General features: G+C 54.8%; 51 protein-coding genes and 7 tRNA genes (2 of these 58 cut by a window edge). 13 read left to right on the forward strand and 45 right to left on the reverse strand.

The window, feature by feature from the left end; genetic code table 11:
• From dacA to leuS, 10 genes are all read right to left on the reverse strand, one after another.
• Positions 1 to 721 carry the 5' portion of a D-alanyl-D-alanine carboxypeptidase DacA gene (dacA, locus tag L383_RS22010; protein ID WP_014882991.1) on the reverse strand. The gene continues 491 nt to the left of window position 1, outside the view, so the window shows 721 of its 1,212 coding nt (coding positions 1-721); the start codon lies at positions 719 to 721; the stop codon falls past the left edge of the window.
• Positions 722 to 860: 139 nt separating this feature from the next.
• A complete protein-coding gene (gene rlpA, locus L383_RS22005) occupies positions 861 to 1,967 on the reverse strand; it encodes an endolytic peptidoglycan transglycosylase RlpA (protein ID WP_023332390.1) in 1,107 nt (368 codons plus the stop codon).
• 16 nt (positions 1,968 to 1,983) lie between these two features.
• Positions 1,984 to 3,096 (reverse strand): peptidoglycan glycosyltransferase MrdB, encoded by a 1,113-nt coding sequence (mrdB, locus tag L383_RS22000; protein WP_014882993.1) that lies wholly within the window; start codon positions 3,094 to 3,096, stop codon positions 1,984 to 1,986.
• 2 nt (positions 3,097 to 3,098) lie between these two features.
• Positions 3,099 to 5,000: a peptidoglycan DD-transpeptidase MrdA gene (mrdA, locus tag L383_RS21995; protein WP_014882994.1), complete on the reverse strand. Its 1,902-nt coding sequence runs from the start codon at positions 4,998 to 5,000 to the stop codon at positions 3,099 to 3,101.
• 28 nt (positions 5,001 to 5,028) lie between these two features.
• The gene (rlmH, locus tag L383_RS21990; RefSeq protein WP_023332391.1) at positions 5,029 to 5,496 is read right to left on the reverse strand and encodes a 23S rRNA (pseudouridine(1915)-N(3))-methyltransferase RlmH; all 468 of its coding nucleotides are present in this window, start codon (positions 5,494 to 5,496) and stop codon (positions 5,029 to 5,031) included.
• Positions 5,497 to 5,499: 3 nt separating this feature from the next.
• Positions 5,500 to 5,817 carry a ribosome silencing factor gene (gene rsfS / locus L383_RS21985; protein ID WP_003858696.1) on the reverse strand — a complete coding sequence of 106 codons (318 nt, stop codon included), beginning with the start codon at positions 5,815 to 5,817 and terminating at the stop codon, positions 5,500 to 5,502.
• Positions 5,818 to 6,085: 268 nt separating this feature from the next.
• Entirely contained in the window at positions 6,086 to 6,751 is a 666-nt protein-coding gene (gene nadD, locus L383_RS21980; protein WP_032628767.1) for a nicotinate-nucleotide adenylyltransferase, read from the reverse strand.
• On the reverse strand, positions 6,744 to 7,775 hold the full coding sequence (gene holA, locus L383_RS21975; protein WP_023332393.1) for a DNA polymerase III subunit delta: 1,032 nt from the start codon (positions 7,773 to 7,775) through the stop codon (positions 6,744 to 6,746). The genes nadD and holA overlap by 8 nt, the downstream gene beginning before the upstream one ends.
• Entirely contained in the window at positions 7,775 to 8,344 is a 570-nt protein-coding gene (lptE, locus tag L383_RS21970; protein WP_014882997.1) for an LPS assembly lipoprotein LptE, read from the reverse strand. The genes holA and lptE overlap by 1 nt, the downstream gene beginning before the upstream one ends.
• Positions 8,345 to 8,358: 14 nt before the next feature.
• Positions 8,359 to 10,941, reverse strand: a complete 2,583-nt coding sequence (gene leuS, locus L383_RS21965) for a leucine--tRNA ligase (RefSeq protein WP_023332394.1) — start codon at positions 10,939 to 10,941, stop codon at positions 8,359 to 8,361.
• 214 nt (positions 10,942 to 11,155) lie between these two features.
• Between leuS and L383_RS21960 the strand changes: the two genes are divergently transcribed.
• Positions 11,156 to 11,638, forward strand: coding sequence for a zinc ribbon-containing protein (locus tag L383_RS21960; protein WP_014882999.1), 483 nt, complete (start codon positions 11,156 to 11,158; stop codon positions 11,636 to 11,638).
• A 79-nt stretch (positions 11,639 to 11,717) separates the two neighbouring features.
• On the opposite strand, the gene rihA is transcribed toward L383_RS21960, so the two are convergent.
• The 10 genes from rihA to miaB all read right to left on the reverse strand — a co-directional run bounded on the left by rihA (position 11,718) and on the right by miaB (position 21,991).
• The gene (gene rihA, locus L383_RS21955) at positions 11,718 to 12,659 is read right to left on the reverse strand and encodes a pyrimidine-specific ribonucleoside hydrolase RihA (protein WP_014883000.1); all 942 of its coding nucleotides are present in this window, start codon (positions 12,657 to 12,659) and stop codon (positions 11,718 to 11,720) included.
• Between the two features lie 120 nt (positions 12,660 to 12,779).
• Positions 12,780 to 13,505 (reverse strand): amino acid ABC transporter ATP-binding protein, encoded by a 726-nt coding sequence (locus tag L383_RS21950; RefSeq protein ID WP_014883001.1) that lies wholly within the window; start codon positions 13,503 to 13,505, stop codon positions 12,780 to 12,782.
• The gene (gene gltK, locus L383_RS21945; RefSeq protein WP_014883002.1) at positions 13,505 to 14,179 is read right to left on the reverse strand and encodes a glutamate/aspartate ABC transporter permease GltK; all 675 of its coding nucleotides are present in this window, start codon (positions 14,177 to 14,179) and stop codon (positions 13,505 to 13,507) included. Before gltK ends, L383_RS21950 begins: the two co-directional genes overlap by 1 nt.
• Positions 14,179 to 14,919: a glutamate/aspartate ABC transporter permease GltJ gene (gene gltJ, locus L383_RS21940; protein WP_014883003.1), complete on the reverse strand. Its 741-nt coding sequence runs from the start codon at positions 14,917 to 14,919 to the stop codon at positions 14,179 to 14,181. Before gltJ ends, gltK begins: the two co-directional genes overlap by 1 nt.
• A gap of 155 nt (positions 14,920 to 15,074) precedes the next feature.
• The gene (locus L383_RS21935) at positions 15,075 to 15,980 is read right to left on the reverse strand and encodes an amino acid ABC transporter substrate-binding protein (protein ID WP_023332396.1); all 906 of its coding nucleotides are present in this window, start codon (positions 15,978 to 15,980) and stop codon (positions 15,075 to 15,077) included.
• Positions 15,981 to 16,380: 400 nt separating this feature from the next.
• Positions 16,381 to 17,919, reverse strand: a complete 1,539-nt coding sequence (gene lnt / locus L383_RS21930; RefSeq protein WP_023332397.1) for an apolipoprotein N-acyltransferase — start codon at positions 17,917 to 17,919, stop codon at positions 16,381 to 16,383.
• Between the two features lie 5 nt (positions 17,920 to 17,924).
• The gene (gene corC, locus L383_RS21925; RefSeq protein WP_014883006.1) at positions 17,925 to 18,803 is read right to left on the reverse strand and encodes a CNNM family magnesium/cobalt transport protein CorC; all 879 of its coding nucleotides are present in this window, start codon (positions 18,801 to 18,803) and stop codon (positions 17,925 to 17,927) included.
• 89 nt (positions 18,804 to 18,892) lie between these two features.
• On the reverse strand, positions 18,893 to 19,360 hold the full coding sequence (gene ybeY / locus L383_RS21920) for an rRNA maturation RNase YbeY (RefSeq protein WP_008501052.1): 468 nt from the start codon (positions 19,358 to 19,360) through the stop codon (positions 18,893 to 18,895).
• Positions 19,357 to 20,403, reverse strand: coding sequence for a PhoH family protein (locus tag L383_RS21915; RefSeq protein WP_032628771.1), 1,047 nt, complete (start codon positions 20,401 to 20,403; stop codon positions 19,357 to 19,359). Before L383_RS21915 ends, ybeY begins: the two co-directional genes overlap by 4 nt.
• Positions 20,404 to 20,566: 163 nt before the next feature.
• Positions 20,567 to 21,991 carry a tRNA (N6-isopentenyl adenosine(37)-C2)-methylthiotransferase MiaB gene (miaB, locus tag L383_RS21910; protein ID WP_014883008.1) on the reverse strand — a complete coding sequence of 475 codons (1,425 nt, stop codon included), beginning with the start codon at positions 21,989 to 21,991 and terminating at the stop codon, positions 20,567 to 20,569.
• Positions 21,992 to 22,126: 135 nt separating this feature from the next.
• Here miaB and ubiF point away from each other — a divergent pair, with 135 nt between their 5' ends.
• Positions 22,127 to 23,302 (forward strand): 3-demethoxyubiquinol 3-hydroxylase, encoded by a 1,176-nt coding sequence (gene ubiF, locus L383_RS21905; RefSeq protein ID WP_023332399.1) that lies wholly within the window; start codon positions 22,127 to 22,129, stop codon positions 23,300 to 23,302.
• A gap of 116 nt (positions 23,303 to 23,418) precedes the next feature.
• Here the strand turns inward: ubiF and L383_RS21900 are convergent.
• The 12 genes from L383_RS21900 to nagB all read right to left on the reverse strand — a co-directional run bounded on the left by L383_RS21900 (position 23,419) and on the right by nagB (position 30,282).
• A tRNA-Gln gene (locus tag L383_RS21900) sits at positions 23,419 to 23,493 on the reverse strand.
• Between the two features lie 36 nt (positions 23,494 to 23,529).
• Positions 23,530 to 23,604: transfer RNA gene (locus tag L383_RS21895), tRNA-Gln, on the reverse strand.
• A gap of 40 nt (positions 23,605 to 23,644) precedes the next feature.
• Positions 23,645 to 23,721 (reverse strand) — tRNA-Met (locus tag L383_RS21890).
• 17 nt (positions 23,722 to 23,738) lie between these two features.
• Positions 23,739 to 23,813, reverse strand: a tRNA-Gln gene (locus L383_RS21885).
• 32 nt (positions 23,814 to 23,845) lie between these two features.
• A tRNA-Gln gene (locus L383_RS21880) sits at positions 23,846 to 23,920 on the reverse strand.
• Positions 23,921 to 23,943: 23 nt separating this feature from the next.
• A tRNA-Leu gene (locus tag L383_RS21875) sits at positions 23,944 to 24,028 on the reverse strand.
• An 8-nt stretch (positions 24,029 to 24,036) separates the two neighbouring features.
• Positions 24,037 to 24,113 (reverse strand) — tRNA-Met (locus L383_RS21870).
• A gap of 224 nt (positions 24,114 to 24,337) precedes the next feature.
• A complete protein-coding gene (gene asnB, locus L383_RS21865) occupies positions 24,338 to 26,002 on the reverse strand; it encodes an asparagine synthase B (RefSeq protein WP_014883010.1) in 1,665 nt (554 codons plus the stop codon).
• A gap of 248 nt (positions 26,003 to 26,250) precedes the next feature.
• A complete protein-coding gene (gene nagD / locus L383_RS21860) occupies positions 26,251 to 27,003 on the reverse strand; it encodes a ribonucleotide monophosphatase NagD (RefSeq protein ID WP_008501057.1) in 753 nt (250 codons plus the stop codon).
• A gap of 45 nt (positions 27,004 to 27,048) precedes the next feature.
• Positions 27,049 to 28,269: a DNA-binding transcriptional regulator NagC gene (locus tag L383_RS21855; RefSeq protein WP_023332400.1), complete on the reverse strand. Its 1,221-nt coding sequence runs from the start codon at positions 28,267 to 28,269 to the stop codon at positions 27,049 to 27,051.
• Between the two features lie 8 nt (positions 28,270 to 28,277).
• Positions 28,278 to 29,426 (reverse strand): N-acetylglucosamine-6-phosphate deacetylase, encoded by a 1,149-nt coding sequence (gene nagA, locus L383_RS21850; RefSeq protein WP_023332401.1) that lies wholly within the window; start codon positions 29,424 to 29,426, stop codon positions 28,278 to 28,280.
• A 55-nt stretch (positions 29,427 to 29,481) separates the two neighbouring features.
• Positions 29,482 to 30,282, reverse strand: a complete 801-nt coding sequence (gene nagB / locus L383_RS21845) for a glucosamine-6-phosphate deaminase (protein WP_008501061.1) — start codon at positions 30,280 to 30,282, stop codon at positions 29,482 to 29,484.
• Between the two features lie 327 nt (positions 30,283 to 30,609).
• Here nagB and nagE point away from each other — a divergent pair, with 327 nt between their 5' ends.
• From nagE to chiQ, 4 genes are all read left to right on the forward strand, one after another.
• Entirely contained in the window at positions 30,610 to 32,562 is a 1,953-nt protein-coding gene (gene nagE, locus L383_RS21840) for a PTS N-acetyl glucosamine transporter subunit IIABC (protein WP_023332402.1), read from the forward strand.
• Positions 32,563 to 32,741: 179 nt separating this feature from the next.
• Entirely contained in the window at positions 32,742 to 34,409 is a 1,668-nt protein-coding gene (glnS, locus tag L383_RS21835; RefSeq protein WP_023332403.1) for a glutamine--tRNA ligase, read from the forward strand.
• A gap of 447 nt (positions 34,410 to 34,856) precedes the next feature.
• On the forward strand, positions 34,857 to 36,254 hold the full coding sequence (gene chiP, locus L383_RS21830) for a chitoporin ChiP (RefSeq protein WP_023332404.1): 1,398 nt from the start codon (positions 34,857 to 34,859) through the stop codon (positions 36,252 to 36,254).
• A 47-nt stretch (positions 36,255 to 36,301) separates the two neighbouring features.
• Positions 36,302 to 36,628, forward strand: a complete 327-nt coding sequence (gene chiQ / locus L383_RS21825; protein WP_032629169.1) for a ChiQ/YbfN family lipoprotein — start codon at positions 36,302 to 36,304, stop codon at positions 36,626 to 36,628.
• A gap of 136 nt (positions 36,629 to 36,764) precedes the next feature.
• Here chiQ and fur read toward each other — a convergent pair whose 3' ends face one another.
• The 4 genes from fur to ybfF all read right to left on the reverse strand — a co-directional run bounded on the left by fur (position 36,765) and on the right by ybfF (position 39,374).
• Positions 36,765 to 37,211: a ferric iron uptake transcriptional regulator gene (gene fur / locus L383_RS21820; protein ID WP_003858655.1), complete on the reverse strand. Its 447-nt coding sequence runs from the start codon at positions 37,209 to 37,211 to the stop codon at positions 36,765 to 36,767.
• A gap of 287 nt (positions 37,212 to 37,498) precedes the next feature.
• Complete coding sequence (fldA, locus tag L383_RS21815) at positions 37,499 to 38,029, reverse strand: flavodoxin FldA (RefSeq protein ID WP_008501067.1); 531 nt, start codon at positions 38,027 to 38,029, stop codon at positions 37,499 to 37,501.
• A gap of 155 nt (positions 38,030 to 38,184) precedes the next feature.
• The gene (gene ybfE / locus L383_RS21810; RefSeq protein ID WP_014883017.1) at positions 38,185 to 38,472 is read right to left on the reverse strand and encodes a LexA regulated protein; all 288 of its coding nucleotides are present in this window, start codon (positions 38,470 to 38,472) and stop codon (positions 38,185 to 38,187) included.
• Between the two features lie 128 nt (positions 38,473 to 38,600).
• On the reverse strand, positions 38,601 to 39,374 hold the full coding sequence (gene ybfF, locus L383_RS21805; protein WP_014883018.1) for an esterase: 774 nt from the start codon (positions 39,372 to 39,374) through the stop codon (positions 38,601 to 38,603).
• A gap of 183 nt (positions 39,375 to 39,557) precedes the next feature.
• On the opposite strand from ybfF, the gene seqA reads away from it, so the two are divergent.
• The gene (gene seqA, locus L383_RS21800) at positions 39,558 to 40,106 is read left to right on the forward strand and encodes a replication initiation negative regulator SeqA (RefSeq protein ID WP_014883019.1); all 549 of its coding nucleotides are present in this window, start codon (positions 39,558 to 39,560) and stop codon (positions 40,104 to 40,106) included.
• A 24-nt stretch (positions 40,107 to 40,130) separates the two neighbouring features.
• Positions 40,131 to 41,771 (forward strand): phosphoglucomutase (alpha-D-glucose-1,6-bisphosphate-dependent), encoded by a 1,641-nt coding sequence (gene pgm, locus L383_RS21795; RefSeq protein ID WP_023332406.1) that lies wholly within the window; start codon positions 40,131 to 40,133, stop codon positions 41,769 to 41,771.
• A 104-nt stretch (positions 41,772 to 41,875) separates the two neighbouring features.
• Here pgm and potE read toward each other — a convergent pair whose 3' ends face one another.
• From potE to kdpF, 9 genes are all read right to left on the reverse strand, one after another.
• The gene (gene potE / locus L383_RS21790) at positions 41,876 to 43,189 is read right to left on the reverse strand and encodes a putrescine-ornithine antiporter (protein WP_023332407.1); all 1,314 of its coding nucleotides are present in this window, start codon (positions 43,187 to 43,189) and stop codon (positions 41,876 to 41,878) included.
• Positions 43,186 to 45,384, reverse strand: coding sequence for an ornithine decarboxylase SpeF (gene speF / locus L383_RS21785; RefSeq protein WP_023332408.1), 2,199 nt, complete (start codon positions 45,382 to 45,384; stop codon positions 43,186 to 43,188). Before speF ends, potE begins: the two co-directional genes overlap by 4 nt.
• A 254-nt stretch (positions 45,385 to 45,638) precedes the next feature.
• Positions 45,639 to 45,743 carry a leader peptide SpeFL gene (gene speFL / locus L383_RS25605; protein ID WP_003858645.1) on the reverse strand — a complete coding sequence of 35 codons (105 nt, stop codon included), beginning with the start codon at positions 45,741 to 45,743 and terminating at the stop codon, positions 45,639 to 45,641.
• A gap of 279 nt (positions 45,744 to 46,022) precedes the next feature.
• Entirely contained in the window at positions 46,023 to 46,700 is a 678-nt protein-coding gene (gene kdpE / locus L383_RS21780) for a two-component system response regulator KdpE (protein WP_008501074.1), read from the reverse strand.
• Positions 46,697 to 49,384 carry a two-component system sensor histidine kinase KdpD gene (gene kdpD / locus L383_RS21775; RefSeq protein WP_023332409.1) on the reverse strand — a complete coding sequence of 896 codons (2,688 nt, stop codon included), beginning with the start codon at positions 49,382 to 49,384 and terminating at the stop codon, positions 46,697 to 46,699. The genes kdpE and kdpD overlap by 4 nt, the downstream gene beginning before the upstream one ends.
• On the reverse strand, positions 49,385 to 49,960 hold the full coding sequence (gene kdpC, locus L383_RS21770; RefSeq protein WP_023332410.1) for a potassium-transporting ATPase subunit KdpC: 576 nt from the start codon (positions 49,958 to 49,960) through the stop codon (positions 49,385 to 49,387). It abuts the gene before it with no gap.
• A gap of 12 nt (positions 49,961 to 49,972) precedes the next feature.
• A complete protein-coding gene (gene kdpB / locus L383_RS21765; protein WP_023332411.1) occupies positions 49,973 to 52,021 on the reverse strand; it encodes a potassium-transporting ATPase subunit KdpB in 2,049 nt (682 codons plus the stop codon).
• Positions 52,022 to 52,039: 18 nt separating this feature from the next.
• Positions 52,040 to 53,719, reverse strand: coding sequence for a potassium-transporting ATPase subunit KdpA (gene kdpA / locus L383_RS21760; protein ID WP_014883026.1), 1,680 nt, complete (start codon positions 53,717 to 53,719; stop codon positions 52,040 to 52,042).
• Positions 53,719 to 53,808, reverse strand: coding sequence for a K(+)-transporting ATPase subunit F (gene kdpF / locus L383_RS24670; RefSeq protein WP_014069365.1), 90 nt, complete (start codon positions 53,806 to 53,808; stop codon positions 53,719 to 53,721). The genes kdpA and kdpF overlap by 1 nt, the downstream gene beginning before the upstream one ends.
• A gap of 308 nt (positions 53,809 to 54,116) precedes the next feature.
• Between kdpF and L383_RS21755 the strand changes: the two genes are divergently transcribed.
• The 5 genes from L383_RS21755 to pxpC all read left to right on the forward strand — a co-directional run.
• Positions 54,117 to 54,323, forward strand: a complete 207-nt coding sequence (locus tag L383_RS21755) for a YbfA family protein (protein WP_014883027.1) — start codon at positions 54,117 to 54,119, stop codon at positions 54,321 to 54,323.
• Between the two features lie 208 nt (positions 54,324 to 54,531).
• Positions 54,532 to 55,944 (forward strand): deoxyribodipyrimidine photo-lyase, encoded by a 1,413-nt coding sequence (gene phrB, locus L383_RS21750; RefSeq protein ID WP_023332412.1) that lies wholly within the window; start codon positions 54,532 to 54,534, stop codon positions 55,942 to 55,944.
• Between the two features lie 10 nt (positions 55,945 to 55,954).
• The gene (locus L383_RS21745; RefSeq protein ID WP_023332413.1) at positions 55,955 to 56,698 is read left to right on the forward strand and encodes a type 2 GTP cyclohydrolase I; all 744 of its coding nucleotides are present in this window, start codon (positions 55,955 to 55,957) and stop codon (positions 56,696 to 56,698) included.
• A gap of 14 nt (positions 56,699 to 56,712) precedes the next feature.
• The gene (gene pxpB, locus L383_RS21740; RefSeq protein WP_023332414.1) at positions 56,713 to 57,369 is read left to right on the forward strand and encodes a 5-oxoprolinase subunit PxpB; all 657 of its coding nucleotides are present in this window, start codon (positions 56,713 to 56,715) and stop codon (positions 57,367 to 57,369) included.
• On the forward strand, positions 57,363 to 57,671 hold the start of the coding sequence (pxpC, locus tag L383_RS21735; RefSeq protein ID WP_023332415.1) for a 5-oxoprolinase subunit PxpC. 624 nt of this gene lie beyond the right edge of the window; only the first 309 of its 933 coding nucleotides appear in the window; it begins with the start codon at positions 57,363 to 57,365; its stop codon lies off the right edge, out of view. The genes pxpB and pxpC overlap by 7 nt, the downstream gene beginning before the upstream one ends.

Below are 57,671 nucleotides of genomic sequence, written 5' to 3' on the forward strand. Positions count from 1 at the left end.
TACCGTCAACGTTCAGGCTGTTATCCCACAGCAGGCCGTTACGGTTGGTCTGGCGAATACCGTTGAAGGTAAACTCTTTCTCTTTATAGATGGAGTATTCGTTCGGTACGTCGCGGATCAGGGCTTGACCAATCAGTGCCATATCACGTGCGGAGCTGTACTGACCGTCTGCATCCAGGCCGTGTACGGTCTGGAAATGGCTGTTTTTCAGACCCAGCGCGGTGACGTAGCTGTTCATCAGGCCGACGAAGGCATCCTGGCTACCGGCGGCGAAATCAGCCATTGCTACGCAGGCATCGTTACCTGACTGCAGGTTAATACCCCGGATTAACTGGGAAACCGGAACCTGCATACCGGGCTTCAGGAACATCAGAGAAGAACCTTTGAACACAGGGTTCCCGGTTGCCCACGCATCGTTACCAATGGTGACCAGATCCGTTTCTTTGAATTTACCGGCTTTCATGGCCTGGCCGATAACATAGCTGGTCATCATTTTGGTCAGGCTGGCCGGGTCACGGCGGGCATCGGCGTTCTGTTCTGCCAGAACTTTGCCAGAGTTGTAATCGATCAGGATGTAGGATTCCGCGTCGATTTGCGGAACGCCAGGGATCATGGTCTTGATATTCAGGTCATCGGCATGAGCAGCAGAGAGTGCTGCTGCGCAAAGGGCCGTGGTCAGCGCCATGCGCTGCACAAAACGAGCAGAAAAAGTGGTCTTCATGGTCAGAACTACGACATCCGTGATGGAATTAAAAAAAGTGCCTTACTATAGCAAATGCTATTCAGGCAGGCATCCGACTTTAAGCATGAGTTTGTGAATGCGTTTTACACAAACTGACATTTCGGATACCGCCGATTAATTATTTTGCAACAGTGACGAAGGACTGCAGTTGTGCTTCGCTCTGCAAACGCTGTTGCAGAGACGCTGCCTGCGATTTACTGGCAAAAGGCCCCATCTGAATACGCCAGACCGCGCCGTTCTGCTCAACGCGTCCAGGTACGCCAAACTGCTGGCTTAGACGCTGTTGATACTGTTGGGCTCGGGCCTGATCGCTCACTGCCCCCACCTGAACGACAAAGCCGCCGCTGGCTGCTGCTGGCGCAGCGGCTGCCGCGCTTTGCGTGGTCGCTGGCGCTGTTACCGGCGCTGGCTGCGTCACCGGAGGCGCAACCGGGGCTGGCGTCGGCTCACTGCCTTCCAGCACGCCCGTCGCTAAGGTCGTCGGTGCGCCTAAAAAGCCGCTACTCTTTACCGGTGCGCCAGTGGAATCATCGCTTTGCAGCGTATCATTGCTGATTGGACGTATTTCTCCCGCCGGCTGAGAAGGCTCAGCCGGAGAAGAGACGCTACCCATTCCGCCGTCAAGATTTGGGCGGTCTGGCAGGGCATAGGTCTGCTTCGCCACCGTCGTACAGGCGGTACCCGGCCCGGACATCGAGCCATCCTGCGCCACGATAATCGGGTCAATGCGAACTTTGGTGTTGTTCGACGTATTCAGGCGATCGGCAGACGCGCGGGACAGAGAAATCACCCGGTCATTACCATACGGACCACGGTCATTAATACGCACGACGATCATGCGACCATTAGCCAGGTTAGTGATACGCGCGTAGCTTGGAATCGGCAGCGTTGGGTGCGCGGCAGTGAGCTGCATGGGGTCAAATGTTTCACCGGATGCCGTGAGGTTACTGCCCGGTTCTGCATCATAAATGGCAGCAAAGCCCGCCTGGCTGAAGCGGGAAGGGTCCTGCACGATTTTGTAGCTTTTGCCGTCGCGCTCGTAATCCTGATTCGCGCTGGCATTCAGCGGTTCATAAACGGGATCGGCCCCACTGATTTCAACGATCGGACCATTACACACCGCAGGCTGCGGCGGCGCGACGGTTGCCTGTTGCTGACCATCATCACTTGTGCAGGCCGCAAGTAAACTTGCCGCGATGCAGATCCCCAGCCACTGCTTACGCATTCCGATCCCCTTATTTTTAAACGCTTTTTGACAACATTTTTCTGTGGGTATGGATCGACATCACGATCCCAAACCCGGCCATCAACACGATCAGTGCCGAGCCTCCGTAACTGACCAGCGGCAGCGGTACGCCTACTACCGGCAGAATACCACTCACCATACCAATATTTACGAAGACATAAACGAATAAAATCAGCATCAATCCGCCTGCCATGACGCGGCCGAAGGTGGTTTGCGCCCGGGCGGCAATCCACAATCCTCGCATGATCAGCAGCACGTAGAGCGCGAGCAAAATCAGGATACCAACCAGCCCCAGCTCTTCAGCCAGTACCGCAAAGATAAAGTCGGTGTGACGTTCCGGTAAAAATTCCAGCTGCGACTGGGTACCGTGCAACCAGCCTTTACCGCGCAGGCCGCCGGAGCCAATCGCAATCTTGGACTGAATAATATGATAGCCCGCACCGAGCGGGTCAGTTTCCGGGTCGAGAAGCATCATAACGCGCTGGCGCTGGTAATCATGCATCAGGAAGAACCAGAGGATAGGGATAAACGCCGCAATCAGCACCACAGCGATACCAATCAGACGCCAGCTTAAGCCCGACAGGAAAAGGACAAACAGACCGGAGAGCGCGATAAGGATCGAGGTGCCGAGGTCAGGCTGCGCAGCAACCAGCAGCGTCGGCAGGAAGATCAGCACCAGCGCGATCGCGGTGTTTTTCAGCGACGGCGGACAGACATCACGGTTGATAAAGCGCGCCACCATCAGGGGGACGGCAATTTTGGCAATCTCCGAGGGCTGGAAACGAACAACGCCCAGATCCAGCCAGCGCTGAGCCCCTTTTGAGATGGCGCCGAACGCGTCTACTGCCACCAGCAAAATAATACAGAAGATATAGAGATAGGGCGCCCAGCCTTCATAGACGCGCGGTGGGATCTGCGCCATCACCACCATGATGACCAGACCCATCGCGATCTGGCCGATTTTGCGTTCCATCATACCGATGTCCTGACCACTGGCGCTCCAGATAACCAGGGCGCTGTAAACCAGCAGAGCCAGCAGGATCAGCAGCATGGCTGGGTCGATGTGGATTTTATCCCACAACGATTTTTTGTTTGGATTATCCGTCATGATTATTGGTCCTCCGCCGCAGCGGCGGCCGGGTTTTCAGCCGGCAGTTCGGTGTTGTTATCACCCAGCATAATGTGGTCGAGGATTTGGCGCATGATGGTCCCTACCGCCGGGCCAGCGCCGCCGTTTTCCAGAATCATCGCCACTGCCACCTGCGGGTTATCGTAAGGGGCAAATGCCGTCATGAGCTTATGGTCACGCAGACGTTCAGCAATGCGGTGTGCGTTGTAGGTTTCGTTGGCTTTCAGGCCAAAGACCTGCGCCGTACCGGATTTTGCAGCCACTTTATACGGCGTTCCGGCGAAATATTTGTGCGCGGTACCGTTCGGACGGTTTGCTACGCCGTACATACCGTCTTTCGCGATTTCCCAGAAGCCGGAATGAATGTCACCCACGGGCGCTTCATGGGGCTGTACCCACGGCACCTTTTTGCCGTCTTCAACGGTGCTTTGCAGCAGATGCGGGACTTTGACCACGCCATCGTTAATGAGGATCATCATCGCTTTGTTCATCTGAATCGGCGTTGCGGTCCAGTAGCCCTGGCCGATACCCACCGGAATGGTATCACCCTGATACCACGGCTTCTTAAAGCGCTTCAGCTTCCACTCGCGCGTCGGCATGTTGCCGGATCGCTCCTCTGAAAGGTCGACGCCGGTGTAGTGCCCGTAGCCGAACTTGCTCATCCATTCTGACAGGCGGTCAATCCCCATGTCATAGGCGACCTGATAGAAGAAGGTATCCGCTGACTCTTCCAGAGATTTGGTCACGTTCAGATGGCCGTGGCCCCATTTTTTCCAGTCGCGATAGCGTTTTTCAGACCCGGGTAGCTGCCACCAGCCCGGGTCAAACAGGCTGGTATTACGGTTGATGACACCCGCACTCAGCGCCGAGACCGCCACATACGGTTTTACCGTAGATGCCGGCGGGTAAACGCCTTGCGTGGCGCGGTTGACCAGCGGCGTATTGGGATCATTCAGCAGGCCGGAATAGTCTTTACTGGAGATGCCGTCAACAAAGAGATTCGGGTCATAGCTAGGCATGGACACCATAGCCAGAATTCCCCCGGTACGCGGATCGGTGACCACGACGGCGGCGCGACTGCCCGCCAGCAGGGTTTCAATATACTGCTGCAGTTTGAGGTCGAGCGTCAGATAGACGTCATGCCCCGCCTGAGGCGGAACTTCTTTCAGCTGTCGAATGACGCGGCCACGGTTGTTAACCTCAACCTCTTCATAGCCGGTCTGCCCATGCAGGACATCTTCGTAGTAGCGTTCGATCCCGAGCTTGCCGATATCGTGCGTCGCGGCATAGTTCGCCAGCTTGCCGTCTTTATCAAGGCGGTCAACGTCTTTGTCGTTAATCTTGGAAACGTAGCCAATAACGTGCGTCAGCGCGGAGCCGTAAGGATAGTAGCGACGTTTGTAACCCTTCACTTCCACGCCGGGGAAGCGGTACTGGTTCACCGCAAAACGGGCCACCTGAACTTCCGTCAGATTGGTTTTCACCGGAATGGAGGTAAAGCGGTGGGAACGGGCGCGCTCTTTTTTGAAGGCTGCGATATCGTCATCGTTGAGATCGACAACGCTTCTTAGCGCCTCCAGCGTGTCCTGAACATTATCGACCTTTTCCGGCATCATCTCGATTTGATAGATGGTGCGGTTTAGCGCCAGAGGAGTGCCGTTACGGTCGTAGATAATGCCGCGGCTGGGCGCGATAGGCACCAGCTTGATGCGGTTTTCGTTTGAACGCGTCTGGTAATCGGTAAAGCGGACGATTTGCAGATTATAAAGGTTGGCGATCAGCACGCCGGTAAGCAGCAAAATCCCCGTAAAGGCGACCAGTGCCCTGCGCACAAACAGCGCGGACTCAGCCGTATAGTCGCGAAAAGAATTCTGTAGTTTCATCCGCTGCTTAATCTACCCTGGTCAGTCATTACTCGCGGTGATAGGGGTGGTTGGTAGTAATGCTCCACGCGCGATACAGACTTTCTGCCACCAGGACCCGAACGAGCGGGTGGGGCAGCGTCAGCGCGGAGAGAGACCAACTTTGTTCTGCTGCCGCTTTGCAGGCAGGGGACAACCCTTCAGGTCCGCCAATCAGCAGACTAACGTCACGGCCATCCTGCTTCCAGCGCTCCAGTTCGTGCGCCAGCTGCGGCGTATCCCAGGGTTTACCCGGAATATCGAGGGTGACGATGCGGTTCTTGCCAGCGGCAGCCAGCATCTGTTCGCCCTCTTTATCGAGAATACGTTTAATATCCGCGTTCTTACCGCGCTTCCCGGCAGGGATCTCCACCAGTTCGAACGGCATGTCTTTTGGAAAACGACGCAGATATTCAGTAAAACCGGTTTGTACCCAGTCCGGCATTTTGGTGCCGACGGCGACCAGCTGCAACTTCACGCATTAACCCCAGAGTTTTTCCAGCTCATACAGGCGACGGCTCTCTTCCTGCATGACATGGACAATCACATCGCCGAGGTCAACCACCACCCAGTCAGCGGTCGCTTCACCTTCAACGCCAAGCGGTAACAGTCCTGCTGCACGCGATTCCTGAACCACATGGTCGGCAATCGAAACAACATGACGCGTAGACGTCCCGGTGCAGATAATCATGCAGTCGGTGATACTGGATTTACCCTTAACGTCGATAGCGATGATGTCCTGACCTTTCAGGTCATCAATTTTGTCGATAACAAAATCCTGGAGTGCTTTACCCTGCAAGTTTTCCCCCTGGGTGAATAAGATGGTGCAACTATGAATTTGTAGCCAGACAGTATACCTGAACTGTCGCCCTTGTCGGGACAAATGTCACCGGCCGGGATTTTGAAGGCGGGTATCATCCCACCCTCCGCCAGAGATTGCATCGCCATTTTTGTAAAACAATTTCTGTAAAGCAATGACTGGCGGGAAAGTCTGGCAGCGGAGGATAACAGTATGGCTTAACCTGTCAAGGCAGGAGAATCAATAAGCCGCTTTTTATGACGCCTGACTAAACATCTGCGCTTTTCTGATACAACCCGTACGTATGAATATACGCCAGCACCGGGGCAGGCAGCAGATCGTCACACGTTAAACCGTGTTGTAAACGCTCACGAATAAGGGTGGCGGAGATATCGAACCACGGGGTTTCCGCCAGATAAATCTTCCCGGCGGGCTGGTTGTGAAGATCCTCTACGTTATCGGTAAGATGGTCTTCAAGCCATTGCTGATACTGCTCTTCACGCATGGTCAGCGGATAGCCTGGGCGGCGGCAAACGAGCAGGTGGCTGTTCTCCAGAATGGTTTCATACTTGTGCCACGTGGGAAAGTTGAGCAGAGAATCCTGACCAATGATAAACGCCAGCGGCTGGTCAGGCCCTTGCTCGGTTCGCCACTCCTGCAGCGTTTGCGACGTCCACGAGGGGGTGTCGCGACGCAATTCCCGTTCATCAAGCCTGAAAAGCGGTTTATCCGCAATGGCAAGCGTTAGCATCTCTTTTCGCTGCTCGCTGGTTGCCTCAGGCTGAGGGCGGTGCGGCGGAACGTTATTGGGCATAATGGTGACGCGCTGCAGGCCGATCAAATTCGCCAGAATTTCCACCGGCTTAAGATGCCCGTAGTGTACCGGGTCAAAGGTGCCGCCATACAGGGCCTGTAAAGAGTGCATACTATCCATCAATAAATACGTCAGCCAGCGCCTTGTGGCAGAGCAGCAGGGAAAGGCTTTCCAGCTCCGCCCAGACCGACTGGCCGTAATCTTGTTTTAAGGTGAGCTCAGCGCGCATCAGAAGCTGGACAGCCTGACGAAGCTGTTCATGGCTCAGGCGGTTGACGGCCTCGGTGGTCATTGCGCGGCGATTTTGCCATACCCGGTGTTTATCAAACAGCGCGCGCAGCGGCGTATGGGCAGACTGTCGCTTGAGCGTAATCAGCAGCAACAGTTCACGCTGCAGCGTACGCAGCAGAATAACGGGCTCGCTGCCTTCCAGGCGCAGCTGCTGAAGGATATGCAGGGCGCGTTTACTTTTCGCGGCCAGCAATGCATCCACCCAGTGGAATGGGGTGAAGTGCGCGGCGTCATTAACGGCCTGCTCGACGCGGGGGAGTGTCAGTTTGCCATCCGGCCAGAGCAGGGAGAGTCTGTCCAGCGCCTGTGCCAGCGCCAGGAGGTTACCCTCATAGCAGTAGCAGAGCAGTTGATTTGCCGCATCATCCAGCTGAAGGTTGTTCTGCTTTGCTCTTGCGGCCACCCATTTTGGCAGATGCGCCTGCTCAGGTGTCTGACAGGTAACCAGCACCGCGTGGGTCGCCAGTTGAGTGAACCACGCGGCATTTTCCTGCGCTTTGGTGAGCTTATTGCCGCGGACAATTAACAGCAGATCGCTGTGTAGCAGGCTCACCAGAGTGGCAAGCTGCTCATTGATGGCCGCGTTAGGGCCGTTTTCCGGCAGCAGGATCTGAATTGTCTGACGCGACGCGAAAAGGCTCATCGCCTGACAGAGTGAGAAGAGGGCGTCCCAGTCGGTATTGTTATCCACCTGGACGGTATGGTGTTCATCAAAGCCCTGAGCACCTGCAGTATGTCGCACGGCATCCAGGCTTTCCTGCAGCAGTAAGGGATCGTTTCCAAGCAGCAGATACGCCGCGCGCAGCCCTTCATTGAGCTGCGCGCGGAGTTGTTCAGGATACAGCCTGATCATCAGTTACCCATAGAGGTAGAAACCGGGGGCGTACTGGCATCCGGTTTTTCAATAATGTCAGAGCCTTCTTTTGTCGACGCGGCAATACCTGGCAGTTTACGGATCAGCTGTTCCGCTGCCTTGTCGTACATTTCGTTGATGATAATCTGCTGTTCGGCATCTTTCGCCAGCGCCGTTTGCGGGTTATCAAAGAACGAACGGTACACTTTTGTGCTGATCGGATAGATGTCTTTACCCGGGATCAGCACGGCTGCGTTAACAGTCATTACCATCTGATACTCTGCGGTACGGCCATCCTGGAAGATAGACGCTGTATCTTTGCTCAGGGTCGTCCCCAGAACGCGGAGAGACGGTACATCCTGGCGCAGCGTGTCTTTCTCAATGAGTTCAACACCGTTCAGGCGCAGCTGGTTACGAACTGCCCGGCTGAATGGGCCATTCGGATCTGATGAGTCGAAAATCATCGTTTTCATCTCAGCAGGCACTGCCGTGGTATTGCGCAGGTGCCAGCCACAGCCAGCGGTGACAAGCACCGCCAGTGATAAGAGTATTGTTGCCAGTTGTCGCACGTTTCCTCCCGCGCTTAGCCAACGACCAGATTGAGCAGTTTACCGGGTACGTAGATCACTTTACGTACGGTAACGCCCTCAAGATATTTCGCGACCAGAGGTTCCTGGCCTGCACGCTCGCGAACCTGTTCTTCGGTTGCGTCGACCGCCACGGTAATTTTACCGCGCACTTTGCCGTTGACCTGGACTACCACCAGCGTGGTGTTTTCCACCATTGCTGCTTCGTCCGCAACCGGCCACGGCGCGTTGTCGATATCGCCTTCGCCTTTCAGTTCCTGCCACAGAGTAAAGCTGACGTGTGGCGTGAACGGGTTCAGCATGCGAACGACGGCCAGCAGCGCTTCACGCATTAAGGCACGATCCTGCTCGCCATCCTGCGGGGCTTTCGCCAGCTTGTTCATCAGTTCCATAATAGCCGCAATTGCGGTATTGAAGGTCTGACGACGACCAATATCATCGGTGACTTTTGCAATTGTTTTATGAACATCACGACGCAGCGCCTGCTGATCTTCCGTCAGGGCAGCAGCGTTCAGCGCCGGAGCATCACCCTGTGCGGTATGTTCGTAAACCAGTTTCCAGACGCGTTTCAGGAAGCGGTTCGCGCCTTCAACACCGGATTCCTGCCACTCCAGCGTCATGTCAGCCGGAGAGGCAAACATCATGAACAGACGCACGGTATCTGCACCGTAACGCTCAACCATCACCTGCGGGTCGATACCGTTGTTTTTCGACTTGGACATCTTGCTCATGCCGGTATAAACCAGCTCATGACCTTCAGCGTCTGTCGCCTTCACAATACGGCCTTTCTCGTCGCGCTCTACGATCGCGTCCACCGGAGACACCCAGTTACGCTCGCCGTTCGCGCCAACGTAGTAGAAGGCATCAGCCAGCACCATGCCCTGACACAGCAGCTGTTTGGCTGGTTCGTCAGAATTCACCATGCCAGCATCGCGCATCAGCTTATGGAAGAAGCGGAAGTAGAGCAGGTGCATGATGGCGTGTTCGATGCCACCGATGTAGATGTCTACCGGCAGCCAGTAGTTGGCCGCGTCAGAATCCAGCATGCCTTCCTGATACTGCGGACAGGTGTAGCGTGCGTAATACCAGGAAGACTCCATAAAGGTGTCAAAGGTGTCGGTTTCACGCAGCGCAGGCTGGCCGTTAACGGTGGTTTTCGCCCACTCAGGATCGGCTTTGATCGGGCTGGTGATGCCGTCCATGACCACATCTTCCGGCAGGATCACCGGCAGTTGATCTTCTGGCGTCGGCATCACGGTGCCGTCTTCAAGGGTCACCATTGGAATTGGCGCGCCCCAGTAACGCTGACGGGAAACGCCCCAGTCGCGCAGACGGAAGTTGACTTTACGCTCACCTACGCCCAGCGAGGCCAGCTTGTCAGCGATGGCATTGAAGCCCTCTTCGAAGCTCAGTCCGCTAAATTCGCCGGAGTTGAACAGGGTGCCTTTTTCGGTCAATGCCTGCTCAGACAGGTCGGGTTCAGAACCGTCTGCGGCCAGGATCACCGGCTTAATGGTCAGGCCATATTTGGTGGCAAACTCGTAGTCGCGCTGATCGTGTCCCGGAACGGCCATCACCGCACCGGTGCCGTATTCCATCAGCACAAAGTTCGCCGCCCAGACAGGAATAGCTTCACCCGTCAGCGGGTGAATCGCTTTAAAGCCGGTATCAACGCCTTTTTTCTCCATCGTCGCCATGTCGGCTTCAGCCACTTTGGTGTTGCGGCATTCGTCGATGAAAGTTGCCAGTTCCGGATTGTTCTCTGCCGCTTTCTGCGCTAGCGGGTGACCTGTGGCCACGGCCAGATAGGTCGCTCCCATGAAGGTGTCCGGACGGGTGGTGTAGACGGTCAGCGTTTGGTCGTAGTTCTCAACGTTGAAGGTAATTTCCACACCTTCAGAACGGCCGATCCAGTTGCGCTGCATGGTCTTAACGGTGTCAGGCCAGTGATCCAGTTTATCCAGATCGTTCAGCAGTTCGTCAGCGTAAGCGGTGATTTTGATAAACCACTGCGGGATCTCTTTACGCTCAACTTTGGTGTCACAGCGCCAGCAGCAGCCGTCGATAACCTGCTCGTTTGCCAGAACGGTCTGGTCATTCGGGCACCAGTTAACCGCAGACGTCTTCTTGTACACCAGGCCTTTTTTGTACAGCTCAGTGAAGAATTTCTGCTCCCAGCGGTAATATTCCGGGGTGCAAGTCGCCAGCTCGCGGCTCCAGTCATAGCCGAAGCCCAGCATTTTGAGCTGGTTTTTCATGTACGCGATGTTGTCGTACGTCCATGGTGCCGGTGCCGTATTGTTTTTTACTGCTGCACCTTCTGCCGGCAGGCCGAACGCATCCCAGCCGATAGGCTGCAGCACGTTTTTGCCCAGCATACGCTGGTAACGGGCGATCACATCACCAATGGTGTAGTTACGCACGTGGCCCATGTGTAGTCGACCAGAAGGATAGGGAAGCATCGACAGGCAGTAATACTTCTCTTTGCTCTCGTCTTCGGTTACTTCAAAGGTGCGCTTCTCGTCCCAGTGTTGCTGGACTTTTGATTCTATCTCTTCCGGGCGGTATTGCTCTTGCATGGCAGCCAGTGGTCCTGTTTTTAATACAGCTACAAATGTAGCCAATGGATGTGGTAATTCAGATCCGCATAGCATAGCCCAAACGTCCGCGTCAAAACAGCCTTTCGCACAAAAGCACTTTGCAGGAATTTACCGGGTCTGTGTTTCACCTGACAAAGCGGCGGTGAAATAAGGTCTATTATTAGAGTTAGTTACTTACCCGGGAGGCAAAATGATGAACAAGGTTGCTCAATTTTACCGCGAGCTGGTGGCGACACTGACGGAGCGGCTGCGTAACGGCGAGCGTGATATTGATGCGCTGGTCGAACAGGCGCGTGCCCGCGTGACGCAAACGGGTGAGTTAACGCGAACCGAAGTGGAAGAGGTGACGCGTGCGGTACGTCGTGACCTGGAAGAGTTTGCGCGCAGCTATCAGGAGAGCCAGGAAGAGGTCTCGGACAGCGTGTTTATGCGGGTGATCAAAGAGAGCCTGTGGCAGGAGCTGGCGGATATCACCGATAAAACGCAGCTTGAGTGGCGCGAGGTGTTTCAGGATTTGAACCATCACGGTGTGTACCACAGCGGCGAAGTGGTAGGGTTGGGAAATCTGGTGTGTGAGAAATGTCATCACCACATCGCGGTGTATACGCCGGAGGTGCTGCCCTTGTGCCCGAAATGCGGTCACGACCAGTTCCAGCGCCGGCCGTTTGAGCCCTAGGTAAAAGCAAAACGGCAACCCTGTTGCCGTTTTTAGTGTTTGCTCCCTCTCCCCGTGGGAGAGGGTTGGGGTGAGGGCATCAGGCCGCACTATAGTAAGCCAGTCTCTCCGCCAGCAAATCTACAAACGCTTCCCGGTCGATATCCACCATCACCGCAGTATTCGGCTCGTTCCCCGTCAGCGAGTAGTAATCCACCACCGTCATTCCCTGGGTATATTTCCCCTGCGTTTCCACACCAACCCAGCGGTCAACCGTGGTAAACATCTCAGGTTTCAACAGCCAGGCAATCGTGCACGGGTCATGCAGCGGTGCGCCATGGAAGCCCCATTTCTCGGCTTTGTGGTACTCCATAAAGAAGTCGAGCAGTTCTGCCACAGTCGTTGCCACCGGATTACCCACAGAGCGGAAGCGTTCAATATCGTCTGCCATAATTTGGGCCCGATGCGTCACATCCAGCCCCGCCATCACAATCGGCAGACCGGACTGGAAAACGATCTCTGCGGCTTCAGGGTCAACATAGATATTGAACTCCGCGGCTGGCGTCCAGTTTCCGAGCCCCATTGCGCCGCCCATGATGACGATCCGGGCGATTTTACCGTGCAGTTCTGGATGGCTGTTAAGCAGCAATGCCACGTTCGTCTGCGGACCTGTAGCCACCAGCGTCACGGGCTCTGCACTTTCGCGCAGCACCTTCGCCATCAACTCAACGGCGGTGCAGCCTTGTGGCGCGAAGCCCGGTTCCGGCAGTTCAGGGCCGTCCAGTCCACTTTCGCCATGAACGTTATCCGCAATGATCAGCTCGCGCATCAGCGGTTTCACGGCCCCGCCAGCGACAGGAATATCGGTGCGTTTGAGCAGGGTCAGCATGCGCAGCACGTTGCGCAAGGTTTTATCCGGCGTCTGATTTCCGGCGGATGAGGTAACCGCTTTTACGTCCAGTTCAGGGGAGGCAAGAGCGAGGACGAGAGCAATGGCGTCATCATGACCCGGATCGCAATCGAGAATAATAGGCTGTGCCATAGCGTTCTCCATACGTAGCGTTATTTTGTGACAAGGTTAACGCTGCAATGTGACGCCGACGAGAACAAGAGCGCGAAAGCGTGAGGCAGTGCGCAATCCGCAGATTGCGCACTGAGAAGATTAATGCAGGATTTTGGCGAGGAAATCTTTTGCACGTTCGGATTTCGGGTTCGCGAAGAACTCTTCTTTCGGCGAGTCTTCCACGATCTTCCCTTCGTCCATAAAGATGACGCGGTTGGCCACTTTACGGGCGAAGCCCATTTCGTGCGTCACCACCATCATGGTCATCCCTTCGTGCGCCAGCTCGACCATAACGTCGAGCACTTCGTTGATCATCTCTGGATCGAGTGCCGATGTTGGCTCATCAAACAGCATTGCCACCGGATCCATGCACAGCGCGCGGGCGATCGCGACACGCTGCTGCTGACCACCCGAAAGCTGCGCCGGGAACTTATCGGCATGTGCAGAAAGCCCAACGCGCTCCAGAAGCTTAAGGCCTTTCTCACGCGATGCTTTTTTATCGCGCTTAAGCACTTTCACCTGCGCCAGCGTCAGGTTCTCGATGATGGAGAGGTGAGGGAACAGCTCAAAGTGCTGGAACACCATACCAACGTGAGAGCGAAGCTGGGCAAGGTTGGTTTTTTTGTCGTTCACTTTGGTGCCGTTAACAACAATTTCGCCCTGCTGCACAGGTTCCAGACCATTAACGGTTTTGATCAGCGTGGACTTACCGGAACCGGACGGGCCGCACACCACCACCACGTCGCCTTTTTTCACTTCCGTGGAGCAGTCGGTCAGCACCTGAAAGTGCCCATACCATTTAGAAACATTTTTCAGGGAAATCATTATACCGTCCTTTTCTTCAGCCAACTGACCAACAGCGACGCGCTTAAACTAATCACAAAATAGACCGCGCCCGCGAAGAGCACCATCTCGACCTGCGTACCATCACGTTCACCGATGGTTGACGCGGTACGGAAGAAGTCTGCCAGACTCAGGACATACACCAGCGAGGTATCCTGGAACAGCACAATGCCCTGGGTCAGCAGGAGCGGAACCATGGCGCGAAACGCCTGCGGCAGAATAATCAGCTGCATGGACTGCCAGTGCGTCATCCCCAGCGCCAGCGCGGCGCTGGATTGCCCGCGGGAGATGCTCTGAATGCCCGCGCGGATAATCTCTGAGTAGTAAGCGGCCTCAAACATTGAGAACGCCACCATCGCCGAGATCAGGCGGATATCGGTTTTTGGTGACAGCCCCAGGACGTTTTGCAGAAAGCCGGGAACAATCAGGTAAAACCACAGCAGCACCATCACCAGCGGGATGGAGCGGAAAACGTTAACGTAGGCGGTCGCAAACCAGGCGAGCGGCTTAAAGCTCGACAGGCGCATCACCGCCAGCAGGGTGCCCCAGACGATACCAATGATGATGGCAATAACGGTGATTTTTAAGGTAATCACCAGGCCATCCAGTAGGTAAGGCATGGAAGGAACGATAGAACTCCAGTCAAATTCGTACATTATTTGCCCCCCAGATTGCCCGGCAGGCGTACTTTGCGTTCAACCAGGTTCATCACCAGCATGATGAAAGCGTTAATCAGAACATACGCGAGCGTGATCGCGGTGAAGGATTCCCACGCGTGAGCGGAGTAATCCAGCAGCTTGCCCGCCTGGGCCGCCATATCGACCAGGCCGATAGTGGAGGCGATGGCCGAGTTTTTCACCAGGTTCATCATCTCCGAGGTCATCGGTGGCACGATAACGCGGTAGGCATTAGGCAGCAGCACGTAGCGGTAGGTTTGCGGCAGGGTCAGGCCCATCGCCAGACCCGCATTTTTTTGTCCGCGGGGTAATGACTGAATGGCGGCACGCACCTGCTCACAAACGCGCGCAGCGGTAAACAGCCCCAGACACATCATGGAGGAGACAAAGAACTGCACATTTGGATCCAGCTCCGACTTGAACCACATGCCAATATTTTCCGGCAGCAGTTCCGGGATAACCAGATACCAGGTAAAGAATTGCACGATGAGCGGAACGTTACGGAACAGTTCCACATAGAGCGTGCCCAGTGTTGAAAGAAAACGGTTAGGGACGGTGCGCAGAATACCGAACAGCGAACCGACAAGAAACGCGATAATCCACGCTGTTATCGATAGTGCCACGGTGACCTGGAAGCCGCTCCACAGCCAGCCAAGATAGGTGGTGTTGCCGAACGGGGCTTGTTGCAGGAATATGCCCCAGTTCCAGTCTATTGACATAATAAACTCCAGAAAAAAAAGGGTAGCAGCGCTACCCTCGAAGATTGGTGAGAAGCTCATTTTTCGCGCTGAGTGGGGAACGACCACTCAACGTATAGTCTGTCCATGCTTCCCGACAATCGAGAGGGCAGGAGATCCCGCCCCTGTTGTTCTAATTAGTTAAGAGCCTTGTCATTTGGAGATTTGAACAGCGCTTTCATGTCATCAGACAGTTCAAAGTTCATGTTGAGATTTTTTGGTGGAATCGGGTTCTTGAACCATTTGTCGAACCATTTTTCCGCTTCGCCGGAAGTCTGTACCTGGGCGATAGTGTCATCGATCAGCTTCTTGAACTGCGGATCGTCTTTACGCAGCATGCAGCCGTAAGCTTCTTTTGACTGCGCGGTGCCGACGATGTCCCAGTTTTCTGGTTTCTTCGCTTTCGCACGCTCACCCGCCAGCAGGGCGTCATCCATCATAAACGCGACGGCACGGCCACTTTCCAGGGTGCGGAAGGAGTCGCCATGGTCTTTCGCGCTGATGATGCGCATATCCATTTTCTTCTCGTCGTTCAGCTTGTGCAGCAGCACTTCTGAGGTGGTACCGGACGTTACGACGACCGCTTTGCCTTTCAGGTCAGCAAAATCTTTGATATCACCGCCTTTCTTCGTCAGCAGACGGGTGCCCACGACGAAGATGGTGTCAGAGAAAGCGGCCTGTTTCTGGCGCTCGAGGTTGTTGGTGGTAGAGCCACACTCAAAATCAAAGGTGCCGTTTTGCAGCAGTGGAATACGGTTCTGTGAAGTGATTGGGATCAGCTTCACCTGCAGGTCAGGTTTGTTCAGCTTTTTCTTCACAGCTTCAACGATGGCGTTGGAGTAATCCTGTGAATAGCCCACGACTTTTTGCGTGTTGTCGTAGTAAGAGAACGGGACGGAAGATTCACGGTGGCCGACCACGATGACGCCGTTTTTGGCAATCTTGTCGAGAGTACTGCCTGCTGCTGGAGCATCTTCAGCGTGAACCACGCCGGCAGACATTCCCATAACCAGCATTGCTGTGGCCAGTTTACGTAATTGCATACCCAACTCCTTTCTTATCAGCGCCAGTGACGCATTGATACCCATTGTGATGTTGTTATATCTCGCGCGATGCGAGTGCAGTGTTATGCAAGCTTGTTAACATTTAGTCTGGCTTAATGTAAAGATTTTGCTGCGTTATTGTTTATTTTTGCGAAGCGCGCCGCACCATTCAGAGGCAAATATCTCCCGTTGCACCGTTTCGGTGCTACCGGTGATCTACGCTGGTGCGACAAGGTTGCACGTTAAGCCAAACTGCGTTTGCGTGAATATACAAAGCAACAGGCGTGCCAGATTTGGCACTGGAAGGAATTTGTCGGGTGGCGGCTACGCCTTACCCGAGCTACGGAGTCAAAATGTAGGCCGGGTAAGCGTTAGCGCCACCCGGCAACAGAAGGTAAGATTAGCGACGACGCTGACGCAGGCTCATCAGCACGGCACCGAAACCGAACAGCGCGGTCAGGATCCACAGCGGCCAGTTGCCGGTGCGGGCATACGGCGTCAGGCCGGTGGTTGGTGTGACTTTTGTGGTCAACACCTCACGGGTGAACTGCGGGATCATGGCCTGGATTTCACCCTGTGGACCAATCACGGCGGTGATGCCGTTGTTGGTGCTGCGCAGCAATGGGCGCGCCAGCTCCAGAGAACGCATACGCGCCATCTGGAAATGCTGCCACGGGCCGATAGATTTACCGAACCACGCATCGTTGGAGATGGTCAGCAGGTAGTCGGTATCCGGGCGGAAGTTATCGCGAACCTGCTCGCCGAGAATGATTTCGTAGCAGATGGCCGCCGTCAGGGCAAGGCCGTGCGCATGCAGCTGGGGCTGTACGTACGGGCCACGGCTGAAGGAGGACATCGGCAGATCAAAGAACGGAGCCAGCGGGCGCAGAATCGACTCCAGCGGAACAAATTCACCAAACGGCACCAGGTGGTTCTTGTTGTACCGATCCGTGGAGTTGTAGCTGTATTCGCTGTCTTTGCCGAGCGTAATGATGGTGTTGTAGGTGTCATAACGGTTCTGCTGATTCAGACGCGCATCGACAATCCCGGTAATCAGCGTGCTGCCGCGAGCCAGCAGCAAGTCGTTCATCATGTTCAGGAACGGCTGCTGATTGATCTCCAGATCGGGAATGGCGGATTCCGGCCAGATGATCAGCTGCGATTTACCCATCACCTCTTCGGTGGCGTTGGCGTAGATCTTCAGCGTGTTCAGCAGCTCTTTTTCATCCCACTTCATAGATTGCGGGATATTTCCCTGCACCATAGAAACCTGCATGGTGCGCTCAGGCTCAGGCGTGAACCACTGGATATACCGCAGCGGGAAGGGCAGGGCAAACAGCACCAGCGCCACGGCCAGCGGTTTCCAGCAACGCGTGACCAGCGACAGGATCAGCAGGCCGCTGACCACCATTAGCAGGAAGTTGATTGCCTCAACGCCCATGACCGGGGCCAGGCCTTTCAGCGGGCCATCAATCTGGCTGTAGCCGAACTGCAGCCACGGGAAGCCGGTCAACACCCAACCGCGCAGGAATTCGGTGATCTGCCAGACCACCGGCGCGGCAATGGCGACGCGCAGCCAGGTGGTTTTAGGCCACAGGCGGGAAAGGATCCCTGCGAACAGACCAGTATACAGTGAGAGATATGCCGCGAGCAGGACGACCAAGAAGACGTTAACCGGGCCCGGCATACCGCCAAACTGGGCGATGCTGACGTAGACCCAGTTAATGCCGGAGCCAAAGAGCCCCAGTCCCCAGAAGTAACCAATGGCGGCAGCCTGTACCGGACGCCGGTTCAGGGTCAGACCCTGAAGCCCCATCAGGGAGAGAATAGCCGCAGGCCAGATATCGTAAGGAGAAAAAGCCAGCGTACCGCTGGCTCCGAGTAACAGCGCCAGCAGCAAACGGACGCGCTGGCGTTCAAGTAATGGGGCAAATGCCATTTACATTAATCTTCCAGTTTTGGCACCGGTGAGTCGTCCGGCGTTCTGACATGAACCTGTATAATACGGCGGCTGTCGGCCATTGCCACTTTGAACTGGTAACCGTCGATGTCAACGGTTTCACCGCGCGCCGGAAGGTGGCCAAAGGCCTGCATCACCAGCCCGCCAATGGTATCGACCTCTTCATCACTGAAGTGAGTGCCGAAAGCGTCGTTGAAGTCCTCAATCGAGGCCAGCGCGCGCACGGTCCAGGTGTGGCGGCTGAGCTGACGGAAGTCGATATCTTCCTCTTCGTCATACTCATCTTCGATTTCACCCACGATCAGCTCAAGAATATCCTCGATCGTGACCAGTCCGGAAACGCCGCCAAATTCATCAATAACAATCGCCATGTGGTAACGCTGAGAGCGAAACTCTTTCAGCATCCGGTCCACACGTTTACTTTCCGGCACAACCACGGCCTGGCGTAACACTTTTTCCATGCTGAAGGCTTCGGCATCACTGCGCATAAACGGCAGCAGATCTTTCGCCATCAAAATCCCTTCGATGTGATCTTTATCTTCGCTGATGACCGGGAAACGCGAGTGGGCGGATTCGATGATCACATCGAGGCACTCGTCCAGGGTCTGGTTACGTTTCAGGGTGATCATCTGCGAGCGGGGGATCATGATATCGCGAACACGCTGGTCAGCAATGTCCATCACCCCTTCGAGCATTTCGCGCGTATCTTCGTCGATAAGGTCGTTTTGCCCGGAATCACGAATCAGCTCCAGCAGTTCATCACGGTTCTTGGGTTCGCCGTGGAAAAGCTGGTTCAGAATGAGGGAGAAAAATCCCTTTTTAGTGTTTGTCGTGTCGCTACTGTGTGAATTGTCGTCGCTCATGGCGTTTGTTAAGGGTTCTCTTGTTAGTTCAACATTTACCGCCACGCGAATTCCCTGCGCGGCGGCATAGTCGTCAGTAAGTTAACTGACTATTCTTTCTCGGCAATGTACGGATCCTCATAGCCCAGAGCAAGCATTATCTCTGTCTCGAGGGACTCCATCTCTTCCGCTTCGTCATCTTCAATATGATCGTAGCCAAGCAGATGCAGGCTGCCATGCACCACCATATGCGCCCAGTGGGCTTCCAGCGGCTTTTGCTGCTCTTTGGCTTCCTGTTCAACCACCTGACGGCAGATGATCAGATCCCCCAGCAGCGGCATCTCGATACCCGGCGGGGCTTCGAACGGGAAAGAGAGCACGTTGGTTGGCTTATCTTTCCCACGGTAAGTCAGGTTAAGCTCATGGCTTTCTGCCTCATCCACCAGGCGAATCGTCACTTCTGATTCTTCCTGAAACTGGGGGATAACGGCATCCAGCCATTTCTGAAACTGTGCCTCATCTGGCATACCGGAATTGTCTTCACAGGCCAGCTGTAAATCGAGGATCACCTGACTCATTTCTGTTCTTGCTCCTGCGCGTCGCGCTTACGTTCTGCGGCCAGTTCGGCCCTGCGTTTTTGATCCGCCTCTTCCCAGGCTTCATAGGCGTTAACGATGCGCGCAACTACCGGATGGCGTACCACGTCTTCACTGTGGAAGAAGTTAAAGCTGATTTCATCGACTTCGGCCAGCACTTCAATGGCGTGGCGCAGGCCGGATTTGGTGCTGCGCGGCAGGTCGATCTGGGTAACGTCACCGGTAATGACCGCTTTCGAGTTAAAGCCAATACGCGTCAGGAACATCTTCATCTGTTCGATGGTGGTGTTCTGGCTTTCATCAAGAATGATGAACGCGTCGTTTAACGTGCGACCACGCATGTAGGCGAGTGGGGCCACTTCAATCACGTTACGCTCAATCAGCTTTTCGACCTTCTCAAAGCCGAGCATCTCAAACAGCGCATCGTATAAAGGACGCAGATACGGGTCGACCTTCTGACTCAGATCGCCCGGCAGGAAGCCCAGTTTTTCACCCGCTTCCACCGCCGGACGGGTCAGCAGGATACGGCGGATTTCCTGACGTTCCAGCGCATCCACCGCCGCGGCAACGGCCAGATAGGTTTTACCCGTACCCGCCGGCCCCACGCCGAAGGTGATGTCGTGGTCGAGAATATTAGCGATGTACTGCGCCTGGTTTGGCGTACGCGGCTTAATGACGCCACGCTTGGTCTTGATGTTGATGGCCTTACCGTAGTCCGGCACACTTTCCGCGCTCTGCTCAAGCACGCGCGCCTCTTTAATGGCGAGGTGAATTTGTTCCGGTTCGATATCCTGAATTTCGCCGCGCATCGGGGCGGTATCGACATACAAGCTGCGCAGGATATCTGCATCCGCATTGACGCAGATAGGGCGTCCGGTAAGTTTGAAGTGATTATCGCGACGATTGATTTCGATACCCAGACGTCGCTCCAGTTGTTTGATGTTGTCATCAAACGGTCCGCACAGGCTCAGCAGGCGAGCGTTGTCTGCGGGCGTTAGGCTGATTTCACGCGTATCTATGTTCAAACTGTTCCTCTTTGATTGGTTAGCTGACCCGCTGCCACCCGGCGTAATAAAACGGTCATTACCGAAATTATTCACGCCATAGAATAAAGGCGCAAGCATTGCAGATGATATTGGGGACGATGAGAGGAAATACAAGGCCTGCCGAAGCGGCAGGCCCGAAGGATTAAGGCTGGTAAATCCCCACGCCAGAATCGTTTTCTTTGCGGGTACGCGAAATGACGGATTCCGGTGACTCGGCAATACGCAGGCCCATTTCGTCTTCAGTGCGGACCACTTTCGCACGCAGTGAGTTGGTGAGCACTTCGACAATCTCAACGTCCACAAATTTACCGATCATGTCCGGGGTGCCTTCAAAATTCACCACGCGGTTGTTTTCTGTACGACCGGAGAGTTCCATAATGCTCTTGCGCGAGGTGCCTTCTACCAGTATGCGCTGGACGGTGCCGAGCATACGGCGGCTCCAGGCGTTGGCCTGCTGGTTGATGCGCTCCTGCAGAATATACAGACGCTGCTTTTTCTCTTCTTCCGGCACATCGTCAACCATATCGGCCGCAGGGGTTCCAGGACGCGCGGAGAAGATGAAGCTGTAGCTGACGTCAAAATTCACTTCACCAATGAGCTTCATGGTGCGCTCGAAGTCATCCGCGGTTTCACCAGGGAAGCCGACAATAAAGTCGGAGCTTATCTGGATATCCGGACGCGCTTCACGCAGCTTACGGATGGTGGATTTGTACTCCAGAACCGTATGCGGACGGCCCATCAGGTTCAGAACGCGGTCAGAGCCGCACTGAATCGGCAGATGCAGGAAGCTCACCAGCTCTGGCGTATCGCGATAGACATCAATGATGTCATCGGTGAATTCCATCGGATGGCTGGTGGTAAAGCGAATACGGTCGATACCGTCAATCGCGGCCACCAGGCGCAGCAGTTCAGCAAAGGTGCCGGTGGTGCCGTCGTAGTTCTCCCCACGCCAGGCGTTAACGTTCTGGCCCAGCAGGTTCACTTCGCGAACGCCCTGCGCGGCAAGCTGCGCGATTTCAAACAGAATATCGTCTGCCGGGCGGCTGACTTCTTCGCCACGGGTGTAAGGCACCACACAGTAAGTGCAGTATTTGTTGCAGCCTTCCATGATGGAAACGAAAGCGGTCGGGCCATCTGCGCGCGGTTCTGGCAGACGGTCAAATTTCTCGATCTCCGGGAAGCTGACGTCAACGACCGGGCTACGATTACCGCGAACCTGGTTGATCATCTCCGGCAGGCGGTGCAGAGTCTGCGGGCCAAAGACGATATCCACATAGGGAGCTCTCTGGCGGATCAGCTTACCTTCCTGTGATGCGACGCAACCGCCCACGCCGATGATCAGGTCCGGATTTTTTCGTTTGAGAAGTTTCCAGCGGCCTAACACGTGGAAGACTTTTTCCTGCGCTTTTTCACGAATTGAACAGGTGTTCAGCAGCAACACGTCGGCTTCTTTCGGATTTTCAGTCAGCTGGTATCCGTGGGTGGTGTCCAGCAGATCGGCCATCTTGGATGAATCGTATTCGTTCATCTGACAGCCCCAGGTTTTTATATGGAGTTTTTTAGTCATCGACTTGCTCAGCTCAGGATTGCAAGCCGCGTATTGTAATGCTTTGGTGGGGTTGTGACCAGTATGAAGGTTATGTGTCTCAGGACCGCAAAAATCCGGTAAACTTAAGGGATTCTCCAATAAGGAAAAATGACCATGACACTCCAACACACCGAAGTTGCCGTTGTCGGCGGCGGTATGGTCGGCGGCGCACTGGCGCTGGGGCTGGCGCATCAGGGATTTGAGGTAACGGTAATTGAACAGGCTGCACCGCCGGCATTCGATCCCGCCAGCAAGCCGGATGTGCGCATTTCTGCTATCAGCGCGGCGTCAGTCGATCTGCTGCGCGGTCTGGGCGTCTGGGAAACGGTGCAGGCGATGCGTGCGCATCCCTACAGCCGTCTTGAAACCTGGGAGTGGGAAAATGCCCACGTTGCGTTTGATGCTGCGGAGCTGAAGCTGCCGCGCCTGGGCTACATGGTGGAAAACAATGTGCTCCAGCTGGCGCTCTGGCAGGCCCTGGAGGCGCACCCGAAGGTGACGCTGCGTGTTCCTGCGTCACTTAAGGCACTTCATACTCACGAAAGCGGCTATTTGCTGACGCTCGACAGCGGTGATGAGCTGGCTGTGAAGCTGGCCGTCGGGGCGGATGGTGCCAATTCTCAGGTCAGACAGATGGCAGGTATTGGGGTACATGCCTGGCAGTATGAGCAGTCTTGTATGCTGATTACCGTCCAGTGTGAGAATTCGCCGGGTGAGAGCACCTGGCAGCACTTTACGCCGAATGGCCCGCATGCCTTTTTACCGCTATTTGATCATTGGGCGTCACTGGTGTGGTACGACAAACCGGCGCGCATTCGCCAGCTACAAGGGCTTTCAATGGAACAACTGCAGCGCGAGATCCTGCAGCACTTCCCGAGCCGTCTGGGGCATATCACACCAGTCGCCGCTGGCGCATTCCCGCTCACGCGACGTCACGCTTTGCAGTATGCCCGTGACGGGCTGGCGCTGGTGGGGGATGCGGCACACACCATACACCCGCTGGCCGGGCAGGGGGTAAATCTTGGGTATCGTGACGTTGACGCGTTACTGGACGTTTTAAGTCATGCGCGCGGGCATGCGGAAGCGTGGTCCAGCCATCAGGTACTGAAGCGTTACCAGACGCGACGTATGGCGGATAATTTTATTATGCAGTCGGGAATGGATCTGTTCTATGCCGGGTTCAGCAATGACTTAGCGCCAGTACGTATTCTGCGTAACATTGGCCTCATGGCGGCGGAACGTGCTGGTGGGTTGAAACGTCAGGCCCTGAAATACGCTCTCGGACTTTAATTGCTGCTTCGACTATTCCCTCGCCCCTTTGGGGAGAGGGTTAGGGTGAGGGGGCATCAGGCCGCACAAACAACAAAAACAAAAAAGCCCGCAGAGCGGGCTTATTTGTTTTTAAGTGGCTGGGGTGCAGGGATTCGAACCCCGGAATGCTGGTATCAGAAACCAGAGCCTTACCGCTTGGCGACACCCCAATAGCGTTAAACAAACTGCTTAACGACTTTTTAAATTGGCTGGGGTACGAGGATTCGAACCTCGGAATGCCGGAATCAGAATCCGGTGCCTTACCGCTTGGCGATACCCCAACAATTTGTCTTGATTACCGAAAAATCGACAATCTTAATTTGGTGGCTACGACGGGATTCGAACCTGTGACCCCATCATTATGAGTGATGTGCTCTAACCAACTGAGCTACGTAGCCAGTACTGCAATCTTCGATGGCTGGGGTACCTGGATTCGAACCAGGGAATGCCGGTATCAAAAACCGGTGCCTTACCGCTTGGCGATACCCCAATACCGCGGAGAACCGCAAAATCGAAGAAATATGGCTGGGGTACCTGGATTCGAACCAGGGAATGCCGGTATCAAAAACCGGTGCCTTACCGCTTGGCGATACCCCATCCGTGCAACGCTTACCTGGGAATGGTGCGGGAGGCGAGACTTGAACTCGCACACCTTGCGGCGCCAGAACCTAAATCTGGTGCGTCTACCAATTTCGCCACTCCCGCAAAAAAGATGGTGGCTACGACGGGATTCGAACCTGTGACCCCATCATTATGAGTGATGTGCTCTAACCAACTGAGCTACGTAGCCATCTTTTTTCGCGTTACCTTATCGGCGTTGCGGGGCGCATTATGCGTATAGACCCTTGCAGCGTCAACACCTTTTTCAACGAAAATAGCCGGAATGTGACTGTTTGGTTAGGTTGCGAACAGCGTGACCGAATATTCGGCAATTATTGGTTATTAATCGTTTTTCGAGAGTGAAATGCAAGGCAAAAAAAAGGCCCCAGAGGGGCCTGATTAGAATCGTCGCGATTATTTGTAGGCAGACTGGTGAACGCCTACCGCACGGCCAGATGGATCGTTCATCGCTTTGAAAGATTCATCCCATTCAATCGCTTTGGCAGACGAGCAGGCGACGGATGGGCCACCCGGAACACACTCTGCCGCACTCGGCACCGGGAACAGCTCTTCAAAGATTTCGCGGTACAGGTACGCTTCTTTCGAGCCCGGCGTGTTGTACGGGAAGCGGAAGCTTGCCGTTTCCAGTTGCTGGTCGGAAATCTGTTTTGCTGCCACCTCTTTCAGGGTGTCGATCCAGCTATAGCCTACGCCATCAGAGAACTGCTCTTTCTGACGCCACGCCACGCTCGCGGGCAGGTATGATTCAAAACATTCGCGCAGGATATGTTTTTCCATTTTACCGTTGCCGCACATTTTGTCCTGCGGGTTGATACGCATCGCCACGTCGAGGAATTTCTTATCCAGGAACGGGACACGCGCTTCCACTCCCCATGCCGACATTGCTTTGTTGGCACGTGCACAGTCAAACATATGCAGTGCCTGCAATTTACGCACGGTCTCTTCATGCAGTTCTTTGGCGTTTGGCGCTTTATGGAAGTACAGGTAGCCGCCAAACACTTCGTCAGAACCTTCACCGGACAGCACCATCTTGATGCCCATCGCTTTAATCTTACGTGACATCAGGTACATCGGCGTTGAGGCACGAATGGTAGTAACATCATAAGTTTCAATGTGATAGATCACATCGCGGATTGCATCCAGGCCTTCCTGCACGGTGAAGTGAATTTCATGGTGCACGGTGCCCAGATGGTTTGCCACTTCCTGCGCAGCTTTCAGGTCAGGTGCCCCTTCAAGACCCACGGCAAAGGAGTGCAGCTGCGGCCACCAGGCTTCGGAGCGCTCCTGATCTTCCACGCGGCGAGCGGCGAATTTCTTGGTGATCGCGGAGATCACGGAGGAGTCCAGACCGCCGGAGAGCAGCACGCCATAAGGTACGTCTGACATCAGGTGGCTTTTCACGGAATCTTCCAGCGCCTGACGCAGCTCGGCTTTATCCGTCACGTTGTCTTTAACCGCGTCATAATCGAACCAGTCGCGCTGGTAGTACGGACGGATCTCACCGTCTTTACTCCACAGGTAGCTGCCTGCCGGGAACTCTTTAATGGTGCGGCAGACCGGTACCAGGGCTTTCATTTCAGAGGCAACATAGAAGTTGCCGTGTTCATCGTGGCCCATGTACAGCGGGATAATGCCGATATGGTCGCGGCCAATCAGATACGCGTCTTTTTCGCTATCGTACAGGGCGAAGGCAAACATACCCTGCAGGTCGTCCAGGAATTCCGGACCTTTCTCCTGATAGAGCGCCAGAATCACTTCACAGTCAGACCCGGTCTGGAAGGCGTAGCGATCGCCGTACTCGGCGCGCAGTGCCTGATGGTTATAGATTTCACCGTTAACAGCCAGCGCGTGCGTTTTTTTCTCGTTATACAGCGGCTGTGCACCGGCGTTGACGTCTACGATAGACAGACGTTCGTGAGCCAGAATCGCTTTATCACTGGCGTAAACGCCTGACCAGTCCGGGCCGCGATGGCGCATCAGGCGGGACAGTTCGAGTGCTTTTTTACGCAGTTCGCCTGCGTCAGTTTTAATATCCAGTACGCCAAAAATTGAACACATAACCTTCTCCGTTAACCCTGTTGCTTTGTAATGTTGCTTGCTTATGAAAATGCCGCAAAGGGAGAAGGGGCGCAAGAGATTTACGGGCGAAAACGGAAATAGTGCAATGGTGATTGTGGAATAGTGAAAAAAGAGTACGTCACGAACGCTTTTATTGATGATTATGCAATAAAGTGCGCTTTTTGTTAGATAGGATTTTATTTGTAAGGGCTAAAAATGAAAAACCACGCCCTGAGCGTGGTTTGGTATCAGATAATGTCAATTTCATCGACGGAGGGGTAAATCCAGCTTGGTCGGAACGGCATCGAATCAATGTCATCAAGCTGCGAGACGCCGGACAGCACCAGAATGGTTTCCAGACCCGCCTGGAAGCCGGCCAGAATATCCGTACGCAGGTTATCGCCGACAATAACCGTTTCTTCTGAGTGGGCCTGCATTTTATTGAGCGCGGCGCGGATGATCCACGGGCTTGGTTTGCCGACATAGAATGGCTTGCGCCCGGAGATTTTTTCAATACCGGCACACAGCGCGCCACAGGCCGGATAAAAACCTCGACCGTGGGTATCCGGGTTGGTGGCAATGAAGCGCGCGCCGTTGGCAACGAAGAACGAGGCTTTATGCATCATCTCCCAGTTATAGGAGCGCGTTTCACCCACAATCACGAAGTCCGGATTGACATCGGTAATCGTAAAGCCCGCTTTATACAGCTCGTGGATCAGCGCGCCTTCGCCGACCACGTACGCTTTTTTGCCTTCCTGACGTTTCAGAAAATCCGCCGTTGCCATCGCCGAGGTATAAAACACACTGTCCGGGACGTCGACGCCCGCCGTCGCAAAGCGGTTTGCCAGATCCTGACCGGTCTGAGAAGGGTAGTTCGTGAGAAGAACCAGAGGCATTCCTTTGTCGATGATGCGGTGAAGAAACTCCGCAGCACCTGGTACGGCAACGTTGTCGTGCATCAGCACGCCGTCGATATCACAAATTACATTCTTAATGGTCATGGACGTTCCGACATCAAAAAAAGAAGGCGTTACTATAAGGTCCGATCAACTTTCCAGCAAATGCTGCAGCAGAATACCGTTGAGCATGGCGCGTTTCACCAGCGCAAAAGCGCCAATTGCCGAGCGATGGTCAAGTTTTGAACGAACCACAGGAAGATTCTGGCGGAATGCTTTCAGCGCCTGGGTGTTAATACAGCCTTCAATCGCGGGGAGCAGCACCTTTTCCGCTTCAACAATTTCTCCGGCTATCACCACTTTCTGTGGGTTAAACAGGTTAATGGCGATGGCGATAGTTTTCCCCAGATGGCGCCCAACCTGCTCGATCACCTCACAGGCCAGTGCATCGCCTTTATTGGCGGCTTTGCAGATGGTGCCTATCTTGCAATCAGCCAGCGTGACGCGACTCTGGTAACCTTGTTCAAGCAGATGGCGAACGCGGTGCTCAATGGCCGTGTTGGCGGCAATGGTTTCAAGGCAGCCGAAGTTACCGCAGTGGCAGCGTTCGCCCAGCGGCTCGACCTGAATGTGGCCGATCTCGCCGACGTTACCGTTGCGACCAATAAAAATCCGACCGTTAGAAATAATACCTGCGCCTGTCCCGCGGTGGACACGCACCAGAATAGAGTCTTCGCAGTCCTGACTCGCACCAAAGTAGTGCTCTGCCAGTGCCAGAGAACGAATATCGTGGCCGACAAAACAGGTCACTTTAAAGCGTTTTTCCAGCGCGTCGACCAGCGCCCAGTTTTCCACCTGAATGTGCGGCATGTAGCGAATCACGCCGCTTTCCGGGTCGACCAGTCCGGGTAAAATCACTGAAATTGCAATGAGCTCGCGGATCTTACGCTGACAGCTCTCAATAAAGTGCGCGATGGTATTCAGCAGCGCGTGCTCCAGCGTCTCCTGGGTGCGCTCGGGAAGGGGATAGTGCTCTTCCGCAATTGCTTTGCTGCTCAGATCGTAGAGCGTGAGCGTGGTGTCATGACGGCCGAGCCGAACGCCAATCGCCTGAAAATTGCGGGTTTCGGTAATAATGGAGATAGCGCGGCGGCCCCCGGTAGAGGCCTGCTGATCGACTTCTTTGATCAAACCGCGCTCAATAAGCTGGCGGGTAATTTTTGTCACGCTGGCGGGAGCAAGCTGGCTTTGTTCGGCTATCTGAATTCGAGAGATTGGCCCGTGTTGGTCAATCAGGCGATATACCGCCGCACTGTTAAGTTGTTTAACGAGATCGACATTACCGATTTGAGCTTGTCCGCCTGGTGTCATACTTTTACTTACTCAGTGACGACCTCGTTACCATTAACGATGGTCTTAATAATTTTATAATCGTGTGTGAATGCCGTCAGGTTTGCAACCATACCCGGTGCAATTCCGCCAAGCTGTTTATCCACGCCGATTGCGCGAGCCGGATAAAGGGTAGCCATACGCAGGACTTCATCCAGCGCAATCCCACAGTGCTCAACCAGGTTACGCACCCCTTCAATCATTGTTAAAGAGGAACCGCTCAGCGTACCGTTTTCATCCACACACAGTCCATTGCGGTAGTATATTGTTTTACCGGCAAAAATGAACTGCTCAATATTTGCACCTGCTGGTGCAGTGGCATCGGTAACCAGGCAAAGCTTGTCACCTTTCAGGCGCTTGGCATTACGAATGTTGGTGTAATCCACGTGCATACCATCAGCAATAATGCCGCAGTAGACGTCTGGCTCGTCCAGAATCGCCCCGACCAGACCCGGTTCGCGACCGGTGATATAAGGCATGGCGTTGTAAAGGTGCGTGGCGAAGGTAATGCCCGCGCGGAAGCCCGCTTTGGCTTCTTTCAGCGTGGCGTTTGAGTGCCCTGCTGAAACCACAATCCCGGCGGCAGCCAGTTTGCTGATCACGTCAGTGCCGGTCATCTCTGGTGCCAGCGTCACTTTAGCGATCACATCGGCGTTCGCACACATGTAGTCGACCAGTTCAGCGTCAGGCTTGCGCACGTAATTCGGGTTATGGGTGCCTTTCTTCACGATATTCAGCCATGGCCCTTCCAGGTGCAGACCGAGCGCCTGATTAGGATGTTTGGCGAGGTATTCGCGCATCACGCGGATACCCTGTTTCATCAGGTCATCACTGCTGGTGATGAGCGTTGGCAGATAGCTGGTGCAGCCCGATTTCTCGTTGGCTTTCTGCATGATTTCCAGCGTTTCAACCGTCACCGCCTCGGCAGTGTCATTGAATTGCACACCGCCGCAGCCGTTCAGCTGTACGTCGATGAAACCGGGGGAGATTACTGCTCCATTGAGTGAGCGCTGTTCAATCCCTGGCGGCAGTTCTGCCTGCGGACAAACACGTTCAATCAGGCCATTGGCGATAACAATCGCATGGTCATCCAGAATTTCGTGGCCGGTATAAATCCGACCGTGGGTTAAAGCGTACATAACGACCCCCGGTTAAAAAAAGCGGCCGCCTCTTTGAGAAGAGGCGGTTAATCAATTACAGACCTTTGATGTTCTCGGCTTCTAACTCGTTGAAGTATTTCAGCGTTTTCACTTTCAGCTCCATCGTGGACGGTTCGTCGCAGACGATGACTGATTTTGGATGCAGCTGCAGGCAGCTGATGGTCCACATGTGGTTAACGTTGCCTTCAACGGCAGCCTGGAGCGCTTGCGCTTTCACGCCACCCAGCACCAGAATCATCACTTCTTCGGCATCCAGCAGGGTGCCTACGCCAACGGTCAGGGCGTATTTTGGAACCTGGTTCACATCACCGTCAAAGAAGCGGGAGTTTGCCACGCGGGTGTCATGGGTCAGCGTTTTAATACGCGTGCGGGAAGCCAGGGACGATGCCGGCTCGTTAAACGCGATATGACCATCGTTGCCCACGCCGCCCATAAACAGGTGGATTTTACCGTAAGAACGGATTTTTTCTTCGTACTGACGGCATTCTGCGTCAATATCAGGCGCATTTCCATTCAGCAGGTTAATATTTTCCGCTGGGATATCAACGTGATCAAAGAAATTCCGGTGCATAAAGCTATGGTAGCTTTCCGGGTGGTCTTTTGGCAGGCCGACATATTCATCCATATTGAAGGTCACAACATGTTTGAAGCTAACCTGGCCCGCTTTGTGCATTTCAACCAGGGCTTTATACGCCGTCAGCGGAGTACCGCCGGTTGGCAGGCCAAGAACGAAAGGACGATCGGCGGTAGGCTTGAAGGCATTAATGCGGTTAACGATATGGCGAGCGGCCCATTTACCGACTTGTTCAGCAGTTGCCAGGGGAATCAGTCTCATTGTTCACCTCAAGAGTTAAAGTAGAAGAGTGGGCGGATGGCTACCGGAACCTGATACTTAAGCGTAACCTGGAACCTTTCAGGCTGGATCAATCCGTCTTGATTTTTTGAATGATAAAATAAGTTTTCGCTGTTAGCCAGTGAAAGGGAGGGCTTAATACGATATTTGGTGACAAAAATCACAAAAAATGGGTGTTTAATTTGCGATACGAATTAATTTTTCACACACTCACACTGCCAGTGAATTATCGACGGTACTTATCGTTAGCAACACAATAAAAACATAGTTAATGCGCGAGCCTGGAAAGGGTCTCGTAGGGGGAATAGGATGAATATTTTAGGTTTTTTCCAGCGCCTCGGTAGGGCTTTGCAGCTCCCTATCGCCGTGCTACCGGTTGCAGCGCTGCTGCTGCGATTCGGGCAACCCGATCTTCTCAACGTGCCGTTTATCGCCCAGGCTGGCGGCGCAATCTTTGACAACCTGGCGCTGATTTTCGCCATCGGCGTTGCTTCCAGCTGGTCTAAAGACAGTGCGGGGGCCGCAGCGCTGGCAGGGGCGGTTGGTTACTTCATCCTGACGAAAGCGATGGTAACGATTAACCCGGAAATCAACATGGGCGTACTGGCGGGTATCATTACCGGTCTGGTCGGCGGTGCGGTATATAACCGCTGGGCAAACATCAAGCTGCCAGACTTCCTCAGCTTCTTTGGTGGCAAACGCTTCGTGCCAATCGCGACCGGCTTCTTCTGTCTGGTTCTCGCCGCGATCTTTGGCTACGTCTGGCCGCCAGTGCAGCATGCTATCCATGCGGGCGGCGAGTGGATCGTCTCTGCGGGTGCGATGGGTGCGGGCATCTTCGGCTTCATTAACCGTCTGTTGATCCCAACCGGTCTGCATCAGGTTCTGAACACCATCGCCTGGTTCCAGATTGGCGAGTTTACCAATGCGGCGGGTACCGTTTTCCACGGCGACATTAACCGCTTCTACGCGGGTGATGGTACCGCGGGCATGTTTATGTCCGGCTTCTTCCCAATCATGATGTTTGGTCTGCCGGGCGCTGCGCTGGCCATGTACCTGGCTGCGCCGAAAGCGCGTCGTCCAATGGTCGGCGGTATGCTGCTGTCAGTCGCCATTACCGCATTCCTGACCGGTGTGACCGAGCCTCTGGAATTCCTGTTCATGTTCCTGGCTCCGCTGCTGTACCTGATGCACGCGGTGTTAACCGGTATCAGCCTGTTCGTGGCGACTCTGCTGGGCATCCATGCGGGCTTCTCCTTCTCTGCAGGCGCGATCGACTATGTGCTGATGTACAACCTGCCAGCGGCAAGCAAGAACGTCTGGATGCTGGTGGTGATGGGTGCGGCCTTCTTCGTTATCTACTTCGTTCTGTTCAGCGCGGTTATCCGTATGTTTAACCTCAAAACGCCGGGCCGCGAAGATACCACTGATGACGTCGTCACCAGTGAAGCCAACAGCAATACCGAAGAAGGTTTAACTCAGCTGGCAACCAGCTACATTGCCGCAGTCGGCGGTACCGACAACCTGAAAGCCATTGATGCCTGTATTACCCGTCTGCGTCTGACCGTGGGTGACTCCGCTCGCGTAAGCGATGCAATGTGTAAACGCCTTGGCGCATCTGGCGTCGTTAAACTGAACAAACAAACTATCCAGGTTATCGTGGGCGCCAAAGCGGAATCCATCGGTGACGAAATGAAGAAAGTGGTTGCGCGTGGCCCGGTCGCAGCGGCATCAGCTGACAGCGCACCTGCGGCAACGGCGACTCCGGCCGCGAAGCCACAGGCCGTGCCTAACGCCGTGACGGTGGCGGCTCTGGTCTCTCCGGTAACGGGTGAGGTCGTTGACCTTGAACAAGTGCCTGACGAAGCGTTCGCCAGTAAAGCGGTAGGCGACGGCGTGGCGGTGAAACCAACGGACAAAACCGTCGTCTCTCCTGCTGCGGGTACTATCGTGAAGATTTTCAACACCAACCACGCGTTCTGCCTCGAAACCGAAAATGGCGCGGAGATTGTTGTCCACATGGGCATCGATACCGTTGCGCTGGAGGGTAAAGGCTTTACTCGTCTGGTGGAAGAGGGCGCTGAAGTGGTGGCCGGGCAGCCGGTTCTGGAGATGGATCTGGACTTCCTGAACGCCAATGCACGCTCCATGATCAGTCCGGTTGTTTGCAGCAACATCGACGACTTCAGTGGCCTGGTTATTCAGGCGAAAGGTCAGGTGGTTGCAGGTCAAACGCCGCTGTATGAGATTAAAGGCAAGTAATCGCTCCTGAGTAGAGTCATGCCTTAAGCGGCGGGGGATATCCTCCGCCGCTTTTTTTTGCAGCAAATGCCCCCATTATTTTCATCTGATACGTATTTTCCGTAACTAAGGGTTGTCACTACGTCCGGCTTATAAGATCATATGCCGTTATACGTTGTTTACGCTTTGAGGAATCCACGATGAGTGAGGCTGAAGCCCGCCCGAGTAACTTTATTCGTCAGATCATCGATGAAGATCTGGCCAGTGGTAAGCACACCACGGTGCATACCCGCTTCCCGCCGGAGCCGAACGGCTACCTGCATATTGGTCATGCGAAATCCATCTGCCTGAACTTTGGCATTGCGCAAGACTATCAGGGGCAGTGCAACCTGCGTTTCGATGACACCAACCCAGTAAAAGAAGACATCGAATACGTTGAGTCCATCAAGAACGACGTGCAATGGCTGGGCTTCAACTGGTCTGGCGATATCTGCTACTCCTCTGACTATTTTGATCAGCTGTACGCTTACGCGGTTGAGCTGATCAACAAAGGTCTGGCGTACGTCGATGAACTGTCCGCGGATGAAATCCGTGAATACCGCGGTACGCTGACGCAGCCTGGCAAAAACAGTCCGTTCCGCGATCGCAGCGTGGAAGAGAACCTGGCGCTGTTTGAAAAAATGCGTGCGGGTGGCTTTGAAGAAGGCAAAGCCTGTCTGCGTGCCAAAATCGACATGGCTTCTCCGTTCATCGTGATGCGCGATCCGGTGCTGTACCGCATTAAGTTTGCTGAACACCACCAGACCGGTAACAAGTGGTGCATCTACCCGATGTACGACTTCACCCACTGCATCAGCGATGCGCTGGAAGGCATTACCCACTCGCTGTGTACGCTTGAGTTCCAGGATAACCGTCGCCTGTACGACTGGGTGCTGGATAACATCACCATCCCTGTGCATCCGCGTCAGTACGAGTTCTCTCGTCTGAATCTGGAATACACCGTGATGTCCAAGCGTAAGCTGAACCTGCTGGTGACTGACAAGCACGTTGAGGGCTGGGACGACCCGCGTATGCCGACCATTTCTGGTCTGCGTCGTCGTGGCTACACCGCTGCTTCTATTCGTGAGTTCTGCAAGCGCATCGGCGTGACCAAGCAGGATAACACCATTGAAATGGCGTCGCTGGAGTCCTGCATTCGTGAAGACCTCAACGAAAATGCCCCGCGCGCGATGGCGGTTATCGACCCGGTAAAACTGGTTATCGAAAACTATCCTCAGGGTGCAAGTGAGCTGGTTGCCATGCCTAACCATCCGAACAAACCGGAAATGGGAAGCCGTGACGTACCGTTCAGCGGTGAAATCTGGATCGACCGCGCTGACTTCCGTGAAGAAGCCAACAAGCAGTACAAGCGTCTGGTGCTGGGTAAAGAAGTCCGTCTGCGTAACGCCTACGTGATCAAAGCCGAGCGCGTAGAGAAAGATGCAGAAGGGAATATCACCACCATCTTCTGTTCATACGATGCCGAAACGCTGAGCAAAGATCCTGCCGATGGTCGCAAGGTGAAAGGCGTTATCCACTGGGTAAGCGCTTCTCACGCGCTGCCGGTAGAAATCCGTCTGTACGATCGTCTTTTCAGCGTGCCTAACCCGGGTGCGGCGGAAGACTTCCTGGCGACGATCAACCCGGAATCTCTGGTGATCAAACAGGGTTATGCTGAGCCATCGCTGAAAACAGCTGAAGCAGGTAAAGCGTTCCAGTTCGAGCGTGAAGGTTACTTCTGCCTGGACAGCCGTTACAGCACTGCGGAAAAACCGGTATTTAACCGTACCGTCGGTCTGCGTGACACCTGGACCAAGATCGGCGAATAATAACGCCGCTCTGGTCAATGAGAAACAAACGCCGCTTATTGCGGCGTTTTTTTTATTAATGATCATATCGTTAAAGTGGCGTTGTAAAAATGTCCGCCGTTATTTTTGGTCAATGTGGTGCTACTTATTTTTTTTAAAAAAGTTTGTCTGTTTTTGAAAATGGCAAATTTCGCAAAATACGCGATTTTTAATGTTCTAATACCCTGAAATACGCTGCTATACCCCCGCCAAATCACGCTTCCGGCCAAATGTTACAAAGCACTACCAATTATGTGCACTTCGTCATAATCCTGACTTTTGCCTGATGAAAAGCATTGATAATTCGCGTCGCGAAAAATAACCTAAAGACGGTAGTTAATTCGAGGGTATTTATAACTACCCCTGACCGCCTGGTCTTTTTTATTTTCGCCGTTTTAGGCGCTTTAATTCGTCAAAGAGGAATAATCTATGCGTACGTTCAGTGGCAAACGTAGTGCGCTGGCGCTGGCTATTGCCGGTGTGACAGCAATGTCTGGCCTGGTTGTTACACCTGAGGCGAAAGCTGCGGGTTTCATCGACGATTCTACCCTCACGGGCGGCATCTATTACTGGCAGCGTGAACGTGACCGTAAAGACGTCACCGAAGACAAATATAAAACCAACCTTTCTCACTCCACCTGGAACGCCAACCTGGACTTCCAGTCAGGCTATGCCGCAGAAATGTTCGGCCTGGATATCGCTGCATTCACCGCGATCGAAATGGCGGAAAACGGCGACAGCGGCCACCCTAACGAAATTGCCTTCTCCTCCAGCAACAAAGCTTACGATGAAGACTGGTCCGGTGATAAGAGCGGTATCAGCCTGTACAAGGCCGCAGCGAAATTTAAATACGGCCCGGTCTGGGCGCGTGGAGGGTATATTCAGCCAACCGGCCAGACGCTGTTAGCACCACACTGGAGCTTCATGCCAGGTACCTATCAGGGTGCAGAAGCCGGGGCGAACTTTGACTATGGTGATGCGGGTGCGTTGAGCTTCTCCTATATGTGGACCAACGAGTATAAGGCTCCATGGCACATTGAAATGGACAAGTTCTACCAGAACGATAAGAAAACCAAAGTCGATTATCTCCACTCGCTGGGCGCGAAATACGACTTTAAAAACGATCTGGTACTGGAAGCCGCATTTGGTCAGGCGGAAGGCTATATCGATCAGTATTTTGCTAAAGCCAGCTACAAATTTGATATCGCAGGAAGTCCGCTGAGCACCAGCTACCAGTTCTATGGTACGCGTGACAAGGTCAGCGATGGCGGCGTCAACGACATTTATGACGGCACCGCGTGGCTGCAGGCGCTGACTTTCGGCTATAAAGTGGGCCAGGTTGATTTACGCCTGGAAGGGACATGGGTGAAGGCGGAAGGGCAGCAGGGCTACTTCCTGCAACGTATGACGCCAACTTACGCGTCATCTAACGGTCGTCTGGATATCTGGTGGGATAACCGCTCAGACTTCAACGCCGATGGTGAAAAAGCGGTCTTCTTCGGCGCAATGTATGATCTGAAAAACTGGAACCTGCCGGGTTGGGCAGTGGGCGCTTCTTACGCTTACGCCTGGGACGCAAAACCTGGCGACATGGCCACGCCGGATGCGTACTACGATCCAAACTATCGCCTGAAAGAGTCCTCCTACAGCCTGGATGCTATCTATACCCTGCAGGATGGGCGCGCGAAGGGCACGATGTTCAAACTGCACTTCACTCAGTATGACAACCACTCCGATATCCCGAGCTATGCGGGCGGTTACGGCAACATCTTCCAGGATGAACGTGACGTGAAATTCATGGTTATTGCCCCATTCACCATCTTCTGATGAATCATCCGGCGGGTTAAGGCCCGCCGGACCGGAGACTGCACATGATGAAAAAAATCGTAATTGTCGCGATGCTTGCATCGGGGCTGGTGGCCTGCGCTCAGCCTCAGGCACCGAAGGAAGATTCCAGGCTGAAGGAGGCTTACAGCGCCTGTATTAATACCGCACAAGGCTCGCCGGAGAAAATTGAAGCCTGTCAGAGCGTACTGAATGTGCTGAAGAAAGAGAAGGCGCATGAGCAATTCGCGACGCAGGAGAATATTCGTGTGATGGATTATCAGGCCTGTATCCAGGCGCGTAAAACGGGTAACGATCAGGAAGTCGCGAAGCGTTGCGATAAGATCTGGGACGAGATACGCAATAACAATAAATAAGTTGCTTTACGCCCGGTGGCGCTGCGCTTACCGGGCCTACAAAGGCATCATAGTCCGTAGGCCCAGGCGCAGCGCAACCGGGCTTTTTAAGGCAAAAAAAGCCAGCCTTACGGCTGGCTCAGAGTATGAACGTGACTTATTTTGCGTCGTGCGCGTGTTCATTTTCGCGGCAATCACCTTCAGCGCAGTGACCATACAGGTACAGGCTGTGGTTGGTCAGGCGGATGCCATGACGAGCGGCGATTTCACGCTGCCGCGATTCGATGGAATCATCGCTGAATTCAATGACCTTGCCGCAATCGAGGCAGATCAGGTGATCGTGGTGATGCTGCTGGGTCAGTTCGAATACAGATTTACCGCCTTCGAAATTATGACGGGTAACAATGCCCGCGTCATCAAACTGGTTCAGCACGCGATAAACGGTGGCCAGACCAATCTCTTCACCCATGTCGATAAGACGTTTATAGAGGTCTTCCGCACTGACATGGTGGTTGTCTGGACCCTGAAGCACTTCGAGGATTTTTAACCGAGGAAGCGTTACTTTCAGGCCAGCCTTCTTTAATGCGGTATTGTTGTCAGTCATGCGGAATCTGTCCTGTTGCTAAACGATTCACTTCTGAAAGAAGTGACAGAAAATGCACCTTGGATATTGCGTCTCATTATAGAACTGCCACGGCTAAATGAAAACTGCAAGTCTCAGGCAAAGTATGCTTATAAAAATGGGGTATCACCGACAAACTTGTGAAATGAAAACCACATTTTACCAGGGAAACATTGTACAGGTCTGAGCGAAAAAGTTAAAAGTTTGTAGCAATTAATTTAATCGGTTTTACCTGGAAAACGGGCGCAACCGCCGTTGCGCCGCGAAAATCAGGCGTTGAGAATATCGTCCAGGTGCAGTTCTTCACGGATCTGCTTAACCCACTTCTCTACGCGCTCAGCGGTCAGCTCAGGCTGACGGTCTTCGTCGATGGCCAGACCCACGAAGTGATCGTCATCGGCAAGACCTTTGGAGGCTTCAAAGTGGTAACCGGCAGTGGGCCAGTGACCGACAATAACGGCGCCGTTCGGCTCAATGATGTCGCGGATGGTGCCCAGTGCGTCGCAGAAGTACTCGGCATAGTCTTCCTGATCGCCACAGCCAAACAGGGCAACCAGCTTGCCGTTGAAGTCCACCTCTTCCAGCGTTGGGAAGAAATCATCCCAGTCGCACTGTGCTTCACCGTAGTACCAGGTTGGAATACCCAGCAGCAGAATGTCGTAGCCCTCGAGATCTTCTTTGCTGCTCTTGGCGATGTCATGCACATCAGCAACGTCTTTACCGAGCTGTTTCTGAATGTTTTTTGCGATATTTTCGGTATTGCCGGTATCACTGCCGAAGAAAATGCCGATGATTGCCATGAGTAAAATAACCTCTTGAAACTTAATGGTATGGTGGCCCAATTCGGCCACGGATAAGGGCAATAATAGCAGAACAGGCAACCCTGCGGAAACCGCTATCGCGCAGGACTGCACTCAGTGCTACATGAAAAGGGTAAAAAAGGGGTTTTTCAGACTTATGCCTGGCTGCGCAATGTCTCAAGCTGGGCGATCAGCATCTCTTCAATGAGCTCGCTGCGGCTGATATTACGCGCTTCCGCCAGCTCGTTAAGCGCATCGACAGCGTCAGCATTGAGCTTCAATTCGACACGCTTAAGCCCACGATTTTTATCGCGTTTAAGCTGGTTGCGTTTATTAATACGCAGCTGTTCGTCGCGCGAAAGCGGATTCGTTTTCGGTCGTCCCGGTCGACGCTCATTCGCGAACAGATCTAGTGTCGTACGGTCCGTTTGTTCTTTGGCCATGATTCAGAGACTTCGGGGGAAACACGCCGCCCTGCTAATGCCCGGGCGATAAGCGCGCCATCATACATCAGCAAAAACGGCACGCCAACGACTGGAAGCCCGTCGTCTTCCAGTCGCTCTCTTTTTAATCAATTTGCCGTATCAGTGAGATAGCGACGAATGGCGCGCAGGACTGCTTCAGGTTTTTCCGCATGTACCCAATGCCCGGCACCGGCAATTACATGGGCGCGCGCCTGCGGGAATTGTGCCAGCAGCGTGTCGCGGTAAGCATCAGTAACGTAAGGCGAGTTACCGCCGCGAATGAAGAGGGTAGGATGCGGCCAGGCGGGGACGGCCTCCCAGCCCACGATGTTATTATACTGGTCCCACAGCACCGGGACGTTAAAACGCCATTGCCCCTCAACAAACGACTTCAGCAGGAATTGCACCACGCCTTCTTCATCAAGATGCTCACGCATCACGGCTGCTGCCTGCTGACGGGTGGAAACGCCGGCCTCCGTCACCGCATTAATTGCCGCGAAGATCTCATCGTGACGGCGAACGTCGTAATCCACTGGGGCGACATCAATCACCACCAGCCCGGAAATTCGCTCAGGTGCCAGTGCTGTGAGCGCCATGACCGCTTTACCACCCATCGAATGCCCGATGAGGGTCACTTTCTGCAGGTTGTGGGCGTCGAGCGTATCCAGGAGATCCTGCGCCATTGCCGCGTAGGTCATCTCGTCTGCGCGCCCGGAAAGTCCGTGGTTGCGCATATCGACCTGTAAAATATCGTGATCGGTAACCAGATCGCGCGCCAGCACGCCCAGGTTATCCAGGCTGCCAAAAAGTCCATGAACCAGTACGATGGGAGAATTATTGTTCGGCGATTGTGCAGTTTGCGCTCGGGTATTCAATTTCATGGCAAAGTTCTTTTTTTACGTTTGTCAGGTTAGGGTATCATGTTGACCATTCTGCCGCCCGGCCGCAAGGTTCCAGTTTAATCTGACTTTTGCCGCCAACCTGGTTTGACGCTATCCGCTGTTGGGATTTGACCTTATAATCCCAATGACTTGTATTCAGATAAGATATCGCACTGGATTAAGATGAAAACAATCGAAGTTGATGACGAACTCTATCAGTATATTGCCAGCCAAACGCGGCATATCGGGGAGAGCGCGTCCGACATTTTACGGCGCATGCTTAAAATTTCCGCCGCTTCACAGCCTGCTACCCCAGTCACCAAAGATGTCGTGTCTCAGCCGAGCGTTGTTGCACAAGCAAAGCCTGCCGTGACGCCGGTAAAAGATAAAGTACGCGCGATGCGCGAGCTGCTGCTGTCCGACGAGTATGCGGAGCAGAAAAAGGCGGTTAACCGCTTTATGCTGGTGCTGTCTACACTTTACTCCCTGGATAACAAAGCGTTTGCTGAAGCGACCGAGTCGCTGCACGGTCGTACTCGCGTCTATTTCGCGGGCGACGAGCAAACGCTGCTGCAAAATGGCAACCAAACCAAACCTAAACATGTCCCTGGCACCCCATACTGGGTGATCACCAATACCAATACGGGCCGCAAGTGCAGCATGATTGAACACATCATGCAGTCCATGCAGTTCCCGGCGGAATTGATTGAAAAGGTTTGCGGTACAATTTAACCCTTGCATCAGAAGGACCCGGTAATGGCAAATCACAGCCGTGCAGGCCAACCTGCACAACAAAGCGATTTGATTAACGTCGCTCAGCTGACCGCGCAGTATTACGTGCTGAAGCCGGTCGTGGGCAACGCAGAACACGCAGTGAAGTTTGGTACATCTGGTCACCGCGGCAGCGCGGCACGCCATAGCTTTAACGAACCGCACATTCTGGCCATTGCTCAGGCCATTGCGGAAGAGCGCGCTAAAAACGGCGTTACCGGTCCGTGCTATGTGGGGAAAGATACCCATGCGCTGTCTGAACCGGCGTTCATCTCTGTGCTGGAAGTGCTGGCGGCAAACGGCGTCGACGTGATTGTGCAGGAGAATAACGGCTTCACGCCAACGCCGGCGGTGTCTAACGCTATCCTGGTGCACAACAAAAAAGGTGGCGCGCTGGCTGACGGGATTGTTATCACGCCATCCCACAACCCGCCGGAAGACGGGGGCATTAAATACAACCCGCCTAACGGTGGCCCGGCAGATACTAACGTCACCAAAGTGGTAGAAGACCGCGCAAACGCGCTGTTGGCTGACGGTCTGAAAGGCGTGAAACGCATCTCTCTGGATGCGGCAATGGCGTCCGGTCACGTAAAAGAGCAGGATCTGGTTCAGCCGTTCGTGGAGGGGCTGGCGGATATCGTCGATATGGCGGCGATTCAGAAAGCAGGCCTGAAGCTGGGCGTGGACCCGCTGGGCGGCTCCGGTATCGAGTACTGGAAACGCATTGCCGAGCATTACAAGCTGGATCTGACCATCGTGAACGATCACGTCGATCAGACCTTCCGCTTTATGCACCTGGATAAAGACGGCGCGATCCGTATGGACTGCTCCTCCGAGTGTGCGATGGCGGGCCTGCTGGCGCTGCGCGACAAATTCGATCTGGCGTTTGCGAACGACCCGGATTATGACCGTCACGGTATCGTCACCCCTGCCGGGCTGATGAACCCGAACCACTATCTGGCTGTGGCGATCAACTACCTGTTCCAGCATCGTCCGCAGTGGGGCAAAGAGGTGGCTGTTGGTAAAACGCTGGTCTCTTCCGCGATGATCGACCGCGTGGTCGACGCGCTGGGCCGCAAGCTGGTGGAAGTGCCGGTGGGCTTCAAATGGTTTGTTGACGGTCTGCACGACGGCAGCTTCGGCTTCGGTGGTGAAGAGAGCGCCGGGGCATCCTTCCTGCGTTTCGACGGCACGCCATGGTCAACCGATAAAGACGGTATCATCATGTGCCTGCTGGCGGCGGAGATCACCGCGGTCACCGGTAAGAACCCGCAGGAACATTACAACGACCTGGCGGCACGTTTTGGTGCGCCAAGCTACAACCGTATTCAGGCGAGCGCGACCTCAGCCCAGAAAGCGGCGCTGTCTAAACTCTCTCCGGAGATGGTCAGTGCTAACACCCTGGCAGGTGATCCGATCACCGCGCGTCTGACGGCTGCACCGGGTAACGGCGCGTCTATCGGGGGTCTGAAAGTAATGACCGAAAACGGCTGGTTCGCTGCACGTCCGTCCGGTACGGAAGACGCGTATAAAATCTATTGCGAAAGCTTCCTCGGCGCTGAGCACCGTCAGCAGATTGAGAAAGAAGCCGTAGAGATTGTCAGCGAAGTGCTGAAGAACGCGTAAGTGCGTTATCGGTGCGGGCTGATGCCCTCACCCCGGCCCTCTCCCACGGGGAGAGGGAGAAAACAATAAAAACGGCAACCCTCGGGCTGCCGTTTTGTTTTTACCTAACTATGCTTATTCTTCAATTCAAACCGTGGTGACACCAGACCGTACAGCGTCCAGCCCATAAAGGTCACCATTGCCCCATAGAGCATCGCTTCCTGACCGGAAGAGTAGAGCGCATAGAAGCTGTAAATCGCCCCAATGAGCGCCACGATATTCGCCGCTCGTGCTTTACGCGGATCCACCTTCGCGACCTTCTGAATAATCACCAGCGCGGCCATCGACAGAATGTACGGAATGATGTTCGTCACCACCGCCAGGTTGACCAGCACGTTGAACTGGCTGTTCAGCGACGGGCTAATGGTCATCAGCGACAATCCACTCTGGAAGATGACAATCGCCAGCATGCCCTGCACCGGTGCGTCCGCTTTGGTGACGCGGGAGAAGATTTTGGGGAAATAACCTTCGTCAGCCGAGGATTTAAACACCTGCGCGATGGTGAACTGCCAGCCGAGAAGCGAACCGCAGCAGGACATCACCATCAGACCCATAATCACCTTCCCGACTTCCGGGGTGAACATCTGGGCGAAAGCCAGCCCGAACGGTGCCGTGGAGTTAGCCAGATCCATATTCGGCACAATCCCGGCAATCACGTTGGTTGAGACGATATAGATCACCGCCGCCCCCAGCGTTCCGCCAAGTACCGCAATCGGCACGTTCTTTTCAGGGTTCTCAACCACTTCCGCATTCGCGCAGGCCGATTCCAGTCCGAGAAAAGCCCACAGCGTCATGGCGATAGAAGAGCCCACGGCGTTAAAGAACGGCACATGATGCGGGTTCCAGGAGTTGGCGTAGAGCGTAGGACTAAACCAGAACCAGCCGATGATGCATAAACCGACGACCGGGATAATCACGCCCCAGACGGTGATGCTGCTCAGTTGTCCGGTGATACGCGCGCCGCCGAAGTTCGCCACGGTGCAGATCCACAGCACCCCGATGGTCGCCAGCCCAATTTGTACCGGGGTGAGCGTGGCGCCAAACAGTTCCGTCCCGTAACCCACGGCAGAAATGGCAATCGCCACGTTGGCGATCAGCAGCGATACACCATAGGTATAGTTGGCCATAAAGTTGCCGGACTTGCCAAAAGCGTATTCCGCATAGCCGCCCATCCCGCCGGACTTGCGGCTGAACATCCCGCATTTGGCGAATGCCCACGCCAGCGCCATTGACCCCACCGCCGTCACCAGCCAGGAGATAATCGAAATGGTGCCCACTTCGGCAAGCTTGGTGGGCAGCATGATGATCCCGGACCCCATCATGTTGACCATGGTGAGGATGGTCAGCTGCACCACGCCCATCTTATTGGATTTACTCATAATGTCTCTCCTTTCAGCAGCGCGGGCTGAGCAGCGGGTTGTTTGATGACGTTACAGCGAACCTGTTTGCGACCCTCACACTCTTCAACGTATACGCCCTGCAGCTCAGGCGCGAAGCCTGGTAGCAGGTTGATACCGTCTTCCAGCGCGGCAAAGTAGCGCAGCACGGAGCCGCCCCAGACTTCGCCCGGGACAACGCACAGCACCCCAGGCGGATAAGGCAGGGCGCCTTCAGCGGCAATGCGGCCTTCCGCGTCGCGCAGGGAGACCAGTTCGACTTCACCACGCAGATACGCATAGTTTGCCTCCTGCGGGTTCATCATCAAGCGCGGGAAGTGAGACTTGCGGAACATCTCTTTTTGCAGTTGCTTCACGTTATGGCGGGCATAGAGATCGTGCATCTCCTGGCAAATCTGGCGCAGCGTGTAATCCGCGTAACGTTCCGGATGTTGTTTGTAGAGAGAAGGCAGGACCTCTTTCAGCGGAACATCGCTCTCGAGCAGTTTTTCGAAGCGCACCAGCTGCGCCACCAGCTGCTGCAGTTTGCCCATATCTTCCGCAGGGGTGAGCAGGAACAGGATCGAGTTGAGATCGCATTTCTCCGGCACGATGCCGTTTTCACGCAGGAAGTTGGCGAGGATGGTGGCGGGCACGCCGAAATCCTCATACTCGCCGGTGCGGGCGTTAATACCTGGCGTGGTCAGCAGGAGCTTGCACGGGTCGATAAAGTACTGGTGCTCGGCATAGCCCTCAAAAGCGTGCCAGTTTTCACCCGGTACGAAGTGGAAGAAGCGCAGATCGGTGGCAATTTCCGCTGTGTCGAAGCTTTCCCACGGACGGCCATCCACCGTCTCCGGCACAAACGGACGAAGGTACTGGCAGTTCTCCAGGATCAGTTTGCGCGCTTCAATACCGTTAACCACGCAGTCCATCCACATGTTGCGACCGCTCTGACCTTCATGCATACGGGCGTTAATATCCAGCGCAGCAAACAGAGGGTAGAACGGGCTGGTTGAGGCGTGCATCATAAAAGCATTATTCAGCCGCTTGTGGGGTACATAGCGCTGCTGGCCTTTGATATGGCTGTCCTTTTTGTGGATCTGCGAGGTCTGCGAGAAGCCTGCCTGCTGTTTATGTACCGACTGGGTGACCAGAATTCCCGGGTCGTTTTCGTTCAGCTCCAGCAGCAGCGGCGAGCAATCTGCCATCATCGGGATAAACTGCTCGTAACCTACCCAGGCCGAGTCGAACAGGATGTAATCACACAGATGCCCAATCTTATCCACCACCTGACGGGCGTTATAGATGGTGCCATCGTAGGTACCCAGCTGGATCACCGCCAGACGGAACGGGCGTGCATCGCGTGCACGACCTGGCGCCACCTCGGCTACCAACTCGCGCAGGTAGCTTTCCTCAAAGCAGTGCGCGTCAATACCACCAATAAAGCCGTACGGGTTGCGCGCGGTTTCCAGATAGACCGGTGTCGCGCCAGCCTGAAGAAGAGCGCCGTGATGGTTTGATTTGTGGTTATTACGGTCAAACAGCACCAGGTCGCCAGGGGTGAGCAGGGCGTTTAACACCACTTTGTTGGATGAGGAGGTCCCATTCAGCACAAAGTAGGTCTTATCGGCATTAAAGACCTTTGCGGCATGTTGCTGCGCAATGCACGGCGCGCCTTCGTGGATCAGCAGATCGCCCATTGCCACGTCGGCGTTACACAGGTCGGAACGGAAAAGCGTTTCACCAAAGAAATCGACAAACTGATTGCCCGCAGGATGACGGCGGAAGAATTGCCCCCCCTGATGCCCCGGGCAGTCAAATGCGCTGTTACCCTGTTTTACGTAGTCTACAAGGGCACGGAAAAACGGCGGCCGCAGCTGGGTTTCGTACTTCTGGGCTGCCGCTTCCAGCTGGCGGCCATAAAAATCGTTGCTGGTGTCTGAATGCTCAAATACGCCGTGAATGCGCGATAAATAATCTGCCGGAATGATCTCTTCTTTATGCGTTGCGACAAAGACGGGAATGCCAAATCCGGTGGCTTCTATTTCTTCCAGTATGCCGCTGGAAATATCGCTAACGGCCAGAACAATGGCCGCGACGTCGATATAATCGGAAGCGCGGACATCCACAAGCTCACGCTGGGTGGTAAAGCAGTCCGGACATGCACGGCTGGCCGCGATTTTTAAACTTTTCATCTTTCTCTCTTTATTTTAGGTAATAAGCGTCCTTCGATTTCTTGTCAGAAAGAAATCGATAATTTTCCGGAAAAAAAGCAAAGTGTGGCCGCTGATTAAAATCAGTAAATTGCTTTTTGATGATTGAAATTCAGTCCGCCCGGTTGCGGATGAGTCTGAATTAAATTGAATGAGCGCACGAGTTCACAGGCAATGGCCTGTAAAATAAGGTGTTTCAGGATAACCTGTAAGCGAGTGCGCCAGAAGTCGAAGGACTACCGGGCATTAAAGAGGTGAAAGTCAAAGCAGTTTCGGTGGGCAAACATCATGATATGTGTTGTCCGCCTTATATGGGGCATTAAGCGATTGTTGTTTTCCATGTTTCATTTTCCTTTCAGTAATTGAAAGCATGGTCATTTTATCCAGGAAAAAGGGATTAACTGTGAATCAGATCACCCTTAACCGATCATTTCAGAAATAATTAGTCGTTTTTGATGAATAACGCAGATCAAAATGCTGATTTGTTGTTGAAGTGTTAATGATTGGTTTTGTTAATGTTTTAAACGAGCAAAAATAATCCATGGAATAATGTATTGATTATTTTTTTAATATTGATCGGGAGGGTTTTTGATTATTTAGAAAATAATATGAATAGTTATTCAAAGCATAAACCGATAACCGATACCGGTTTCAGTTAATAAATGGCGAGGGCGAGCGGGGTCGACTTCCAGTTTCTGACGAAGGTGACCCATATATATGCGCAAATAGTGACTATGTTCCACCGCGTTGGGTCCCCACACCTGACTCAACAGCTGGCGCTGGGTGAGAACCTTGCCGTGGTTATTAAGCAGCACGGCGAGCAGGCGGAATTCGATGGGGGTAAGATGGATTTCCTCTTCACCGCGCACAATGCGCCGTGCGGCGAGGTCAACCCGAATATCACCAAACGTGTAGGTAGGGTCGGCAGGCGTGGTGGCGCTATGACGACGCAGCGCCACGCGCAGGCGAGCCTGCAATTCGCCAATGCCAAAGGGTTTAATCAGATAGTCATCGGCACCGGCATCCAGCGCGGCGATTTTATCCGTCTCTTCAGTACGGGCAGAGAGCACGAGAATCGGCATCTGGCTCCACTGACGAACCTCACGAATAAAATCGATGCCGTCGCCATCCGGCAGCCCAAGATCGAGGATCACCAGGTCCGGCTTGCGGGTGGCGGCTTCAATTAAACCCCGTTGAAGCGTACCCGCATCGTGAACGCGCAGACCGTCTCCTTCCAGCGCAGCGCGCAGAAAACGGCTAATGGCGATCTCATCTTCGACAATCAGAACGTTAATCACAAATCCTCGGGTAATTCATTCAGTTCTGGCGGGGTTTCCAGAGGAAGTGTAACACAAAAACGCGCGCCGCCTTCCGGACGATTATCTGCGGAAATGGTTCCGCCATGGACGTCAACGATCGCCTGACAAATCGCCAGCCCGAGCCCAACGCCCGGAATGGCCGACTCCTTGTTCCCGCGCGCGAATTTTTCGAAAATAGCCAGCTCCTGCCCGGCAGGAATGCCCGGTCCGGTATCCCAGACGTCAAGGTGAAGCGTGCCATCCTCTACCATCGCATCCACGCCAATCCGGGCACTTGAGCCGGCATATTTACCGGCATTTTCCAGCAGATTGATCAGCACCCGTTCAAACAAGGGGCCATCGACGTGAATTAAGGTCAGGGGTTCAGGCATGTTCAGCGCGATATGCCGCCCACCGAGGCCGGGCTCCAGCATTTTCAGCGCGCTGCCTACCACTTCTTCCAGCGTGAGCCACTCTTTTTTGAGGTTAAATCCGCCCGACTGAATGCGCGCCATATCGAGCAGGTTATTCACCAGACGGGTGGTATTCAGCACGTGCTGGCGGATTTCGCTGGCCTGAAGGGCGTGTTTAGACCCTTCCGCGGCCAGGTCCAGCGTCAGGATTTCTGACTGACCAAACAGAACGGTCAGCGGTGTCCGCAGGTCGTGCGACAGCGCCGCCAGCAGCGAGTTACGAATGCTTTCACGCTCGCTGGCCAGTCGGGCCTGTTCTTCACTGGCGGTAAGCGCCAGCCGTTCCAGTGCGCTGGCAACCAGCAGCGTAAAAGTCTCCAGCAGCCGCTGCTGCTCGGGGATCATCAGCTGACGCAGGTTTGAGGGCTCAACAATCACCAGCCCCTGATTTTTATCGGCGCTGCGTAGCGGCAGAATTTGATAGGGCACGCCGGGCAGGGTGTCGGTACCTGCGCCCGCAGGTAACCCTTTATCAAAGCTCCAGCGCGCGATGGCTTCGTCCCAGGGCGTCATGCCGGAGGCCGAGGTTAGCGGGCGCAGCTTACCGTGTTCGTCCGGGAGTAAAATCAGGTTGCTGGCATGAAACGTCGAGCGAATAAACTGCTCGCTGGTCTGCACGATATCCAGCGGCGTGCGTCCCACCGCCAGCGATTTCGACATTTCATACAGATGCCGCGTGCGCTGTTCGCGGTAGCGGGCGATGCGCGCCTGGTAGCGCACGCCCGCCGTCAGATTGCCGATCACCAGCCCGACGGTGAGCATCACGGCAAAGGTCAGGATGTACTGTACGTCCGACACGGCGAGCGTCCCGCGAGGGGCAATAAAGAACAGATCAAAGCTGATGACGTTAATCACCGTTGCCAGCACCGACGGCCAGCGTCCGTAAAAGAGCGCCACCACCACCACGCCAAGGAGGTAGATCATCACCAGGTTGGCCGCGTCGAAGGCAATCAGCCATTTGCTGGCAATGATCGTGATCAGGGCGCAGAGCACGACGGCCACCAGGCAGCCGCGAAGCTGAATGCGCCATTTATCACTGAAAGTACGGCTGTCCGGGGCGCGGCTGGGAAGGGGCGTGGGTTTATCATCCAGCGCCACGATCACCAGGTCCAGATCCGGCGCGCGGCGGGCCAGTTTGTCGGCAAAGGATTCACGGCTAAACCAGCGACGATGCTGGCGACGGCCAATGACGATTTTCCCCAGGTTATGCTCCCGGGCGTAGCGCAGAATGGCTTTATCTTCCTGAGGATCGGAAAGGGTGGCGGTTTCGGCACCCAGCTCCTGCGCCAGGCGCAGAGAACTCAGAATCGCGCGGCGCTGGTTTTCGGGCAAAGCATGAAGCTGCGGCGTTTCGACATACACCGCATGCCAGACGCTGCCAAATTTGGCGGCCAGACGCGCGGCGGTGCGGACAAGTTTTTCGTTACCGCTGCCGTGCCCCACGCACAGCAGGATGGCATCCCGCGTATGCCAGACGCGTTCCTGGCCCTGCAAATCGCGCCAGGCACGCATCTGATCGTCAACGCGATCGGCAGTACGGCGCAGAGCCAGTTCGCGCAGGGCAATCAGGTTGCCTTTGCGGAAGAAATGTTCGATGGCACGCTCGGCCTGTCCGGCAATATAGACTTTGCCTTCGTGCAGTCGCTGGCGCAAATCATCCGGCGGCAGATCGACCAGCACCACTTCGTCAGCGGAATCGAAGAAAGGGTCGGGCACCGTCTCGCGCACCTGAATGCCGGTCACGCCGCTGACCACGTCGTTCAGGCTTTCCAGATGCTGCACGTTAACCGTCGTGAAAACATCAATGCCAGCTTCAAGTAATTCTTCCACATCCTGCCAGCGCTTGGGGTGACGCGAGCCTGGCGCATTGCTGTGCGCCAGTTCGTCCATCAGGATAAGCGCCGGACGGCGGGCGAGGGCGGCATCAATATCAAACTCTGTGACTAAACGACCCCGATGGCTGATGCGGCGTGGCGGCTGGGTGGCAAGCCCCTTCAGCAGCGATGCCGTCTCTTTACGTCCGTGGGTTTCAACCACGCCGATCAGTATATCGAGCCCCTGCGCCCGAAGCCGCTGGGCTTCCGTCAGCATGGCGAAGGTTTTCCCGACACCCGCGCAGGCGCCAAAGAAAATTTTCAGTTTGCCGCGATGGGCTTCAGCCGTCTGTTCAAGCAGCCTGTCCGGATCCGGGCGCATGGGCTCGTCGGTCATTTAGTTTTTCCTTAGCGCGTCCAGCGCCAGATTCAGCTCAACAATATTCACTACCGGCATGCCGATATAGCTGACCAGCGGCTTTTGTGTATGTTCTGCCACCAGCTTGCTCACCTGTTCAACACTCAATTGACGGGCGGCGGCAACGCGCGGGATCTGCCACGCCACCGCTGCCGGCGTCAGGCTATAGTCCAGCCCGCTGGCTGAGGCGGTGACCAGCTCCACGGGAACCTCGCGGCTGGCCTGTGGGTTGGCGGCGCGCAGGGCGGCCACGCGCTCGGCGACGGCTTTGTCCAGCGCCGGGTTGCTGCCCGCCAGGTTACTGCCGCCGGATGCCATCGGATTATACGGGCTTTCGGCAGTGGCGGAAGGGCGTCCCTTGAAGTAGCGAGCGTCCGTAAAGCTCTGGCCAATCAGGCGCGAACCGCGGTTTTCACCGTTTTGCATAATCAGCGAGCCGTTAGCCTGATCCTTAAACCACCACTGGCCCAGGGCGGTGGTGACCAGCGGGTAGAGCCCCCCGGTAATCAGCGACAGCAGAATAAACAGAAGTATAGCGGGGCGTAACATCGTCATTTGATTCACCTTTTAAACCAGCCCGAACAGGGTCAACAGCAGATCGATAGCCTTGATACCGATGAAGGGCACCACCAGCCCACCCAGGCCGTAAATCCACAGGTTGCGGCGCAGCATGGCGGCCGCCGTGAGCGGCTTGTAGCTCACGCCTTTCAGCGCCAGCGGGATCAGGAAGACAATAATCAGGGCGTTAAAGATTACCGCGCTCAGAATGGCCGATGCCGGGGAGTGCAGGTGCATTACGTTCAGGGCGTTTAATTGCGGATAGGTCGCAGCAAACGCGGCCGGAATGATGGCGAAATATTTCGCCACATCGTTAGCGATGCTGAACGTGGTCAGCGAGCCGCGCGTCATCAGCATCTGCTTACCAATGTGCACGACTTCAATCAGCTTGGTCGGGTTAGAGTCGAGATCGACCATGTTGCCCGCCTCTTTTGCCGCCTGGGTACCGGAGTTCATTGCCACCGCCACGTCGGCCTGCGCCAGAGCAGGGGCATCGTTGGTCCCGTCACCGGTCATCGCGACCAGACGCCCTTCCGCCTGATACTGACGAATCAAGGCCAGTTTGGCTTCCGGTGTGGCTTCGGAAAGAAAATCATCCACGCCCGCTTCGGCAGCAATCGCCGCTGCGGTCAGGCGGTTATCCCCGGTGATCATCACCGTTTTGATCCCCATTTTACGCAGCTGGGCAAAGCGTTCTTTGATGCCGCCTTTGACGATATCCTTCAGGGCAATCACCCCCAGCACATTTGCGCCTTCAGCCACCACCAGCGGCGTTGCCCCCTGACGGGCCACGCTTTCCACCAGGCTATCCACTTCGGGTGGGAAGTGACCGTTATTAGCCTCAATGTGGCGACGGATGGCGTCAACCGAGCCTTTACGGATCATCCGGTCCTGAATATTAATGCCGCTCATCCGGGTCTGTGCCGTGAAGGGCACGAAAGTGGCATGCAGGCTCTGAACGTCGCGCTGGCGCAGGTTAAAGCGCTGTTTGGCAAGAATCACAATGCTGCGACCTTCCGGAGTTTCGTCGGCAAGCGATGAGAGCTGTGCGGCATCTGCCAGCGTTTTTTCATCCACGCCAGGTGCGGGTAAGAAGTCTGATGCCTGACGGTTACCGAGGGTGATGGTCCCGGTTTTATCAAGCAGCAGAACGTCTACATCGCCCGCCGCTTCAACGGCACGTCCGCTGGTGGCGATGACGTTGGCACCGAGCATACGGCTCATACCGGCCACGCCGATGGCCGACAGCAGGCCGCCGATAGTGGTGGGGATCAGACAGACCAGCAGCGCCACCAGCACCGTGATGGTGACCGCCGTACCGCCATAAGCGGAGAACGGCCACAGGGTCGCGGTTGCCAGCAGGAAGACGAGGGTCAACGCGACCAGCAGGATGGTCAGGGCAATCTCGTTGGGGGTTTTACGACGCTGGGCGCCTTCCACCATGGCGATCATCCGGTCAAGGAAGGTTTCACCTGGGTTAACGCTACACTGAATCACCAGCCAGTCGGAGAGTATGCGCGTCCCCCCCGTTACGGAGGCGAAATCGCCGCCGGATTCACGGATAACCGGGGCGGATTCCCCGGTGATGGCGCTTTCGTCCACCGACGCGCCACCTTCAATCACTTCCCCGTCGCACGGGATAATATCGCCAGCTTCGACCAGCACCACATCGCCTTTACGCAGTTCATCCGCCGGAACGTGGTCCATCTGCGCACCGTATTTTGGTTCACGTAACTTGCGTGCGAAGGCGGTCTTTTTTACCCCTTTCAGGCTGTTGGCCTGGGCTTTACTCCGGCCTTCCGCCAGCGCTTCCGCAAAGTTGGCAAACAGCACGGTAAACCACAGCCACAGGCTAATGGCGCCGGTAAACATCGCATTTCCCGGCATGTGGCCCGTTCCCATGGCAATCGCCAGTGCGGTGGTCAGGACGCTTCCCGCCCAGACAATAAACATCACCGGGTTGTGCCACTGCACGCGCGGGCTCAGTTTTTTCACCGCATCCATGAGCGCCTGACGAACTAATGACGGTTCGAACAGGGCCAGTTGTTTACGACTCATGACAAATTCTCCGCAAAATCAGCGTAAAGAGAGGTATTCCGCGACCGGGCCTAACGCGAGGGCGGGGATAAAGGTCAGGGCACCAACCAGTAACACGGTGCCTGTGAGCAGGCCGATAAACAGCGCGCCGTGGGTCGGTAATGTTCCGGTGGTGGTCGGTTGAATTTTTTTATTCACCAGCGATCCGGCAATCGCCATGACCGGCACAATGATCCCGAAACGACCCACGAACATGCAGAACGCCAGCAGACAGTTCCAGAACGGTGAGTTGGCACTTAAGCCTGCAAAGGCACTGCCGTTGTTGTTGGCGGCAGAGGAGACGGCATACAGCACTTCGCTAAAGCCGTGAATACCCGGGTTAAAGATGCCGCTGCGTCCGGCCTCGGTCATCAGCGCCAGTGCGGAGCCGAGCAGTACGAGGGCAGGGGTTACCAGAATCGCCAGCGCGGTTAATTTCATCTCGCGAACGTCGATTTTTTTACCGAGGTATTCCGGGGTACGACCAATCATCAGACCGGCAATAAACACCGCCAGCATCACGAACAACAGCATGCCGTAAAGACCTGAACCCACGCCGCCAAATACCACCTCGCCAATCTGCATCAGCCACATTGGGATCATTCCGCCCAGTGCGGTGAAGGAGTCATGCATGGCATTCACCGCCCCGCACGAGGCCGCCGTGGTGACCACCGCATAGAGGCTGCTGGCGAGAATGCCAAAGCGGCTCTCTTTACCTTCCATATTGATATTGCTGTTAGCCCCAAGCTGCATGAAATGGCTATTGCCGTTCCATTCAGCCCACATCACCAGCGCAACGCAGACCACGAAGATTAACGACATGGTCCAGAGCAGGGTGCGCCCCTGACGGCGATCGTTGACGACATCACCAAAGGCAAAGCAGAGTGCGGTGGGGATCAGGAAAATCGCCAGCATCTGCACAAAATTGGTCAGGGCAGTCGGGTTTTCAAACGGATGCGATGAGTTGGCGTTGAAGAAGCCGCCGCCGTTGGTGCCGAGCATCTTGATGGCTTCCTGCGACGCCACGGGCCCCATCGGCAGGAGCTGTTTTGCCCCTTCCAGCGAGGTATAAGGGGTGTATGGCAGCAGGTTTTGCAGGCTACCTTGCTGAATAAAGAACAGCGCGATCAGCAGCGCAATTGGCAGCAATATCCACAGCGTGATGCGCGTCAGATCCACCCACGCGTTACCCAGGGTACTGATTTTCTGACGAGCAAACGCGCGCGTCAGCGCGAAGATCACCGCGATACCGCTGGCGGCAGAGAGGAAGTTCTGAACGGTTAACCCAACCATCTGGCTGAAATAGCTGAGCGTGGTTTCACCCGCATAGGACTGCCAGTTGGTGTTGGTGACAAAGCTGACTGCCGTATTCAGCGCAAGATGCCAGGACAGACCCGGTAATTGTTGCGGATTCAGCGGCAGACTCCCCTGCAGCATCAGCAGGGTAAAAAGTGCAATCAGCCCAACAATATTCAGCAGCAGAATGGCAAACAGATATTCACGCCAGCTCATCTCGCGATCGTCTATTCCCAGTACACGCCAGATCCCTTTTTCAACGCTTCCCGTACCCGGCAGGGGGACGTTGTTGATAAGCCTTGCCAGCCCCATTCCCAGTGGCCTTGCCAGAACGAACAACGCCAGTAAGAAGCTGGCAATAAGCAAAAACGCCTGAGCAGCCATCAGAATGCCTCCGCATTAATCAGGGCATAAACCAGATAACCCAATAACAGGAACACCAGCACGATGCCGGCAATAAGACCTGCACTCACAATCCACCTCCGGGTGACTTTTGTTGTTGGGTTAACGGTAGGATTTATGGCGCAAAGATTTCGCAAAAATGAGGAGAGAGGGTGTAAAAAAAGTATAAAAATGGCAAAGCCCACAATTTAACTATTGGTAAGTAAATTGTTAACTTTTTTGTAACTAAATTACGGCGCGAGTGTAAATATTCACTAAATGAATGAAAATAAGTGGTCGGATGAGTAGTAAAATTACACGCAAAGCGATATTATTTTATCCAGGTCACAGATTTTGAATTTTCCGGATGACGTTTCCGGCCAACTATAGGGGAGAAAATATGGATCTGTATAAAGCGTATCCAGCTCATATTGTGTTCATGCGTCGTACTTTCGCCGTAGTGGCTGGCGTGCTGGCCCTGCCGGTGATGCTGTTCTGGAAAGATCGCGCTCGTTTTTACAGCTATCTGCACCGCGTCTGGGCGAAAACCAGCGAGAAGCCGGTGTGGATGGATCAGGCCGAGAAAGCGACCTGCGACTTCTACTAAAAAAGAAAGACTACACATAGCAATATAGAAACCGCCAATAGCAATGGGTAATGCCAGTCAGTTACTTAACTGACTGGCATTACCACCCCCCGGCGGTCTTTTTTATTTCATCCCGTCTACACTTCATGGCAAAGTACAGTAAAAGCTCGCCACTTTTTCCTTTGGTGGCGTGCCCTTACGGACATAATGGATATTTGCCTGGAGTTTTATGCCCACCCATCTGGTTTGGTTTCGCGCAGATCTGCGCGTACATGACAACATCGCTCTCGCGGCAGCCTGTCGTTCTGAGGATGCCAGCGTGCTGGCACTGTTCATCGCTACGCCCGAACAGTGGCAGCAGCATGATATGGCACCGCGCCAGGCGGCTTACCTCAAATCACATCTGAACGTTCTGCAACACGCGCTTGCTGAAAAAGGTATTCCGCTGATCTACAAAGAGGTCAGTGATTTTGCCGCGCAGCTTCAGATGCTGCAGGCGATCTGTCAGCAAAACGGCGTCACACACCTTTTTTATAACTATCAGTACGAGCTGAACGAACAGCGGCGGGATCGCCAGCTGGAAAACATGCTGGACGGGGTAGTTTGTGAAGGATTTGATGACAGCGTCATGCTGGCGCCGGGCAGCGTCATGACCGGCAGTCACGAAATGTACAAAGTGTTTACGCCGTTTAAAAATGCGTTTGTTAAATGCCTGAAAGAGGCGCTGCCTGAGTGCGTGGCCGCGCCCGCTGTTCGGGGCGATGCCATAACCGATCTGCCTGAATTAACGTTTAACTATCCCCAACAGACGTTCGACGATCTTCTGTTCCCTGCCAGTGAGAAATCAGCGATTGCGAAGCTGCGCCAGTTTTGCAAGCAGGGCGCGGGAGAGTACGACGCGCGCAGGGATTTTCCGGCGGTTGAAGGGACAAGCCGATTATCGGCCTGCCTGGCATTGGGCGTGCTCTCTCCTCGCCAGTGTCTGCATCGTCTACTGGCCGAGCAGCCGCAGGCGCTGGACGGCGGGACGGGGTCGGTGTGGCTGAACGAACTGATCTGGCGTGAGTTCTATCGCCATCTGATGACTTATCATCCCGATCTCTGCAAGCATCGCCCGTTCATTCCCTGGACCGATAACGTAAAATGGCAGCATGACGAGGCGCGTTTACTGGCCTGGAAAAAGGGGGAAACGGGCTATCCGATTGTTGATGCCGCGATGCGCCAGTTGAATGAAACCGGGTGGATGCACAACCGTCTGCGAATGATTACCGCCAGCTTCCTGGTGAAAGATCTGCTTATCGACTGGCGTGTCGGGGAACGTTATTTTATTTCTCAGCTGATCGATGGCGATCTGGCAGCGAATAATGGCGGATGGCAGTGGGCGGCCTCTACCGGTACCGATGCGGCTCCCTATTTCCGGATTTTCAATCCGACCACTCAGGGACAAAAATTTGATGCTAACGGCGACTTTATTCGTCGCTGGTTGCCCGCGCTCAGGCATGTTCCTGCGAAAGCGATCCACGACCCGTGGGCATGGGCGGATAAACAGGGCGTAAAGCTCGATTATCCCCGCCCGATTGTTGACCATAAACAGGCGCGCGTCGCCACGCTGGCGGCCTATGAAGCCGCCCGTAAAGCTTAAGAGAGTGATGATGAAAAACAGCGAACTGGAAAGCCTGATTAACGAAAAACTCAATACCGCCGGCTTCAGCGATTACGGCCCGAATGGGCTGCAGGTGGAAGGCCGTGAGACAGTGCAAAAAATCATCACCGGCGTGACGGCAAGCCAGGCATTGCTGGATGAAGCGGTGCGTCAGGAGGCCGATGCGATCATTGTTCACCACGGTTATTTCTGGAAAAACGAATCACCGATTATTCGCGGTATGAAGCGCAACCGCCTGAAAACGCTGTTGGCCAATGACATCAACCTGTACGGCTACCACCTGCCGCTGGATGCACACCCGGAACTGGGGAATAACGTCCAGCTGGCGCAGCTGTTGGGGATCACTGTGATGGGCGAAATCGAGCCACTGGTCCCGTGGGGAGAGCTGTCGATGCCGGTTCCAGGTCTGGAGCTGGCCTCGTGGATCGAAGCACGTCTCGGGCGTCGTCCGCTGTGGTGTGGCGACACGGGGCCGGATACCGTTAAGCGCGTTGCCTGGTGTACCGGCGGCGGTCAGGGCTTTATCGACAGCGCCGCGCGTTTTGGTGTTGATGCGTTTATTACCGGTGAAGTCTCTGAGCAGACGGTTCACTCAGCCCGTGAACAGGGGCTGCATTTTTACGCGGCAGGCCACCATGCTACCGAGCGTGGCGGTATCCGCGCCCTCAGCGAATGGCTGACGGAAAATACCGATCTGGATGTGACCTTTATTGATATCCCTAATCCCGCCTGATGAGAGGTGCCCGAGTGCAGAGAGCGCGTTGTTATCTTCTGGGTGAAAGCGCAGTTGTACTGGAACTTGAACCGCCGGTCACGCTTGCCACGCAAAAGCGTATCTGGCGGCTGACACAGCGTCTGGTTGACATCCCGGAAGTGGTAGAAACCATTCCTGGCATGAATAACATTACCGTCGTGCTGCGCAACCCGCAGACAAAGGCGCTGGATGCTATTGAACGTCTTCAGCGCTGGTGGGAAGAGAGCGAAGCGCTGGAGCCGGAATCGAGAATGATTGAAATCCCGGTCGTCTATGGCGGCACGGGTGGGCCGGATCTTGGCGTGGTGGCGGATCACTGCGGATTAACGGAGAAGCAGGTTGTTGAACTTCACAGTTCGGTGGATTACGTGGTCTGGTTTCTCGGGTTTCAACCCGGCTTCCCGTATCTTGGCGGATTATCCCCCCAGCTGCATACGCCGCGCCGGGCCGAGCCACGCCTGAGCGTTCCCGCGGGAACGGTGGCGATTGGCGGCGAACAAACCGGAATTTATCCGCTCACCTCACCGGGCGGCTGGCAGCTTATCGGATACACCTCCACGCCGCTATTTGAACCGGGGCAGGAGGCACCCATTCTCCTTCGTCCTGGCGATACCCTTCGCTTTATCCCGCAGAAGGAGGGGGTATGTTAACGTTACTTCGCGCAGGGCTTTATACCTCGGTACAGGATGCCGGCCGCTTTGGCCTGCGCCAGTCTGGCGTGAGCTACTGCGGTGCGCTTGATCGTCCTTCGCTGGAGATTGCCAACCTGCTGGTGGGTAACGCAGGCAGCACGGCGGCGTTAGAAATTACGCTGGGTCAGTGCGTGATTGAGTTTGGTCAGGAAACCTGGTTTGCGTTGACCGGCGCAGGTTGTGACGCCACGCTAGACGGCAAAGCGGTGTGGACCGGCTGGCGGTTGCGGGCGAAAGCCGGGCAACGTCTGATGCTGAAA

It is taken from the genome of Enterobacter sp. MGH 37 (assembly GCF_000534515.1).
Classification (GTDB): Bacteria; Pseudomonadota; Gammaproteobacteria; order Enterobacterales; family Enterobacteriaceae; genus Enterobacter; species Enterobacter kobei.

Excerpts from the sequence above, each read along its gene's own strand:
- rlpA (WP_023332390.1), bottom strand. The coding sequence starts at position 1,967 with ATGCGTAAGCAGTGGCTGGGGATCTGCATCGCGGCAAGTTTACTTGCG.
- mrdB (WP_014882993.1), bottom strand. The coding sequence starts at position 3,096 with ATGACGGATAATCCAAACAAAAAATCGTTGTGGGATAAAATCCACATC.
- mrdA (WP_014882994.1), bottom strand. The coding sequence starts at position 5,000 with ATGAAACTACAGAATTCTTTTCGCGACTATACGGCTGAGTCCGCGCTG.
- nadD (WP_032628767.1), bottom strand. The coding sequence starts at position 6,751 with ATGGATAGTATGCACTCTTTACAGGCCCTGTATGGCGGCACCTTTGAC.
- holA (WP_023332393.1), bottom strand. The coding sequence starts at position 7,775 with ATGATCAGGCTGTATCCTGAACAACTCCGCGCGCAGCTCAATGAAGGG.
- leuS (WP_023332394.1), bottom strand. The coding sequence starts at position 10,941 with ATGCAAGAGCAATACCGCCCGGAAGAGATAGAATCAAAAGTCCAGCAA.
- L383_RS21960 (WP_014882999.1), top strand. The coding sequence starts at position 11,156 with ATGAACAAGGTTGCTCAATTTTACCGCGAGCTGGTGGCGACACTGACG.
- rihA (WP_014883000.1), bottom strand. The coding sequence starts at position 12,659 with ATGGCACAGCCTATTATTCTCGATTGCGATCCGGGTCATGATGACGCC.
- L383_RS21950 (WP_014883001.1), bottom strand. The coding sequence starts at position 13,505 with ATGATTTCCCTGAAAAATGTTTCTAAATGGTATGGGCACTTTCAGGTG.
- gltK (WP_014883002.1), bottom strand. The coding sequence starts at position 14,179 with ATGTACGAATTTGACTGGAGTTCTATCGTTCCTTCCATGCCTTACCTA.
- gltJ (WP_014883003.1), bottom strand. The coding sequence starts at position 14,919 with ATGTCAATAGACTGGAACTGGGGCATATTCCTGCAACAAGCCCCGTTC.
- L383_RS21935 (WP_023332396.1), bottom strand. The coding sequence starts at position 15,980 with ATGCAATTACGTAAACTGGCCACAGCAATGCTGGTTATGGGAATGTCT.
- lnt (WP_023332397.1), bottom strand. The coding sequence starts at position 17,919 with ATGGCATTTGCCCCATTACTTGAACGCCAGCGCGTCCGTTTGCTGCTG.
- corC (WP_014883006.1), bottom strand. The coding sequence starts at position 18,803 with ATGAGCGACGACAATTCACACAGTAGCGACACGACAAACACTAAAAAG.
- ybeY (WP_008501052.1), bottom strand. The coding sequence starts at position 19,360 with ATGAGTCAGGTGATCCTCGATTTACAGCTGGCCTGTGAAGACAATTCC.
- miaB (WP_014883008.1), bottom strand. The coding sequence starts at position 21,991 with ATGACTAAAAAACTCCATATAAAAACCTGGGGCTGTCAGATGAACGAA.
- ubiF (WP_023332399.1), top strand. The coding sequence starts at position 22,127 with ATGACACTCCAACACACCGAAGTTGCCGTTGTCGGCGGCGGTATGGTC.
- asnB (WP_014883010.1), bottom strand. The coding sequence starts at position 26,002 with ATGTGTTCAATTTTTGGCGTACTGGATATTAAAACTGACGCAGGCGAA.
- nagD (WP_008501057.1), bottom strand. The coding sequence starts at position 27,003 with ATGACCATTAAGAATGTAATTTGTGATATCGACGGCGTGCTGATGCAC.
- L383_RS21855 (WP_023332400.1), bottom strand. The coding sequence starts at position 28,269 with ATGACACCAGGCGGACAAGCTCAAATCGGTAATGTCGATCTCGTTAAA.
- nagA (WP_023332401.1), bottom strand. The coding sequence starts at position 29,426 with ATGTACGCTTTAACCCACGGTCGGATTTATACCGGCCACGAAATTCTG.
- nagB (WP_008501061.1), bottom strand. The coding sequence starts at position 30,282 with ATGAGACTGATTCCCCTGGCAACTGCTGAACAAGTCGGTAAATGGGCC.
- nagE (WP_023332402.1), top strand. The coding sequence starts at position 30,610 with ATGAATATTTTAGGTTTTTTCCAGCGCCTCGGTAGGGCTTTGCAGCTC.
- glnS (WP_023332403.1), top strand. The coding sequence starts at position 32,742 with ATGAGTGAGGCTGAAGCCCGCCCGAGTAACTTTATTCGTCAGATCATC.
- chiP (WP_023332404.1), top strand. The coding sequence starts at position 34,857 with ATGCGTACGTTCAGTGGCAAACGTAGTGCGCTGGCGCTGGCTATTGCC.
- chiQ (WP_032629169.1), top strand. The coding sequence starts at position 36,302 with ATGAAAAAAATCGTAATTGTCGCGATGCTTGCATCGGGGCTGGTGGCC.
- fur (WP_003858655.1), bottom strand. The coding sequence starts at position 37,211 with ATGACTGACAACAATACCGCATTAAAGAAGGCTGGCCTGAAAGTAACG.
- fldA (WP_008501067.1), bottom strand. The coding sequence starts at position 38,029 with ATGGCAATCATCGGCATTTTCTTCGGCAGTGATACCGGCAATACCGAA.
- ybfE (WP_014883017.1), bottom strand. The coding sequence starts at position 38,472 with ATGGCCAAAGAACAAACGGACCGTACGACACTAGATCTGTTCGCGAAT.
- ybfF (WP_014883018.1), bottom strand. The coding sequence starts at position 39,374 with ATGAAATTGAATACCCGAGCGCAAACTGCACAATCGCCGAACAATAAT.
- seqA (WP_014883019.1), top strand. The coding sequence starts at position 39,558 with ATGAAAACAATCGAAGTTGATGACGAACTCTATCAGTATATTGCCAGC.
- pgm (WP_023332406.1), top strand. The coding sequence starts at position 40,131 with ATGGCAAATCACAGCCGTGCAGGCCAACCTGCACAACAAAGCGATTTG.
- potE (WP_023332407.1), bottom strand. The coding sequence starts at position 43,189 with ATGAGTAAATCCAATAAGATGGGCGTGGTGCAGCTGACCATCCTCACC.
- speF (WP_023332408.1), bottom strand. The coding sequence starts at position 45,384 with ATGAAAAGTTTAAAAATCGCGGCCAGCCGTGCATGTCCGGACTGCTTT.
- speFL (WP_003858645.1), bottom strand. The coding sequence starts at position 45,743 with ATGGAAAACAACAATCGCTTAATGCCCCATATAAGGCGGACAACACAT.
- kdpD (WP_023332409.1), bottom strand. The coding sequence starts at position 49,384 with ATGACCGACGAGCCCATGCGCCCGGATCCGGACAGGCTGCTTGAACAG.
- kdpC (WP_023332410.1), bottom strand. The coding sequence starts at position 49,960 with ATGACGATGTTACGCCCCGCTATACTTCTGTTTATTCTGCTGTCGCTG.
- kdpB (WP_023332411.1), bottom strand. The coding sequence starts at position 52,021 with ATGAGTCGTAAACAACTGGCCCTGTTCGAACCGTCATTAGTTCGTCAG.
- kdpA (WP_014883026.1), bottom strand. The coding sequence starts at position 53,719 with ATGGCTGCTCAGGCGTTTTTGCTTATTGCCAGCTTCTTACTGGCGTTG.
- L383_RS21755 (WP_014883027.1), top strand. The coding sequence starts at position 54,117 with ATGGATCTGTATAAAGCGTATCCAGCTCATATTGTGTTCATGCGTCGT.
- phrB (WP_023332412.1), top strand. The coding sequence starts at position 54,532 with ATGCCCACCCATCTGGTTTGGTTTCGCGCAGATCTGCGCGTACATGAC.
- L383_RS21745 (WP_023332413.1), top strand. The coding sequence starts at position 55,955 with ATGAAAAACAGCGAACTGGAAAGCCTGATTAACGAAAAACTCAATACC.